We start from the raw sequence: 55,410 nt of genomic DNA on the forward strand, positions 1-55,410 counted from the left end.
GACTATTATAGCTCCTAAGAACTAGACGCGTACCCTTCCTAACATTCGACCAACAGAGGTTCCGCACTTCGCGGACCGGGGTCGAATGGTCCGGGGAGGGAACGCTTTGCGAGAAAGGACAAAGGGGTCCCATGGATAAGGTGCCGATGCTGGCCGAGGGCTATGAGAAGCTGACCGCAGACCTGAAGGTCTTGCGCGCCGAGCGCCCGCGAATTGTCGATGCAATCGAGGAAGCGCGCGCGCATGGCGACCTCTCCGAGAACGCGGAATACCACGCGGCGAAGGAGCGCCAGGGCCAGGTCGAAGCCATGATCGGCGACCTGGAAGACAAGATCAGCCGCGCGCAGATCATCGACCCGACCACGCTTTCGGGCGACAAGGTGATCTTCGGCGCGACCGTGACCCTGCTCGACGAGGACGACAAGCCGGTGAAATACCAGATCGTCGGCCAGACCGAAGCCGATGCGAGCAAGGGCCGCATCAGCTACACCTCGCCCATCGCGCGCGCCCTGATCGGCAAGCAGGTGGAAGAAGAGGTCGAGGTCACCGTGCCGAGCGGCGACAAGTTCTACCTCATCGACAAGATCGAATTCATCTGAACATGCGGGCGGGCGCTGCGTGCGCCGCCTGTGACGGCCAGCCTTCGCTGATCAGGTGTTGGAAAGCCGGCCCGTCTTTTTCGGGGCGGGTTTCGCCTGTTCGATTTCGCGCACCATCGCCCAGTTGGTGATCTCGACACCGTCGATTTCGAAGGTGCGCTTCTTCATCGCCGTATAGCCTGCGCTTTCGAAGGCGGGCTTGGCGATCTCGCTCGCCTCGGTGAAGAGGTGGGTGATCCCGTGATACTTGGCGTATAGCGCCGCCGTCGCCAGCAGGCTGGACGCAATGCCTTCGTCGGTATGGTCGGGGTGGCAGTAGAGGTGGTCGAGATGGCCGGTCAGCTCCAGCATCGCATAGGCGACGGGCGTATCGTCCTCGTCGGTGGCGATGAAGATCTGGGTGCCGGCGTCGGCCTGTGCCTGATAGACTTCGGGACCGGCGAAATTGGCCAGCCAGGCCTCCACCTGTTCCTCGGTATAGGCTTCCGGTCCGATGGCCCCGATGGCCGCGCGGCCGAGCTCGGCGAGCGCTTCGGCATCGCCTTCCTCGAAAGAGCGGATCGAATAGGCCATCGGTCCTCGGGTCCCTATGCGTCCGGATCGAGCAGCTTGTGCAGGTGGACGATGACGTATTTCATTTCCGCATCGTCGACCGTGCGCTGAGCGTTGCCGCGCCATGCGCTTTCGGCGTCGTCATAGCTGGAGTAAACGCCAGCGACGTGGATGCTCTCGGGATCCGAAAAGGTGACGCTGCGCGGGTCGGTCACGCGGCCGCCCATCACCAGGTAGAGCGTCTGCTTGCTCTCTTTTTCTTCCATTGGTCCGTTCTTCCGTTTGGGGAGGGAGATAACGGCCACGCCCCATAGCGGAAGCGGCGCGACAGGCAACCCTGTCACGCCGCTACGGCAATCTGGTTTAGGAAGAGTTTAGTTCGCCAGGCGCGCGCGAAGATCGCGATAGGCGCGCGACGATTTGCGGTTTGCGCGGCGGCCGCTCGAGCGCAGGCTGTCGCCCATTGAATCGAGGCGGTAACCGGCGTCGCGCTTGAGGCGACGGCCCTGCGTTCCCGCCGCGTCTGTCATGTCTTCGAACTTGTCGCCAGCGCCTTCGATTAACGAGAGACCATAGGCGAGCGCTGTGTCTGCGGCGTAGGACGCCCACGAGCCACCACGGCGGCCCAGTTCGCGGCCACGGCGCGTCATCGCGCCAATGGCAAGACCAACGGCAACGGCACCGGCGACAGTGGCGACCGGGTGCTTCTTGGCGAATTCGACGGCGCTGTCGGCGACATCCTTGGCCTGGTCCATCAGCGAGCGTTCTTCGTTGCGGCGTTCACCCGCTTCGATCCTGGCGCGCAACTGGTCGCGCTTTTCCTGGTCGGTCAGCTGGCTGTCGGCGCTGATCGGGGTGACGTTGTTTTCGGTGGTTTCGGCGGTGTCGGCCATGGGGTATATCCTTGAATTTGTGTTCGTTAGACCAACGGGATTAGCGCCCTAAACGTTCCGCCAATTCGTCGCGAAGGTCCCACCCGTCGTCGTCTTCCTCGTCCTCACCTTCCGGCGCGAGGCCGAAGGCGGCAAGGATCGGGTTGCGGGCGAACCACACGACGACTGCGGCAATGAGCGCAGCAAGCGCGCCCTTGTTATCCTCGGCCACTTCGATGGCTTCCTCGTAGAGGTCCATCGCGCCGTCTGTCACGCGGTCCATGGCTCGCTCGCCAAGGCCCTTGTGCGCGAAATCGGCCTTGATGTGCTCGATATCGGCGTCGACGAGCGCCCGCGCGGAATCGCGCAAGTACCGGTCGGCAAGCATCTGCGCCTTGCGGTCACTCATCGCCCTTCTCCTTTTCCGCAAAGGCATCGCGAATATCGTCGATCCGACCCTTCAGCATTTTCAGGAGGACTACGCCGATGACAAGCAACGCGATGGTGACGATGGCCGTCGCGATCCACGGACCCACCAGCGGGACGAGAGCAATGACAAGCCCCACCGTAAAGGCGATCAGGGCGAGGTGGAAAACGCCAAAGGCGCCAAGCCCGATGGCAATGGCGCCCTTGAGTCGGTTGGCTGTAAAGCTCGCGCGGCTCTTCTGATAGGCGATCTCCGCCTCGGCATAGGTCTTGCCGTCTTCGAACAGCGCGAGGACATCTTCGGCAAGAGAAGGGCGATGGGCGCCCTCATCCTCCTCGATGCCCTCGAAATCGTCGGGCAGGTCGAGCGGACCTTCGTGTTCCGCCCGTTCCCTGGTTTCTTCGTCCCGCATCATTTCCCGTGTTGTCGCTAAATCTTAGCGACGGAAAAGGCGCGAAAGCATGAAGCCAGCAACAGCCGCGATGCCGATGGCCGTGCCCGGGCTCTTGCGGACGAATTCGCGGCCGTCTTCAACGAGGTCGTCGACGCTCTTTTCATCGAGCTTGGCGGCGTAATCGTTGAGCGCACCCGAGGCGCTGCGGGCATAATCGCCATATTTGGCGCCGAGCTTTTCATCGACCTGATGCGCGTTTTCGCTGATCGAAAGGCTGAGCGAACGCAGGCCTTCGCTGGTCTTTACCTTGCCTTCGGTGGCAAGTTCCTTGCCCTTGACCTTGGCGTCGGTGCCGTAGGTCTTGGCTTCGCTGACCCAATCCTCGCTCTTGCCCTTGGCTTGACCACGATAGGCGGCAGCGCGTTCCTTACCTTCGGCCTTGAGCGCAGCGGCGCCGGCCTTGGCTTCGTCCAGAGCGGCGTTGAAACGGCTCTTGGCTTCGGCGCGGTGCGGATTGGTTGCGGTGGTTTCGGTTGCGGTAGCGGTGTTGGTCACGGGGACTGTCTCCTTGGCTGCACCCTTCTTCGCCACGGTCTTGCGCGGCTTCTTCGCGGTGCTGGTTTTTGTCTTGGCGGTGATCTTGGGCTTTTTCGGCGCGCCCGACGCGGTGTTTTCTGCCATTGCTCTCGTCCTTGCCCTCAATTTGTATTCAATTCCTAGCGGTTGGCTCGAACCGGGTGTTCTATGGTGCAACGCAACTTGCGCCGTGATGTTCCGGCGCATAGAGCGCTTTTCGAACCCTCGATCTGGGGGTGTTTTACTGAATTACAACACCTGTCACCGGAGTCCATCAATCACATGACCGCGATCATCGACATCCACGCCCGCGAAATCCTCGATAGCCGTGGCAATCCCACGGTGGAGGTCGATGTGTTGCTTGAGGATGGGAGCTTCGGCCGCGCCGCCGTGCCCTCGGGCGCGTCGACCGGCGCGCATGAGGCGGTGGAACTGCGCGATGGCGACAAGGGTCGCTATCTGGGCAAGAGCGTGACCAAGGCGGTGGAAGCCGTAAACACTGAAATTCGCGACCTGCTGGTCGGCAATTTCGACGCCGAGGACCAGCGCGACGTCGACCTTTCGATGATCGCTCTCGACGATACGCCCAACAAGGGCCGCCTCGGCGCGAACGGCATCCTGGGCGTCAGCATGGCGACGGCAAAGGCCGCTGCCAACGCCCGCGGTCTGCCACTCTACAGCTATATCGGCGGCGTTTCCGCCCATGTTCTTCCCGTTCCGATGATGAACATCATCAACGGCGGCGAGCACGCCGACAATCCCATCGACATCCAAGAATTCATGGTAATGCCAGTCGGCGCAGACAGCCTCGCCGAAGCCGTGCGCTGGGGCGCTGAGATCTTCCACACGCTCAAGAAGAAGCTGAGCGAGAAGGGCCTCGCCACCGCCGTTGGCGACGAAGGCGGTTTTGCGCCGAACCTTGCCAGCACGCGCGATGCGCTCGATTTTATCATGGCCTCGGTCGAACAGGCCGGGTTCAAACCGGGCGACGACGTCATGCTCGCGCTCGACTGCGCTTCGACGGAATTCTTCAAGGACGGCAAATACCAAATCTCGGGCGAGAACCTGTCGCTCGACGGCCACCAGATGGCCGAATATCTCGACAAGCTGTGCCGCGATTATCCGATCCGCTCGATCGAGGACGGCATGGCCGAAGACGATTTCGAAGGGTGGAAGGCGCTGACCGACCGTATCGGCAAATCGATCCAGCTGGTGGGGGACGACCTGTTCGTCACCAATCCGCAGCGCTTGCGCGAGGGCATCGACCAGGGCCTCGCCAACTCGCTACTGGTGAAGGTCAACCAGATCGGCACGCTGACCGAGACGCTGGACGCCGTCGCCATCGCAAACCGCGCGAGCTACACCGCCGTCATGTCGCACCGTTCGGGCGAGACCGAGGACGCGACCATCGCGGACCTCGCCGTGGCGACCAACTGCGGACAGATCAAGACCGGCAGCCTTGCGCGCAGCGATCGGCTCGCCAAGTACAACCAGCTCATCCGCATTGAGGAAGAGCTGGGCGACAGCGCATTTTACGCAGGCCGTGACTGCTTCGGGAAGATAGTGTGCTGATCTTCGGGAAGATAGTGTGCTGATCGGTTAATCCTCTGCCCGGTTTTTCGGGTGGAACCAGTATTGCCACACGCCCCAGCCGTTGATGAGCAGCAGTATGGCGTTCATCGCGGCCAGCGGCATCGCGTCCTCAGTCAACCCGATGTAGATCCAAAGCGCGGAGACAACGCAGAACAGGATGAAGCCCCACGCTGTGGCGCGGCGGCCCATGTCGAAGGCAATCATCGATGCGGCCATGACCGTGCCGATGGATGCGATCCATTCGAGCGGGCCGTTCATGCTTTCCAGTTTCCCATGTTTGCCACGACGAACGCGACAGGTTAGCGTTCCAATATTGCTTTTTGTCGGAGAGGGGCCTTGAGCGGATTTCCGGTCCATCCTGACGAAGTCACGCCTGCGTGGCTGTCCGATACTTTTGGCGCGCACGTTCGATCGGTGTCGTGGGAGCCGATCGGCACGGGGCAAGTCGGCGACAGTGTACGCTTTCATATACAAGGTGAGGGCGTTCCGGCCACGCTGGCGGGCAAGTTTCCTGCGGCCGACGTGACAAGCCGCGGGACGGCGGCGATGTTCGGACTCTATCGCAAGGAGGTCGAATTCTACCGACAGGTGGCCCCGCTGCTCGACGTACGCGTGCCACAGACCTTCGCCGCCGAAGCGAGCGAAGACGGGGCCTGCTTCGTCCTGCTGTTCGAAGACCTCGGCCCGGCTCGGCAGGGGGACCAGGTCGCTGGATGCACCTTGGATGAAGCGAAAGCCGCTATCGCGCAGGCCGCGGCGATCCATGCGCCAAGCTGGGGCAGGAAGGACATTCTGGAAGCGGGCTGGATCCAGCCGACGGAAGACTGGGGCGCGAAGGTCGGGGCCATGTACCCCCAAGCACAAGCGCTTTTCGCCGAGCGCTATGCAGACACCCTCGAGCCGGAATACATGGCGGTCTGCACAGAATTGGCGGAGCAGGCCGCGGCCTATTTTCGGCGCGATCCCGATCACCAGTGTCTCGTCCATGGGGATTTCCGGCTCGACAACATGCTGTTCGATATCCGAGGCGATTCCGAGCCCATCGCCATCCTCGACTGGCAGACGGTGACAATCGGCAAGGCGATGACCGATATCGGCTATTTCCTCGGCTGCGGGATCGGGCAACTCGGCCTCGATCACGAGGAGGAACTGCTCGACCTCTATCTCGCCGAGATGGCGGCAAGGGGTGTGCGCCTGACCCGGGCGGATATTGCCGAGGACTACCGCCTCGGCATCCTGCACGGCGTTTCGACCGCCGTGTTCAGCGCTGCCTTTGTCGAGCGCACCGAGCGCGGCGATGCCAACTTTTTGTCCATGGCGCGCGGGGCCTGTGCGCTGGCGCTGAAACATGACAGTATCGGCGCGTTGAAGGAGAAGGGCTGATGGCGCTTTCCAAGGGGGACGAGTATCCCATCCACCAGACGGCCGAACCGGTGGCCTATGCGGGCACCGACCGCAATTTCTATGACCGCTATTTCTTCAACGGCTGCGCGCCCGACGGAAGCGGGTTCTTCGCGCTGGCGCTGGGCGTTTACCCCCATCTCGATATAACGGATGCGCATTTCAGCTTCATCCGGGGTGGCACGCAATATTGCCTGCACGCGAGTTCGGAAATGGGGATGGAGCGGATGGCCATGCGGGTGGGCCCGATCTCCATAGAAGTGATCGAGCCGCTCCACGCGCTCAAACTCACCATCGAAGAGACCGACGGCATCGCGGGCGAATTCACCTTCACCGGACGCGCCTTCCCCATCGAGGAGCCTCGCTTCACTCACCGCATCGGTCCGCGCGCCTTCATGGATTACACGCGAATGACGCAGAACGGCCATTACGAGGGCTGGATCGCGCTTGATGGCGAGCGGCACGAGATGGTCGACGGCACCGCCGGCACGCGCGATCGCAGCTGGGGCGTGCGGCCCATTGGCGCGCGCGATCCGCAGCCCATGCCGGGCGCGCCGCTGCCAAGCTTTTTCTGGCAATGGACGCCGATCAGCTTTCCTAGCGGAAGCCTGTTCTTCCACGTCAACAACGACACCCATGGCCGCGACTGGAACACGCGCGCCGCCTGGGCGCCCGACGGGGCCGATGCTTCGGATATCGCGGAGGGCCACGGCAGCATGCGCACCCGCCTGCTGCCCGACACCCGCTGGCCGTCGGGCGGCACTTTGTCGCTGGCGGTCATGGGCGCGCCCGAGCAGGTTACATTCGAACCTCTGGGACGCTTCCAGATGCGCGGCCTAGGCTACACGCATCCCGAATGGGGCCACGGCATGCATCACGGGTCCTTGCGCGTAGAACGCGAGGACATCGACCTCGCGGCCCTTAATCCGCTGGCACCGGAGAACCTGCACGTACAGACGCTGGTGCGCGCCACCGGCAATGACGGCAGCGACGGAATCGGTGTGTTCGAACAACTCATCCTCGGCCCCTTCGCCCCGCTGGGGCTGACCGGGATGGTGGACGGCGCAGCCTAGGCCGCGAACCGCCCCTGCAGGTCGAGCAGGGCGAGAGCTGCCTTGGCTGCCTCGCCTCCCTTGTCCTTCTTCGACGGGTCGGCGCGGACCAGCGCCTGCTCCTCGTTCTCGACCGTGATGATGCCGTTACCGATGGCAATGCCGTCCATGGTCAGCGCCATGATGCCGCGCGCACTTTCGCCGGCGACGATCTCGAAGTGATATGTCTCGCCGCGGATCACCACGCCGATGGCAACGAATCCGTCATAACGCCCCGTTTCGGCAACCAGGGCGATAGCGCCCGGAATTTCGAGCGCACCGGGAACGGTCAGCACTTCGACGCTGTGGCCCGCTTCTTCCAGAGCGGCCTTGGCGCCTGCCACCAGCATGTCGTTCAGATGATCGTAGAAACGCGCTTCGACGATAAGGAAATTGGCCATGGGGGTCACTCCGGAATGGGCATGTGGTCGACGATGTTGAGGCCATAGCCTTCGATCGCGACGACGGTGGGTTGCGAATTGCTGAGCAGGATCATGTCCTCCACGCCCAGGTCGGCAAGGATCTGCGAACCGATGCCGACATTGCGCTCGGCCTCGCTCTGGCCATAGCCGCTGGCCGGGCGGCCGGTGATGATGACGATTACGCCCGAACCATGCTCGCCCATGACCTGCATCGCGCGCTGGAGCGTGCGCTTGCGGGGGCCGGGCTTGCCGAGCACATCATCGAAGATCGAGATCGGATGGACACGGGTGAGAGTGGGCTGGCCTTGGCTCACCTCGCCCTTCTGCAGAACGTAGCTCTCGCTGCCGTCGACGGTGTTGCGATAGGTCAGCATGCGCCAGGCACCGCCGTAATCGGAATCGAAGGTGTCCTCCGCCGTGCGCTCGACGAGGTGGTCGTGGCGCATGCGGTATTCAATGAGGTCGCGGATCGTGCCGATCTTCATGTCGTGCTTGCGCGCGAAGCTGACCAGATCGTCGAGCCGGGCCATGGTCCCGTCGTCCTTCATGATCTCGCAGATCACGCCGGAGGGGTTGAGACCGGCAAGGCGCGAGATGTCCACCGCGGCCTCGGTGTGACCGGCGCGTACCAGCACGCCGCCGTCGCGAGCGGTCAGCGGAAAGACGTGGCCGGGCGTGACGATATCGTCCGGGCCTTTGGTCGGATCGATGGCGACCGAGACGGTGCGCGAACGGTCGGCCGCGCTGATGCCGGTGGTCACACCCGTCTTCGCCTCGATCGAGGTGGTAAAGGCCGTCTGCATGCTCTCGCGATTGTCGCGGCTCATCGGTTCGAGGCCGAGCGCCTTCACGCGCTTGCTGTCCAGCGAGAGGCAGATGAGACCGCGACCATGCGTGGCCATGAAATTGATCGCGTTGGGCGTGGCCATTTGTGCCGGGATGACGAGATCGCCCTCGTTCTCGCGGTCTTCGTCGTCGACGAGAATGAACATGCGACCATTGCGCGCTTCGTCGATAATTTCCTCGGCGCCGACGATGACCGGGGTCTCGTCATTTGCTTCGAGGAAAGATTCGAGCTTGCCGAGCGTCTCTGCGGTCGGGTTCCAGCTGTCATCGGTGCAATCGCGAAGGGTGTTGGCATGGAGGCCAGCGGCGCGGGCAAGGCCGGCGCGGGTCATCAGACCAGTGCCGACAATAGTTCGAACTTTTTCAATCGTATCCATGGTCGCACCCGCTAGCACATCATAATGTGATAAGCAATCAAGCGTCACATTGGATGTGAACTGGGCGCGTCTTTGTTTAGCCGTGGTTCCTCCGGGAAGTCACCAGACCTCTCGCGATCACCTGCGCCTGGATCTCGCCCGCTCCTTCGAAGATGTTGAGAATTCGGGCGTCGCACAACACACGGCTTATCGGATATTCTAGCGCATATCCGTTTCCACCATGGATTTGGAGAGCGTTGTCAGCATTGGCCCACGCGACACGCGCAGCAAGCAGTTTCGCCATGCCCGCTTCAATATCGCAGCGCACCCCCCGATCTTTGCGCCGCGCCGCAGCGTAGGTCAGTTCACGCGCCATGACGAGTTCGCAAACCATCATTGCCAGTTTGTCAGAAACACGTGGGAAGGAGAGCAAGGTCTTGCCGAACTGCTTGCGTTCCAATGCGTAGGCAAGGCCCAGGTCGAAAGCATTCCAGCCCACGCCGATCGCACGTGCTGCGGTCTGAATGCGCGCACCTTCAAAGGTCCGCATCAATTGCTTGAAGCCCTTGCCCTCTTCTCCTCCGAGCAGGCCATCGGCCGCAACTGCAAAATCCTCGAATCCCAGCGTGTATTCCTTCATCCCGCGATAACCGAGCACCTCGATTTCGTCGCCGGCAATTCCTGCATCGGGGAAGGGGTTCTCATCGTTTCCACGAGTCTTCTCGGCAAGGAGCATCGAGAGGCTACCGTAGCCCGCTTTGTCCGGATTGGTGCGGCACAATACCGTCATCAGGTCGGCCCGCGCAGCATGCGTGATCCACGTCTTTGCCCCTTTCAGGCGCCAGGTGCCATCCTCGGCTATCGTGGCGCGCGTTCGAACAGAAGCGAGGTCCGATCCCGTATCGGGCTCGGTGAACACGGCGGTAGGCAACATCGACCCATTGGCGAGTTTGGGCAGGAACTTCGCCTTCTGCTCTTCCGTACCGTTCTCGCCAATCAATTCCCCGGCGATTTCCGAACGTGTCCCTAGTGAACCGGCGCAAATCCAGCCGCGGGAAAGCTCTTCCGACACGAGGCACATTGCGGACTTGCCGAGCCCGAGTCCACCGTACTCCTCCGTGATGCAGACACCGAACACCCCGAGTTCTGCCATTTCCTCAACTACCTTGATCGGGATCAGCTGGTCGGCGAGGTGCCACTGGTGCGCATTTGGTGTAATCCTGTTGCGTGTGAACGAACGAAACTGGTCACGGATCATGTCCAGCGTTTCGTCCCCGAAAGCCTCGAACGGTCGCCCCCCATCCGCGAGCATTGCGGCGAGTGCGGCGCGATTGTCAGCGGTGTTGCCCTTGATGATAAACGATCTTGCGGCATCAGAAGCCGCAAACTCTTCGGCCCTTTCTACGAGACCGAAATCGCTTGGCCGGACGAACTCGTTCTGGCTCATCGGGAGCCCGCCGGCAATTTGTGCACAATATTCGCCGAAGGCTATCTTGAGCACCAGTTCCTCGATCCGACCGAAACGTCCACGATCGCGGGCGCGCTCGGCCCATCCGGTCACAGCGGTCATCGCCTCTGCTGCGGTCGCGATCCATGCGAAACCATGGACGATGTGCTGTTCGCGTTCGGCAAGGTCGGCTTCGATCGAGCCGCCAGGAGCGATCCTTTGGGCCACCCTGTCGTGAACAGCATCGGCATAGGCGCGCGCACTGGAGGTAGCGTCTGCTGCGAGAGTGACCCAATCCACTGTTTGGTCGTCCTTCATCGATACTTGAACTCTGCCGTCATTGCCGTGACGCCGTCGGCCCTGACGGCTTCACATGCGGTATCCGAAGTCTGACGCAGGTATATTGGCTGGCCAAGAAAAAGCGGGGCGAGCGCTCGAAAGGAGAACGCTGAAAGGGTTCCACCGCGCATCGCTAGTCCGGCAAGACGTGCGGCCGTGAAAGGGCCATGAACGATTAGGGCAGGGTAACCCTCGACGCCGGTCGTGTAGGGCAGGTCGTAGTGGATGCGATGTCCGTTGAACGTCGCGGCCGAGAACCGAAAGAGATTAACCTCGTCCGGCTCCCACTTCTCGCCCTGCGGCTCGCTTGGCGCTGAATGGGGCATGGGCACCGGATCACCCCAATCGCGATATACGTAAGTCTGGCGTTCGCGCACGCGCACCGAACCGCTCTGTTGGAGTGTCCGATCGACGTCGACGAAAATCAGGTCGCCCGAGCGGCCGGACTTGTGGGTTACCTCTGCAACCTGGCTCGTCAATTTACCAGGTACACCGAGCTTAACAGGACCACCGAAATCCATCGAAGCCGTGGCAAACATGCGTCTGGGGAGGGTGATCGCCGGGAGAAAATTGCCGCGTTTCGGGTGTCCATCAGGGCCAATCTTGTCATCGGTCGGGCAGGGTAGGAAAAAAGCCCAGTGCGCCAGTGGCACGTCCGCGTCCGCGCGAGCCAAACCTATGGCGCGTGCATAGCGGAGGAGGGAAAGGGGGTCGATGATTTGTTCTTCGACCATTTCCCTGCCTACGGCTTTCTGCCACTCGTCAAGCTGCGCGCCGGTAATTTCGGACAAAGTTCACTCTCCCCTATACTGCGCCTTCCGTTTCTGGAGGAACGCCATCGCGCCTTCGGTGGCATCGGCCGTGTTACCCGCAATACGCTGAGCGCGCGCTTCTGCTGCGAGTGTCGAGGTGAAATCCTGTGATAGGCCTTGACGAAGCGTCTGCTTCATTTGTCCAAGCGCGACAGTCGGGCCAGCGGCAAGCCGTTTTACGAGGGCGGTCGCCTCATCTTCCAATTCATCGTCCTCGACGCATTTGTAGATAAGCCCGATACGCTCTGCTTCCTCGGCGAAGATCTTCTCGCCGAGCATCATCATTCTGGTGGCCCGCGCCGTGCCGATGAGGCGAGGCAACATCCAACTCGAACCACCGTCGGGAACGAGACCAATATTGGCGAAGGCCTGCAGGAAGTATCCGCTCTTGCCGGCGATCACGAAATCGGCTGCCAAGGCAATCGAACAGCCGACACCAGCAGCCGGACCCTGCACAAGCGAAACAACGGGCACGGGAAGCGCCGCGAGAGCCTCGACCATGGGATTGTAATGCTGGGTGAGGGAAGCAAAAGCGCGGTCGCCGCCTGAGATCGACATTTCGGCATTGGCTGCGAGGTCTGCACCAGAGCAGAAGGCGCGCCCGGCACCGCGGATCATGACAGCACGGGCATCGCCTAGATCGCGGATGGCGGTGAAGATTTCGTCGGCCATCTGTGGAGGACACGCGTTTAGGCGTTCGGGCCGGTTCAGCGTGATTGTCAGGACCGCATTGCTGCGCTCGACCAGAATTGTACTGAATTCGCTCACAACGCTCTCCCGAAAATTCATGTTTCGGGACTTTCTTGAGCGGATAGGTCCGAGAATGCAACCGTTCTCGGCGCGATCAACAGCGAGCCGGCGGCATGACACTGCCTACAGAATTTCGCTCGCGACGAGTAGGAAATGGTGGACGCACTAGGGCTCGAACCTAGGACCCGCTGATTAAGAGTCAGCTGCTCTACCAACTGAGCTATGCGTCCACACTCACGGTCAGAATTCCGTGTCCCGCCCGGTGTTGCGGGCGTTCCCCGACTCGGGGGAGGCGCTCATATAGCGGCTGTTTCGAGGAAAAAAAGCGCTAATCGAAAATTTATGCGACGTTGCGATTGCGGAGCAGAGTGATCCCGCCTTCGCGCAGCCGGATCGTCGCGCCGAACGGGTCGCTCGGATTGTCGAGGATGTCGACGATCTTGCCGTATTCGAGAGTGCGCAGGGCCGCAAAGGCTTCGTGCAAGGGGAGGCCGGTCAGGCGATGGATATCCCACACCGTCGTTTCTTCGGCGTTCTGCTCTCGGCGGCAAAGTGCAAGCAGCACTTCGCGGCAGGCGCCATCGCCTGCGAATTGAGCCAACGTCTCGCAATCGAGATCATCGGACGCGTGTTTTGAAGCGCCTGCGGAGAGGCGTGTCGGTTCGACCACTGTGCAACCCTTTTGTCGGTGCCGAACGCCTCTTCCTCCGCTCGCACCATCTTGTGACTCTTCCTTAGCGGGTAATTTAGCGTAAGGTAGTCACACGGTCAGGGGACAACCTCAGGTGGCCATGAAAATGCAGGATTTTTCGGCACATATCGAGCGGATGGAGGATTGCGAGGCAATTCTTGAATACGTATTCGCTCAGCTGCAGGAATTTGGCGCGACCTGGGTCGGGTATCATTTCAAGCCGGTCTTCGCGTCGCATACGTCTCGCCGGACCGTCATCTGGGTGCAGGGCCTCACACTTGAAGAGCAGCGGCTCTAGGTCAAAACCCTTCGTGAGAACGATCCCGTACCGGGGCTGACCTTCGCCCATGGCCCCATCTTGTGTTGGCGGAAAGCGGAAGAAATTACACCGATGGAGGAGGATGTGAAGGCGCACCTCGACAAGCTGCGTGCGCTGGGTGTCAGGAATTGGGTCGGTTTCGCGCTCTACGGCCCCCGCAATCGGGACGCCTTCGGATCAGCCGGATTTTCGAGCGAACCTTCCGAGCTGGCAGAAGGCGTGCTCACCGCGACGCACAGCATCCTGTCGTCGGCGCACCTACAAATTTGTCGCATCATGGACAGGGCAAATCCCGAGATATCCCTGTCCCAGCGGGAAAGGCAGGTGCTGGAACTCATGGGAAGCGGCAAGACTTCAGTCGAGATCGGAACGATCCTCGCCATATCTCCCGAAACGGTGAAGACCTATACCAAGCGGCTCTACGAAAAGCTGGAAGCGAACGACCGCGTTACGGCAACTGTGCGAGCGCTAAAGCTGGGGCTCGTCGAACTCTAGGACCCGTCAGCTGCCGATAAGGCCGGTGCGCGGCGCCTTGCGGTTCCAGCGATGCACCATCATCAGAATCCCGATACAGATCATGTTCGTCATCATCGAGCTTCCGCCATGGCTGATGAAGGGCAGCGGAATGCCGACCACGGGCGCAAAGCCCATCACCATCAGCAGGTTGATCGCGATGTAGAAGAAGATCGTCGCCGTCATGCCCGCGGCGAGCAGCTTGGAAAAACGGTCGTTGGCGCGCCTCGCCACCCTGATGCCCCACCACAGGATCGTACCGAAGCAGAAGAGAATGAACATCCCGCCGACGAAGCCCCATTCCTCGGCCATCGTGGCGAAAACGAAATCGGTGTGCGGTTCGGGAAGATAATTGAGGTGGCTTTGCGACCCTTCGTTGAAGCCCTTGCCGAACATCCCCCCCGAGCCGATGGCGATCTTGGACTGAGTGATCTGGTAGCCGTCGCCCAGCGGATCGTTCTCCGGGTCGAGGAAGGTAAGCACTCGCTTCTGCTGGTAGGGCTGGAGCCCGATGAAGAAGGCGACCGGGGCCAGCGCAATCCCCGCGACACCGGCCATGATGAACCACCGCAGGGGCAGGCCGGCAAGAAACAGCACCACGAAGCCGCCGAAGGCGATGGCGAGCGATGTGCCGAGATCCGGCTGCAGGAGAACGAAGGCGATCGGGGCGAGAATGATGGCCCCGGCCGGCACCAGCGCGCGCCAGGTGGGCACCATTCCGACGGGAAGCCCGCCGTAATAATTGGCCAGCGCGATCACCGCGGCCGGCTTCATCAGTTCGGAAGGCTGGATACGAATCGGCCCCACTTCGAGCCAGCGCTGGCTACCGCCGCCGACCTGGCCGACGATCTCCACCGCCATCAAAAGCAGCAGGATCACGAGATAGCCGGGGTATGTCAGCATCTGGACCGTCGGCTTGTTGAAGCGCGAGATGACGATCGCCATTGCGAAGAAGATGGCAAAGCGGACGAGGTGCGACTTGGCATAGGCGTCGAAATTGCCTGCCGCGGCCGAAGTCAGGACCAGCGCTCCGAAAGCGATTAGGCCGAACAGCGGGAACAGCATCATCCAGGGCTGGCGCGCAACGGGAGCCGGGACGATGCCGTTCATTCGGAGGTTCCACCTTGCGTTGCGGCGGGAGCCCGGGCTGAAGGGGGCGAAGTGGGTGCTGATGTCGATGCCGAACTGCTCGGCGGGCGCGAGCCCTCGTTGCGCGACGAGACGGCCTCGGCGGCCATTGCCTCGGACTGGCGCTGCGCCAGCCGGGCCTCGGCTTCGACCTGGTCGAAAATCTGCTCGGTGCGCTGCGGCACGGGCTGGACGACCTCGCCCGCCGCCGCGGCATAGGCGCGGTATTTCGCGTCCAGACGCTGCTGGGCGTTGCCGCCCCATTGCTCCTCGAGCGGGCGCAGGGCTTCCATGCCCTTCACGGGATCGAGCAGGAAGGTCATCACGTCGCGTGCGATCGGATAGGCCGAGCCTGAGCCCCCGCCATGTTCGATCACCACCGCGCCGGCGTATTTCGGTTTGTCGAACGGGGCAAAGAACACGAACAGGCCGTGGTCGCGGTATTTCCACGGGCCGGTCTTGCCGTTCGAGATGCTGAGCGAGACGACCTGTGCGGTACCCGTCTTGCCGGCCATTTGGACGCCTTCGATAGGCAGGCGCGCACGGCCGGCGGTTCCGGGGCCGTTGACGACGTCGCTCATGGCCTTGCGGACGTAGTCGATCTCGTCGGCGCTGAAGTCGAAATGTTCGAACTCAGTTCGCGGATCGTCCATCCGCAGGTGCGGGACGACCTTGTATCCGGTTGCCAGGCGCGAGGTCATCACTGCCAGCTGGAGCGGGTTCACCAGATAATAGCCCTGTCCGATCGATGCGTTGACGGTGTCGTAGGGCTGCCAAGCCTGATCGTATTTACGTTGTTTCCACGAGGGTTCGGGAACAGTGCCGTAGAACTGGCTGGTGACGGGCAGGTCGAATTCCTCGCCCAGACCCATCTTGTGCGCCCATTCGGCGACTTTCTCAAAACCGATCTGCTGGGCGAAGTGGTAGAAGTAGCTGTCGCAGCTCTGGTAGATGGCCTTGGCCATGTCGACCTGGCCATGGTTGCTCCAGCAGTTGAAAAAGCGATTGCCGATCCGGCGCCCGCCGCCGCAGATGATCGTTTCCTCCGGTTTGATCCCCGCATCGAGGAAGGCCATGCAGTGCATCGGCTTGACGGTCGAACCCGGCGGGTAGAGCCCGCTCAGGACCTTATTGCGCAGCGGCACGCGCTCGTCGTCGCGCAGCATCGAATATTCGACGCGCCCGATGCCGGCCGAAAAGCTGTTGGGATCGAAGCTGGGCATGGAGGACATGCACAGGATGTCGCCGCTTTCGCAATCCATGACGACACAGGACCCGCTCTCGAGCCCGATGCGGCGCGCAGCGTAGTCCTGGAGCGGACCGTCGATGGTCAACCGGACCGGCGCGCCCTGCTTGTCTTCGCGCGTCTCCAGGTCGCGCACGATGCGGCCCGAGGCCGTGACCTCGACGCGCCGTGCGCCGGGTTCGCCCTGCAATTCGTCCTCAAACTGAGACTCCAGCGCATCCTTGCCGATCTTGTATCCCGGCGTGATGAGGATCGGATCGGGACGCTCCTCATATTCTTCCGCCGAAGCCGGACCGACATAGCCAATCAAATGGCCGACGCTGGGCCCGGTCGGGTAGAAGCGCGAGAAGCCCCGCTGCGGAACCACGCCCGGTAAATCGGGCAGGCGAACGCTGATTGCGGCGAACTGGTCGTAATCGAGGCCGGTTGCGACCTCGATGGGCTGGAAGCCGCGCGCTTCGTCGATTCGCTTGGTTATGTCAGCAACGTTGTTCGACGAGAGATCGAGGATCTTCGCCAATTCCGTGATCGTGGCTCCCTTGTCACTTATCCGGTCGGGAATGACGTCGACACGAAAATCAGCCCGGTTCGATGCGAGGGGCGCCCCGTTCCGGTCAAGGATCCAGCCACGGCGCGGCGGGATCAACGAAAGGTTGACGCGATTGCTCTCGGATTCGAGCACCCAGCGTTCGTTCTCGGCAATGCCGATGTAGGCCATGCGTGCGGCAAGGATCGTTCCGATGCCGCCCATGCCCGCGCCGATGACGAAGGTGCGGCGATCGAAGGCGTTGTCCAGCGTGGTCTGGCTGACCAGTTCGCGCGGCTTAGCGCCTATCCGGCGGCGGCGGAACAAACCCATCAGACACGTCTCCAGCGGCGCAGGCGCAATTCGTCGAGCCGGGCGACGAAGCGGGCAATGACAGGGAACAGGAGAACAGTAAGCACGAGTTGCGGCACGATTGCGACGAGAGCTGGTAGGGTGGGGGAGGCCCCCGAAAGGAGCCACCCTGTCACCAGATACAGGGTCGAGAGTATACCAGCCGTGAACCAGTCCTGCCAGAAAGCTCGCCAGGGCCAGCGCATCTCGACTAGTTCGATCACCAGGAGCGTCACTGACCACGTCAGGATCGCAAAGCCGAAGGGCTGGCCGCTGTAGAGATCGTCGAACAGGCCGAGGGGGAAACCGGCCCAGACCGGCAGCAGGCCAGGCCTCACGAGCCTCCAACTGAGGAGCAGCAGGAAACCGAGCGGAGGCACCATGGGCAGTGCCGCCGCGATGGCCAGCATGGGCAGCAAAGATCCGAGCAGGATCGAGGCCCAAGGAATGATGTTGGCGAGCAGCGGCGAGTGGGAACGGTTTATGCGACTGCCATAGGCATCGCTGCGGGCACGCGGTTCGATACGGTCCATCAGTCGCCCAGTTCCTCTTCGACGGGCGTGCCCGCACCGATGGCGGCCTCGGGTTCGAAGATGGGTTCCACGGCGACGAAATCGGTCGCGGCCGGATCGCTGACGATGCGCGCGAGGCCGCCGTCATCCGCCAGCTCGGTCACGATGGCGACCGCGATACCCGGCGGATAATATCCGCCCGCGCCGCTGGTGACGAAGAGATCGCCGGGTTGCAGCGGATTGATGCCCAGATTGATGAGCTTGATCCGCAGGAGGCTGTCGCCGCGTCCTTCGGCAAAGGCCACGGTTTCGTCACCCGCCCGGCGCACGGGAAGGACACTCTCGCTGTCGGTGAGGAGCAGGACGCGGGAGGAGGAGTTGCCGGTTTCGAGGATACGTCCAACCACGCCGCGCGGGCTGCGTACCGGCATGCCCACAGTGACCCCGTCGTCGGACCCGGCGCCGAGATAGGCGAAGCGGCGCGTGCTCGACGCTGTGGAGCCAACGAGGCGCGCCACCGCGACCGGCGTGCGATCCTTGTCCTGCAATTCGAGCAGGCCCTTGAGACGCACGTTTTCCTGCCGTAGCGCCTCGGCCTCGGCTAGGCGAATGCGGGCAAGTTCCATTTCGCGCTTCAGTTCGGCGTTCTTCGATCCGGCGCGGTAGTAGCCGCTGATCGAATCCCACAGCGATTTGGAACCGGTCCGCGCCGCAGCCACGGTTTCGGTGGCGGGGGTTGCCGCGTCCTGCGCCGCTCCGCGCGGACCGCCGAACAGATCGGGCTGGAAGAGGGAAACGCCGAGAAGAACGGCACCGATGAGCGCACCGGCACCGGCCACGATGTAACCCGTGAACAGATTATATTGCGCCCGCTTGGAATAGCTGGAGCGCCGCTGGCCACTCGGCGCCATTGCCGTACCCCCTTATGCGGTCATCAAGACGCCGCGATAGATCGGGTCTTCCATAGCACGGCCCGTGCCCAGCGCCACACAGGACAGCGGATCTTCCGCAATCGTGACAGGCAGGCCGGTTTCCTCACGCAGGTACTCGTCGAGGCCGCCGATTAGCGCGCCGCCGCCGGTGAGCACGATGCCCTGGTCAACGATGTCTGCCGCCAGTTCCGGAGCCGTGTTCTCGAGCGCGATGCGAACGCCCTCGATGATGGCGCCGATGGGTTCCGAAAGCGCTTCGGCGATGTGCCCCTGGTTGATCGTGATTTCCTTGGGCACGCCGTTGACGAGGTCGCGGCCCTTGATCGTGATCTGCTCGCCTGTGCCGTCTTCGGGCGGTCGGGCGACGCCGTAATCCTTCTTGATCCGCTCCGCCGTGCTTTCGCCGATCAGCAGGTTGTGGTGTCGTCGGACGTAGGAGACGATGGCTTCGTCCATCTTGTCACCGCCGGTGCGCACGGAGGTGGTGTAGGCGAGGCCGCGCAGCGAGAGGACGGCGACTTCGGTCGTGCCGCCGCCGATGTCGACGACCATGGAGCCGACCGGTTCGGTCACCGGCATATCGGCGCCGATTGCGGCCGCCATGGGCTCAAGGATAAGGTAGACCTGTGAAGCGCCTGCGTTCGAAGCGGCGTCGCGAATGGCGCGGCGCTCGACCGAGGTCGAACCCGAAGGTACGCAGATGGTGATTTCGGGATAGCGCATCAGGCTCTTGCGGCCGTTCACCTTGCGGATGAAGTGCTTGATCATTTCCTCGGCCACGTCGAGATCGGCGATCACGCCGTCACGCAAGGGGCGGATGGCTTCGATGGAATCGGGCGTCTTGCCCATCATCATCTTCGCATCGTCGCCCACCGCCTTGACGCGCTTCATGCCGTTGACCGTCTCGAGCGCGACAACGCTTGGTTCGTTGAGGACGATGCCTTGGTCCTGCACGTAGACAAGCGTGTTGGCGGTGCCAAGGTCGATCGCCATGTTCTGTACGCCGAATTTGAAGATGTTGTTCCAGAGGCCCATTTTTGTGTCGTAATCCGTGTGATGCGTGGGGTCAGTCGAGGGGTGCGAGTCGCCGCTGTCGTGAACCCGGGGGGAAACGGTGGCGGTGCCTTAGCTTTATTACGCGCGGAAAGCCAAAAATTTCCTCACGGCTTGCGGGGGATAGGCTAACAAGTTGCCTCGGATTCCTCGCGCTTCGTCGCTATGCTTGCCGGTCCATGCCCGAAATACGCCGCCTCCCCGACACATTGGTCAACCGCATCGCCGCCGGCGAGGTGGTCGAACGCCCCTCTTCCGCGCTCAAGGAACTGGTCGAAAACGCCATCGACGCGGGCGCGTCGCGGATCGCGGTGAAGCTGGTCGAAGGCGGGCTGACCAGCCTCGAAGTGACCGATGACGGTTGCGGCATGAACCCTGACGAAATGGCGCTCGCGCTCGAGCGGCACGCGACGTCGAAACTGCCCGACGAGGCGATCGAACAGGTCGCAACGCTGGGCTTTCGCGGCGAAGCGCTGCCGAGCATCGCCAGCGTGGCGCGGTTCACGCTCGAGAGCCGTCCGCGGGGTGCGGAGCAGGGCTGGAAACGTGTGGTCGATCACGGCGAGCTGGTGGCCGAGGGCCCCGCTGCCCTGCCGCCGGGAACCCGGGTGCGGGTGGAGAACCTTTTCGCCAAGATTCCCGCGCGCCGCAAGTTCCTGCGCACGCCGCGCAGCGAATACGCCGCCTGTCTCGACGTGGTGAAACGCCTTGCCATGGCGCGGCCCGATGTCGCGATCACGCTGGACCATGGCGATCGCCGCATTCTTGGCCTGCAGGGCGGGGAAGGGCTGGCCAACCGTGTCGCGCAGGTCGTGGCGCGCGAGTTGAAGGAGAACGGGGTCGCAATCGATCTCGACCGCGGGACCATGCGCCTTACCGGCATTGCGGGCCTGCCGACCTACAACCGCGGGATTGCTGATCACCAGTATCTTTTCGTTAACGGCCGTCCGGTGAAGGACCGGCTGCTGACCGGCGCGGTTCGCGGTGCCTATTCCGATATGCTCGCGCGCGACCGGCACGCGGTGCTCGCCCTGTTCCTCGTCCTGCCGCCTGAAATGGTGGATGTGAACGTCCATCCGGCCAAGACCGAGGTGCGTTTCCGGGATTCCCAGGCGGTGCGCGGTTTCATCGTGTCGGGGCTCAGGAACGCTCTGGCGACCGGCGACAAGCGCAGCGCGCAAACGCCCGACGCCTCCGCGATGTCGCGCTGGCAGCAGGAGCCCGTCCGCGAGGAGCCAGCCCCGGCGCTCCGCTCGATTTTCGAGGGGCGCGACTGGTCGACACCGCAGACGCGTGTGTCCGAGGCAGGTGCGGCGTGGCGCGGCTATGAGGCCGAGGTCATGGCCGAACCGCGCGGCCGCGCCGAGGAAGCCGCCCCCGCCCCTGCGGCAGAGCAGGACTATCCGCTCGGCGTGGCGCGTGGGCAGGTGGCGAATACCTATATCGTGGCCGAGGCGAAGGACGGGTTGGTCCTCGTTGACCAGCACGCCGCGCACGAACGGCTCGTGCTCGAACGGCTGAAGGCGGCGGGCGCGGAAGAGGCGGTGGCGCGCAGCCAGGCGCTGCTGATCCCCGAAGTGGTCGAACTGGAAGAGACCAGCTGCGACCGCCTGGAAGAGGCCGCCGACACACTGGCCAAGCATGGACTGGCCATCGAACGGTTCGGCCCGTCCGCCATGCTTGTGCGAAGCCTGCCGCACGCCATCGCGCGCACCGATCCCGAAAAGCTGCTGCGCGATATCGACGACGACCTCGCCCTCAATGGCGAGGCCCTGCATCTCGGCGAGAAGCTCGACCTCGTGCTCGCCACCATGGCCTGCCACGGCTCGGTCAGGGCAGGGCGCACCTTGCGCGTCGACGAAATGAACGCGCTGCTGCGCGAAATGGAGCGCACGCCGCGCTCGGGCCAGTGCAACCACGGTCGTCCGACATGGGTTAAACTCTCGATGGAAGACGTCGAGAAACTGTTCGGGAGGCATTGATGCGTTGGTTACCAGTCCTTGCCCTTGTCGCTTTATCAGCCTGCGACAGCACTACGCCGGCCAAGGAAGAGGCTGCGCGTCAGGCCGACGTGGCAGAGGTCGAGGCCAATCAGGAGTCTCCGCCCGAGGAGCTTGTGCTCGATCCGATCCGCTATCCCGAGATCGAGAAGCACAACCTGTATGGCGCCGGGTGCAGCTTTGCGCCCGATGGCGGCGGGTTGGGCGCGGTGGCTCTGGCGATGGCGGACGAAGGCTACCTGATCCGCAACGGCGAATTGCTTACGCTGGCGGCAGACAAGGGAAGCAAGGAAATGCCCTACCTCGCGCGGCGGAAATACGATGGCCGCGAGTATTCCTTCACTCTCGATCTTGACGAGGCCGGGGGCGAGCAGAGCGGTTACGAGACCACCGACTATCGCGGCACGCTAACCGTGCGCGACGGCAACGACCGGGTGCTTTACCAGGCCGAAGGGCTCACCCAGTGCGGCGCGTGACCTAGTCCGTTCCGCCCGGTTCGCGGGTGCGGATCAGTGCGTTCGAGACCATTTCCAAAACAATCTCGTCGTTCTGGTTGAAGGTACGGATGCGGCTCTTGAAAATGCCCATCTCGGGGCGCGAGGCGCTGCGGCGTTTCTCGATGATCTTGGTCTCGCAGCGCAGCGTGTCCCCGGGATAGACCGGCTTCTTCCAGCGTAGCTGGTCGACTCCGGGCGAGCCAAGACCTGCGGATTTCTCGTTCATCATGTTTTCGACCATCATGCGCATTGTCATCGAACAGGTGTGCCAGCCGCTGGCCGAGACCTTGCCGAAATGCGTCTGCGCGGCGGCCTCGTCCGAGAGGTGGAAGGGCTGCGGGTCGTATTTAGAGGCAAACTCGATCACCTCTTCGCGCGTGACTTCATACCCGCCGAAACTGCGGGTCATGCCGATCTCGAGATCTTCGTAGAATATCATGGCCTCGTGCTTGGACTAGACCATGGGGCGGAGCAACATCCAAATCGCCATGCCGATCATGGCAAGATTCTCCGTCAGCGATACGAAGCCCAGAGGGACGTTGGCGCTTCCGCCGACGCAGGCGCACTTGATCGAACGCTTCTGGACGTAGACCGCGTAAAACACGCTCACCGCGCCCACCGTGCCGATGAAGAGTGCAATCGGGATCGATAGCCATGGTAGAATTCGTCCGGCCATGAGTACGGCAGCCGTCGCCTCCAGGAAGGGGTAGGCGTAGGCATAGGGGACCCAGCGTTTGCCCAGCAGGTCGTAGCCCACGAACATGGTCGAAAATTGCTCGACGTCCTGCAGCTTGAGCATGGCCAGCATCGCCATGGAAAGCGCCACGAACCATTCGGCAGCGCGGATGGTCAGCGGTGAGCCGTAGACGAAAATGCTGAGGGCGATGGCCAGCGCGGCACCCACCGCGAAAACGGCAAGGACCGGCGTGTAGCTCGTGTCGCTGGCCGTTTCCTTGTCGTAATCGAAATGCTTGCGCAAGTCTGTGTAGCCGCCGATCCGCTGGCCTTCGATGAAGCTTTGTGGGGTCGTCTTGACGCCGTACTTTTCCTTGAAGGCATCGGTCGCTTCGCGCGTGGTAAGCGGGTGGTCCTCGACCGTGTAGCCCTCGCGCTCGAGCAGCCATCTGGATTTGATGCCGTAGGGACAGACATGCCTGTCCATCACCATGCGGTAGAGTCTCGCAGTCTTGGGCATGGCTGTCAGCTATACCCGAGGGGGGTATTTTTCAAGTCAGGAGCGGAAGCTCGGTTTGAGGCCCTCCGGTCCGAAATCAGGAATGATACGATAGCGCGCAGTGAACAGGCTGAAGATACCAAACATGATCAGGCCGATGGCGACCACTGAGTAAATAAGGCCAGTGTCCCGCAGGGATAGGATCGCCTGTCCCAAGCCCTGGATGCGTTCTTCGCTCTCCACCCATGCGCCCTTGATCATCGACCATCCGATCAGGAGGAACACGATGGCACGGGCTGCATGGCCCGCCCGTCCGATCGGGCAGGTAATGGACGGTGCGCGGGCGCTGATGCGGTGCATGAAATGGGCGGTGAAGGCGGTCTTGGCCTGCATGAAGGCTCCGATGAGAAAGCCGAGGCCGATGGCGCCGATCACGATCCAGCCGATTTCCATCTGAAGGATCGATCCTGCCATTTCCTTCCCCCCGCTGTCCCCGTCCGAACTGCTCTTTTCGCCGGTCGCGAACTGGAAGCAGGCGTAGGCGAGGAAGAGGTGCGCGACTGCGCTAGCGCCATCGCCGATGCGCTTCAGGATGCCGGTCGAGTCGGTGCCGCGATGCTGAAGATCGCTGATCGCGCACATCAGGCGAAAAGCGACATAAGCTAGCAACCCCGCGGTCATCGTCCACAAAATCGGCGTGCCGATGGGGACTTCCTGGAGATAGTCGTAAACAGCGCTTCCGCCGCCCTCCGCATCGCCCCTCGTGCTCAGCGCGATATAGCCCAGCAGGAGGTAGGTGATACCACGGGCAGCGAAGCCGATCCGTACGAGCCAGCTGAACTTTTCGGACTTGTCCACCATGGCTGCCGGAACCTTGAGACGGCGCGTGTCAGGCGCGGAACTTGGGAACGCCGGCCTCGCTGTCGAGGTCCGGAATAATCCGGTAACGCGCGAGTACGAGGCTGAATAGGCCGAACAGCATCAGGCCGATGGCGGTCAGCGTGAAGATGAAGCCCTCACCTGCAAGGCTGGCGACGGCATCGCCCAGCGTTTTCACCTGGCTTGCACCGCTCGACATGAAGCCCGCCTTGAACAGCGACCAGCCGATGACGGTGTAGACCACACCACGTGAGATGTAGCCTGCGCCGCCCAGCCAGCGCGTGGCCGACGGGGCCTGTCCGCTGATGCGGTTCATGAATTCGCCCGTGATGCCTTTCTTCACCTGGAAGATGGCGGCGATGAAAAAGGCGAGGCCCAGAATGCCGAGGATCGTGCCGCCGAAGTCCATCGAGAGCACGCCCGAGGCCGCTTCCTGCGCGCCGCCGCCTCCGCCGCCCGAGCTGCCCTGCGCCGCTTCGCCCGTGTCGCGTCCGGCGAATTGATAGGCGGAATAGGCGAGCGCGATGTGAGCGATACCGCTACCGGCATGGCCGATGCGCTTGGCCCAGCCCTTGCCGTCGCTGCCCTGGTTCTCGATATCGAACAAGGGGGAGCAGAAGCGGAAGAGGGCGTAGGCCACGAGGCCGATCACCATGATCCAGAGGATGACATTGCCTCCGGGAAAATCATTGATCGCGCGGAAGATGCCGTTCGTGCCCTCGGCAATCTTGCTGGCGCTGGTCAGCGCCACGAGGCCGAGCACGAAATACAGGATCGCACGGCTGAAATAGCCAACGCGCACGAGCCAGCTGAACTTTTCGGATTTATCTACCACCTAGAAAACTCCCCTTGTTTTGAAAGCCTAACGGCAGGAGAGGGCGAAGCGTTCCGCTACTCGGTCAACCGCTTGTGGATAAAACGTCCAGAAGAGCGTCCGAAAGCGGGTCGCCGGCTTCGGCCTGCGGCAGGCCAACCAGCTGGCGCAGCAGCGGCGCGACCTGCGTGTTCGCAAAGTCGGTCGTCGTTGTACCGTCACGAAACGCAGGTCCGTTGGCGATGAAGATTGCCTGCATTTCCGGCGCGAAGGGGTCGTAGCCGTGGCTGCCGCCGGTCCAGGAGGACGTCGAGGCAGAGCGCGTGATCGTCCAGCCGGTCTCAGGCAGGCAGAAATAGGGCGGGATGCGGTCGTGCGTGCCGTATTGATAGCGCGCCGGAATATCCTGCTTTGCCCAGCAGGTCATGTGGTCATGTTCGGCGAGGATGGCTTCGCGAAATTCGCGTGTCTTGCCCTCAACAGGCTCGAAAGTGGCGTAGGCTCCGGATTCGACAAGGCGGTACAGCGAACTGTCGACGACGTCATCAAGAGCGATTACGCGCTCAGAACTGGTTGCCGCCATGCCATGGTCTGACACGATGACTAGGTTGGCAGGTTGCCCGAGGGTTTCCAGGCCGTCGACCAGCATGGCGATATGCGTGTCGACATCGCGCAGGGCCGCGTTCACTTCCCCGCTGTCGGGACCGCCATCATGGCCGGCGCTGTCGACCGTATCGAAATATAGCGTCAGGAACTCGGGCCGGATGTCCGCCGGGCGGCGCACCCAGTCGAGCACCGAATTGACCCGCTGCGTGTTCGACACCTGCATCGAGAAGGCCTGCCAGTCGCTCGGCAGGATACCGTCGGTGACGGGGCCGTAGCGCACGGCCGTGCCGCCCCAGGGAACCGCACTGCCCGGCCAGAACATGGCGGCGCTGCGGATACCGACTTCCTCGGCCTCGACCCAGACAGGTTTGGCCTGGTTCCACCAATAGGGATCGACCGTCGCCATGGTGAAGGGTTCTTCGGGCTTGCCTGCATCCTCCATCCGGTTGGCAGTAATGCCGTGCTGGTCAGGCACGAGGCCGGTCACCAGCGTCCAGTGGTTGGGAAAGGTCTTGGTCGGGAAGGAAGGGCGCATCGCCGCGCGCACACCGCCATCCGCAAGGCCGCTCAGCGTGGGCGTTATGCCGCGGTCAAGATAATCGGGGTGGAAGCCGTCGATGGAGACAAGGATGGTCACCGGCTCGCGCACTTCCGCTTTTACGGCCGAAACGCTTTCAACCTGCGGGGCGCAGGCGGCCAGCGTGGTCGCGGTGGCAAGAGCGAGGGCGGTGACCAGTTTCTTCATCGAGCGCGTTTCCTCAGACGTTGAACTTGAACAGCATCACGTCGCCGTCCCTGACGAGGTACTCCTTGCCTTCCTGGCGCAGCTTGCCCGCATCGCGCGCACCGCTTTCGCCGTTCAGCGCGATATAGTCCTCGTAGGCAATCGTTTCGGCGCGAATGAAACCGCGTTCGAAATCGGTGTGGATCTCGCCAGCTGCCTGCGGGGCCTTGGCACCTTCGGGGAAGGTCCATGCCCGCGATTCCTTGGGGCCGGCGGTGAAGAAGGTGTTGAGGCCAAGCAGCTTGTAGCCCGCCTTGATCACGCGGCTGAGGCCGCTTTCCTCGAGCCCAAGCTCTGCAAGATATTCGGCGCGGTCTTCGGCATCCATCGCCACCAGCTCGCTTTCGATGGCTGCCGAGACGACCACCGCCTGCGCGCCCTCAGCCTTGGCCTTTTCGAACACGAGATCGGAGAAGGCGTTGCCCTTGGCCGCGTCTTCCTCGCCCACGTTGCAGACATAGAGCACCGGCTTGGCGGTGAGCAGCTGCGCCTGCCGCAGCACGCGCGCTTCTTCTTCGTCATTCGGTTCGGTCAGGCGAGCGGGTTTGCCGTCGCGCAGCAGGGCGAGGGCCTGGCCCAGCACGCTGGCGATGATCTTGGATTCCTTGTCCCCCGCCGTGGCGCGCTTTTCGGCGGCCGGAACACGCTTTTCGAGGCTTTCGAGGTCCGACAGCATAAGCTCTGTCTCGACCACTTCGGCATCGGTGATCGGATCGACCTTGTTGGCGACGTGCTGGATGTCGTCATCCTCGAAACAGCGCAGGACGTGGACGATAGCGTCCACCTCGCGGATATTGCCGAGGAACTGGTTGCCAAGGCCTTCGCCCTGGCTCGCGCCTTTCACGAGGCCGGCAATGTCGACGAAGGCGAGCTGCGTCGGGATGATCTTGGCCGAACCGGCAATGGCGGCGATCTTGTCGAGCCGCTCGTCCGGCACGGAGACCTGGCCGACATTCGGCTCGATCGTGCAGAACGGATAGTTCGCAGCCTGCGCGGCCTGCGTTTCGGTCAATGCATTGAAAAGGGTGGACTTGCCGACGTTCGGCAGGCCGACGATCCCGCAACGGAAACCCATCGATTACTCCGGAAAAAATGTGTTGTGCGCGCCCTTAGCGCCGGTGCGCGCACAATGCCAGAGGATCAGGCGTTATGAACAGCGCGCACCAGCGGGCCGAGACGGCTTTCGCCGAGCCATTCGACCTGTGTCTTCGCGCTGACTTCGTTGATGGCGATCTGGGGCTTGCTCCCGGGATGGACGGGCACCCTGAGGGGGCGGGTGCCGCTCGGCATGGCCAGGACCCGCGCCATGGCACGCGGGACATCCATCGGGTCGGCGCTCCGCCCGGACCCGTCTTCCTCGCCCATCCGTGCGACCACCTGCGGATAGCCATCGAGATGGATGGCCTGCGCCCGGGCCTTGAGTTCGCCCGAATAGCGATTGCGGTTGACCCATACCTCGGTCGGATAGCCGCCGGGCTGGATCACGGTCACCCCGATACCGTGCGGGACCAACTCGTAAGCCAGCTGCTCTCCCATGGCCTCGACAGCAAATTTCGTCGCCGAATAATGCCCAGAGTATGGCACGATGACGCGACCGAGCTGGCTCGAGACATGGAAGATATGCCCCTGCTTCCGCGCCCGCATATTGGGCAGGACCGCACGCACGAGTCGGTGGTAGCCAAGCACATTGGTGTCGAAGGCGAGGCGGGTGGCCTCCATGTCCTGCACTTCGACCGGCCCGGTGATGCCTACGCCGGCGTTGTTGACCAGCACATCGAGACCGCGCCCGATCTCGCGCTCCGCCGCGCCAACCGCCTCCGTGACCTCATTGTCGAGCAGGACGTCGAGGCGCATCACCCGAATGTCGAGACTATCGTCGCTGGCGAGCTGCTTGAGTTCATCGGCTTCGGGACGCGGGGTGTTGCGCATGGTGGCGAAGACAGTCGCGCCGAGGCGTGCGAAATGCTCGGCCGAAAGCCTCCCGAAGCCTGAGGAACAGCCGGTGATGAGAATCGCCTTGCCCGAAAGATCGGGGGCGGGCGCCTCCACCTTGTCTCCCTGCGCAGCGCGCGCAGTGGCGGCGATGGCGCCGGTTGCAGCAACCCCTGCAAGCAAGGTGCGACGGTCGAAATTGGGCATCACTGTCTCCTCTCCTGAGGAGACGTTAGCAGATCATTCCTGCATTCGCAGCGCGATATCATTCATGAAGCGCACATCGTCGCCCGTGGCGAGCCATTCGGCTTCCGCGCCCATCGCGCCGAGCATGTCGGCAAGGGCGTCCATCTCGCTCTTGGCGTAATTGCCGAGCACATGGCCGGTCACACGGTCCTTGCTGCCCGGGTGCCCGATCCCGATCCGCACGCGACGGAAATCGGGACCGAGATGCTGGTTGATCGAGCGCAGGCCGTTGTGCCCCGCAAGCCCGCCTCCACGCCGCACTTTCACCTTGAAGGGCGCAAGGTCCAGCTCGTCATGAAAGACGGTCAGGTCCTCGATGTCGAGCTTGTAGAAGCGCATTGCCTCGCCCACCGCGCGGCCGCTTTCGTTCATATAGGTTGCGGGTTTCAGGAGGACGATCTTCTCGCCCCCGATGCGGCCTTCCTGCACCCAGCCGGAGAACTTTTTCTGCACGGGGCCGAAACCGTGGATCTCGGCTAGGGCGTCGCACACCATGAAGCCGATATTATGCCGGTGCATCGCGTATTGCGGTCCGGGATTTCCAAGGCCTGTCCAGATTTGCATGGGTGCGAGTTAGCGAATGTAGCGTGAGCGGCAAGGTCTGAGTTTTTTGTTTGCGCCCTCAAACGCCGGGCGCGACGCGTCCGCGTCGCTTGGCTTCGCCGCAGTAGCGGCGGCGCGCGGTCGCGCTTTGACTGCCGTGACGAGGAACCGGACCGGCGGAGGTCCGGCAAGCGCGACTGCGCGCCCGCAGCGGGTGCAGCTTGCTGCACATCTAGCGAGGACGAACCAGCGGAGGCGGGTTCGCAAAACAAAAAACGCCGAGCTCCACGAGGGAACCCGGCGTTCTTGGTGATAGGTGAGGCGAGAGCTTATTCGCTCTTGTCTTCCTGTTCCTGAGCGGCGTCTTCGTCTGCGCCCTGCTCGGTGGCCGGAACGTCCTGCGGATCGACGTCCTCTTCGACTTCTTCGCCTTCCGCGCCTTCGCTCTTCTTGAGCGCCGACGGAGCAACGAGGGTGGCGATGGTGAAGTCGCGGTCGGTGATCGCGCTTTCGCTGCCAGCGGGCAGCTTCACTTCGCTGATGTGGATCGAATCGCCGACTTCCTTGCCGGTGACGTCGATTTCGATCTCGCTCGGGATCTTGTCGTTTTCGCACACGAGGTCGAGTTCGTGACGGACCACGTTCAGAACGCCGCCCTTCTTGAGGCCCGGGCTGGCTTCTTCGTTCGTGAAGACGACCGGAACCTGAACTTCGATCTTGCCGCCCTTGACCATGCGGAAGAAGTCGACGTGCTCGGGGCGATCGTTGACGGGGTGAAGCGACACGTCCTTGGGAAGCGTCTTGATCTTCTTGCCACCCAGTTCGATCGTGACGATCGAGTTCATGAAGTGGCCGGTGCCGAGCTGCTTGACGAGCTCCTTGGCTTCGACGTGGATCAGTATGGGTTCTTCCTTGCCGCCATAGATCACGGCGGGGACACGGCCATCACGACGCAGTGCACGGGAGGCTCCCTTGCCAGCCCGTTCGCGCGTCTCGGCCGGAAGTGTCAGAGCATCGCTCATGTCGCTTACCTTTCGAATGCGATTGATATATTCGGTCCGCCACGCCTCCAGGGATGACCATGACGCCGAAGCGCGCGCCTATAGCGGGGCGGGGAGGAATTGCAAGGCAAAAGCCCCCCGCCTCGGGTAAGGCGGAGGGCTCGTTTGCCAAACGGCGTGTGAAGCGCCTCCTTACTGGATGCGCGTGATCGCGATGTCCCGCTCGGCCAGATAGTCCTGCACGCTCTTCTCGCCGGCGAGATGCCCGGCGCCTACGGCCATGAACACGGTGCCAGGAGTATCGAGACGCTCGTCGATCCAGCCCGCCCAATTCGCGTTACGGACGTAGAACAGGCGTTCCATCAGCAGCGGGTCGGTCTCGGCACCTTCCTGCAGCATGGCGGCAAGTTCATTGATATCGCCAACCTTCCATTCCTCGATGATGCGGCCGAGCATGGCGACGCTTTCCTCGGGGTTTTCGACCGACTGGATCAGGTACGGGACCTGCTTGTTCAGCGGCAGGGAATCGAAGATGTCGATCTGGTATTCGGCCGTTTCCAGCGCCGCGCGGCCAGTACCTTCAGGCACGGTCGCCTCGAGTACCTTTTCGACGCCGTTCTCGCCGTCAACGCCGGCCTTCTGCAAGGTGACCTGCAACACGGTGATGGCGGCGAACCAAGGCTCGAAACGATCGATTGCCTCTGCCGGAATGCCGGTCTGGGCGAGCCCGGCCTCGTATTTCGCGCGCTGCTTGTCGTTCATCAGCCCGCGCAGAGTCTGGCCTTCGGGGAGCATGGCCTTGCTCATCACCATCGGGGCGAGCGCGCTCATGCCCTCGGGCGTCATATCGACTTCGGTCACTAGCGTCTGCGAAGAGGTGATGGCATCGGCGACAAGGCCGCTGTTCCAGTCGATATCGGAGGGAAGGGCATGGACCGTCCCAAAGATGTAGATGATTGTGTCCTCGTCGGCCACTTTCCACAGTGCCGGTCCATCGCCGGTCGGCACGAAGGCAGGCTCGCTGGCCGCGACGGTTTCAGTATGGGCATAAGTGGCACAGCCCTGCAGGCCGAATGCGAGCGCAGCGGCGCAAATCGTCGTTTTCAAAAGGCGCTTTGCTTCGGTCATAGTCTCTTCTCCTGTTTGCTGTCTTCTAGGGAACAACTTCCGCACTTGGAAACAGGTAAAGAGCCCAATGGCTTGGCGGGTGGAGAAAAGCTCGGGGACTTGGCTGCCACAGGCAAACCTGTTGCACTGCGGCATTGACCCGTTTTCACCCTTGCGCCATTGCGCGCCGCATGGACCGTAATCCGCGTAAATCCTTCCAGGACATGATCCTCGCGCTCCACGATTTCTGGAGCGCCAACGGGTGCCTTATTCTGCAGCCCTACGACATGCGTATGGGCGCAGGCACCTTCCACACCGCGACCACGCTGCGCGCGCTGGGCCCTGAGCCGTGGAACGCGGCCTTCGTGCAACCCTGCCGCCGCCCGACCGACGGCCGCTATGGCGAAAACCCGAACCGCCTCCAGCACTATTTCCAGTACCAGGTGATCCTGAAGCCGAGCCCGGCGAACATCCAGGACCTCTACCTCGAAAGCCTGCGCGTGATCGGCATCGATCCGCTCAAGCACGATATCCGCTTCGTGGAAGACGACTGGGAAAGCCCGACGCTGGGCGCTTGGGGCCTCGGCTGGGAAGTCTGGTGCGACGGGATGGAAGTCACCCAGTTCACCTATTTCCAGCAGATGGGCGGCTTCGACTGCAAGCCGGTCGCGGGCGAGCTGACCTACGGTCTCGAACGCCTCGCCATGTACATCCAGGGCGTGGACAACGTCTACGATCTGGATTTCAACGGTCAGGGCGTCACCTATGGCGATGTCTTCCTCGAGAACGAGAAGCAGATGTCGAAGTGGAACTTCGAAGTCGCCGAGACGGGTGCCCTGTTCGACCTGTTCAACAAGGCCGAGGCCGAGTGCAAGAACGCGCTCGCACACAACGTCCCTATAGCGGCGTACGAGCAGGCGGTGGAAGCCAGCCACATCTTCAACCTGCTGCAGGCCCGCGGCGTGATCAGCGTGCAGGAACGCGCCAGCTACATGGGCCGGGTGCGCGACCTCGCGCGTGGCAGCTGTGAAGCGCATATGGAAAAGGAAGCGCCCGTGTGGGCCGAGAAATATCCGGAGTGGTCGAAATGAGCCCCATCGCACCACCCCCGTTCGGCCTAAGCCTGTCGAAGGCCAGCCGCAACGTTTCGCCTGCGCTTCGACAGGCTCAGCGCGAACGGGTGTTGGCATCGGAGGACGGCAATGTCTGATTTCCTCCTCGAATTGCGCAGCGAAGATATCCCCGCTCGCATGCAGACAGGGGCCCGCGGCGAATTGGAAAAACTGTTCCGCCGCGAGATGGAAGCTGCCGGTGTTACGACGGGCGAGATCACCGTATGGTCGACCCCGCGCCGCCTTGCGCTGATCGCTCGCGACCTACCCGAAGCAACCGAAGCGGTCAGTGAAGAACTGAAAGGACCTCCGGTCGGAGCGCCGGATCAGGCGCTCGACGGGTTCTGCCGCAAGGCCGGGGTCGACAAAGGCTCTCTCGAAACACGCGAAGTTAAGGGCAGGGCGACCTACTTCGCCGTCAAGAACATTCCCGGCCGCGCGACGAAGGACCTGCTCGCCAAGGCGATCCCTGCAATCATCCGTGACTTCAGCTGGCCCAAGTCGATGCGATGGGGCGCAGCCTCGATCAGCACCGAGAGCTTGCGCTGGGTGCGCCCGCTGTCGGGCATCGTCGCGCTGCTGGGTGATGACGTGGTCGAATGCGAGGTGCATGGCGTTACCTCGGGTGCGGTTACGCTCGGCCACCGCTTCCACCATTCGGGCGACATCACCATCGGCAACGCCGACGACTATGCGATGAAGCTGCGCGCCGGTCACGTCATCGTTGACCATGAAGAGCGTCAGGACCTGATCCGCTCGGGCGCGGCCAAGGTTGCCACTGAAGTCGGTCTCAAGCTGGTCGAGGACGAAGGGCTGGTGATCGAGAATGCGGGCCTCACCGAATGGCCCGTACCGCTGCTCGGCCGCTTCGAAGAGGATTTCCTCGAGGTTCCGCCCGAGACGATCCAGCTTACCGCACGTGTGAACCAGAAGTATTTCGTCTGTGAGAACGAGGCGGGCGAACTCGCCAACGCCTTCATCTGCACCGCCAATATCGAGGCGGAAGACGGTGGCGCCCGAGTGGTAGACGGCAACCGCAAGGTCCTTGCCGCCCGCCTGTCCGACGCGCGCTTCTTCTGGAATGTCGACCGCAAGAAGACGCTGGCCGTGCATGCCAAGGGGCTGGAGCGCATCACCTTCCACGAGAAGCTGGGCACCGTCGCCGACAAGGTGGACCGCGTGGCCAAGCTGGCTCGCTGGCTGGTCGAGGAAGGCATCGTCAAGGATGCCGACCCAGACATGGCCGAACAGGCCGCGCGCCTCGCCAAGGCCGACCTCGTCACCGAAATGGTCGGCGAGTTTCCCGAATTGCAGGGCCTGATGGGCGGCTACTACGCCCGCGCCGAAGGACTGCCCGATGCGGTGGCCGACGCAATCCGCGATCACTACAAGCCGGTCGGGCAGGACGACGAGGTGCCGACTGCTCCGGTGACTGTGGCAGTGAGCTTGGCTGACAAGCTGGATACGCTGGTCTCGTTCTTTGTCATCAAAGAGCGACCGACAGGATCGAAAGATCCGTTTGCACTCCGTCGCGCAGCGTTGGGTGCTATCGAACTCATCCTCCAGAATAAGCTGCGGATCGAGATCGACTACGCGACTGCGAAAGCGGCAAATCGGGTCTTCAGGCAGCATGAAAATCGCGAAGATCACGACGCTTGGTTCACCGAACAAAATAACGCTGAGCTATATCGCGCAGTACCCGATTTCTTTGTTGACCGCCTGAAGGTTCAGCAGCGCGACGCGGGAGTTCGGCATGACCTGATCGATGCGGTTTTCGGACTCGCTGAGCGCAAGGACGAAATTGTAGGAAACCTCGCCCGCGTCCACGCACTCCAGTCTTTCATGGACACCGAAGACGGCGCCAACCTGCTCGCGGGCTACAAACGTGCCGCCAACATCCTCAAGAAGGAGGACTGGCACGGCATCGAGGGCGAAATCGCTCGCACCGGCGAGGAAGACCCGCTCGCGCTGGTCGACGATCCCGACATGCGCGCCGTGGTCGAAGCCAAGATGGCCGAACGCCATGCGAAAGAGCTTTCCTACGCGCCCGAACCTGCCGAACAGGCACTGATGGATGCTCTTGCGACTTCGGAACCGGCGGCGGCCAAGGCCATTGAGGCGGAAGACTTCTCTGCCGCGATGGCTGCTCTGGCAGCGCTTCGCGCACCGATCGACCGCTTCTTCGATGAAGTGACGGTAAATGCAGAGGAAGAAAACAAGCGGGCACATCGTCTCGACCTGCTTGCGCGCTTCCGTGCTGCAGTGCACAAAGTCGCCGACTTCAGCCGGATCGAAGGCTGATTTTTTCCGGCGAAGTGTCAACTTCGCCTTTTGGCCAAAGGTCGCGGAATTCCGGGGCTGGAACACGTAAAACCGGGGTGACAGCCTGTCACCTTTGTCAAGTTTGAAGGATTTCTTGTGACGGAAACGGTCTTCACCTTCGGCGGAAACGCTCCGCATACGAATGCCCGGCAGAAGGACAAGACCGTCACCGGCGGCAAGGGCGCGAACCTTGCTGAAATGGCCAGCATCGGCCTGCCCGTTCCTCCCGGCTTCACCATCGCGACCGAAGAGTGCCTGAAGTATCTCGCCGGGGGTTCGGATTTCTCCGAAAAACTGCGCAGCGACGTGATGGCCGCGCTGGCCCATGTCGAGAAGACCGTGGGCAAGGGCTTCGGCGATGCGGCAGACCCGCTGCTCGTCTCGGTCCGTTCGGGCGCGGCGGTATCGATGCCGGGCATGATGGACACGGTCCTCAATCTCGGCCTCAACGACGAGACCGTGCAGGGCCTCGCGAACACCAGCGGAGACGAACGCTTCGCCTGGGACAGCTATCGCCGCTTCATCCAGATGTATGGCGATGTGGTGCTCGGCGTCGATCACGGCCTGTTCGAGGAAGCGCTCGAAATTACCAAGGAAGACAACGGCTATTACGCCGACACCGAGCTGAGCGCCGAGGAATGGAAAACGCTCGTCGCCGAGTACAAGTCTATCGTCGAGCAGGAACTGGGTAAGCCCTTCCCGCAGGACCCGGTCGAACAATTGTGGGGCGCGATCAGCGCGGTCTTCGACAGCTGGGACACCGAGCGAGCCAAGATTTACCGCCGCCTCAACGACATTCCGCACGACATGGGCACGGCGGTGAACGTGCAGGCGATGGTCTTCGGTAATATGGGCGACACCAGCGCCACGGGCGTGGCCTTCACCCGCGACCCTTCGACTGGTGAGAAGGCTTATTACGGCGAATGGCTGGTCAACGCGCAGGGCGAGGACGTGGTCGCCGGTATCCGCACCCCCCAATACCTCACCAAGGCGCGCCGCGAGGGTGCCGGTGCCGACAAGCCGAGCATGGAAGAAGCCATGCCCGATGCTTTTGCCGAACTGGCACATGTCTTCGAATTGCTCGAAAAGCACTACACGGACATGCAGGACATCGAGTTCACGGTGCAGGAAGGCAAGCTCTGGCTCCTCCAGACCCGGACCGGCAAACGTACGGCAAAAGCTGCGCTCAAGATGGCGGTCGACATGGTGGGTGAGGGGCTGATCGACGAGAAGGCCGCAATCTTGCGCATCGATCCGATGGCGCTGGACCAGCTGCTGCACCCAACGCTCGACCCCGATGCGCCGCGCGATGTACTGACAACGGGCCTGCCGGCCTCGCCGGGCGCGGCAAGCGGCAAGATCGTGCTCGATGCGGACACGGCCGAACTGTGGACCGGCCGGGGCGAGAAGGTCATCCTCGTCCGCGTCGAGACCTCGCCCGAGGACATCCACGGCATGCACGCCGCCACCGGCATCCTCACCGCGCGTGGCGGAATGACCAGCCACGCCGCCGTGGTGGCGCGCGGCATGGGACGTCCTTGTGTTTCGGGCGCGTCGCAGGTCTCGATCGCGCGCGAAGGACGCACTCTCACCATCGGCAATCGCGAGCTGAAGGAAGGCGACACCATTACGCTGGATGGCGGCAACGGTCAGGTCATGGCGGGCGAGGTCGCAACCATCGAGCCGGAACTGGCCGGCGATTTCGGCACGCTGATGGACTGGGCCGACAAGCACCGCCGCATGCGCGTTCGCACCAATGCCGAGACAGAGGAGGACTGCCGCATGGCACGCCAGTTCGGAGCCGAGGGCATCGGACTTTGCCGCACTGAACACATGTTCTTCGACGCGGGTCGTATCAGCGCGGTACGCCAGATGATCCTCGCCGACGACGAAGCGGGCCGCCGTAAGGCGCTGGCCAAGCTGCTGCCCGAACAGCGCAGCGATTTCGGCAAGATCTTCGAGGTGATGACGGGCTTGCCGTGCACCATTCGACTGCTCGATCCGCCGCTCCACGAGTTCCTGCCGCATGGCGATGCCGAGTTCGAGGAACTGGCTTCGGCAACGGGCAAGAGCGTCGACCAGCTCAAACGCCGCGCGGGTGAACTGCACGAATTCAACCCCATGCTCGGCCACCGCGGTTGCCGTCTCGGCATCACCTATCCCGAGATTTACGAAATGCAGGCACGCGCCATCTTCGAGGCTGCTTGCGAAGTGGCCAAGGCGAGCGGTGAGGCGCCGATTCCCGAAGTGATGATCCCGCTGGTCGCGACGCGCAAGGAGCTCGAATTGCTCAAGGCCGTGGTGGACCGCGTGGCGGGCGAGGTGTTCGAAGCCTCGGGCTGTAAGGTCGACTATCTCGTCGGCACCATGATTGAGCTGCCACGCGCCGCCCTAATGGCGGGTGAAATCGCGGAAGTCGGCGAATTCTTCAGCTTCGGGACCAACGACCTCACGCAGACCACGCTGGGGGTCAGCCGCGACGATGCGGGGCGTTTCCTGACCGAATATGTCGACAAGGGCATTTTCGCTCGTGATCCCTTCGTCAGCCTGGACATCGACGGTGTGGGCCAGTTGGTCGAACTGGCCGCCGAACGTGGCCGAAAGACACGCGGCGACATCAAGCTCGGAATCTGCGGCGAACATGGGGGCGATCCGGCCAGCATCGCCTTCTGCGAGAAGACCGGTCTCGACTACGTCAGCGCCTCGCCCTACCGCGTTCCGATCGCACGGCTCGCGGCAGCGCAAGCAAGTCTTTACTAGTCTTTCCAGCCGGTTAGTGTCAGTATCTCGAAAGTTTCGAGTACGCGATCCTGGTCGTTCTTCGTGGTCAGGAACGCTGCGCGCGCGTTCTTCAGCGCTGCCTTGCCCAGCGGCGGAGCGGCGTTTGTAAGGCTCGACGTTAGTCCCTGATCGCGCAGGTCGGACACCAGCCGGTCGAGCGAACGGAAGGCCACTTCAAGGCTGCGGCTATCAACCACCTGACGCTTGAACAATGCGCGCTGCATCAGCGCTGATGCCGCCGCGTTGTCGACCAGCGGATGCATCCGCGCCGCCGGCCGGTCGGGCTCCGCCGCGACCATAGCGCGGCGAAGATTGGCGAGGCTGCCCGCACCGATCAGCGAAGCGATCAGCATTCCACCCTCGGCCAAGGCGCTGCGCAAATGGAGCAGGGCGCCGGGGAGATCGTTCACCCGGCCGAGCGAGGCGAGGCTGACGATCAGGTCGTAAGGACCGCCTTCCAGCGGCTGCTCTTCGTCCAGCGTGCGGACATTGGCCTCCTCCACCTGCGATCCGCGACCGCGAAGAGAAAGCGCGAGCGTTCCTGTCCAGTCGCCGATCACCAGCACGCGGGCCGGTTCGAACCGCATGAACTCCAGCCGGTCGAGCACATCCTCGACCATGTCGTCGAGAACATAGCGCGCCGCATCGCGCTGCGACTGGCGCACCAGCGCGCGACGGTAGCCTGCCTTGCGGCGCTGGCGGCTGAAGATGCGGGGAGGGGCCCTGTTATCCATTGCGCGTATCCATCGCGCGCTCCCCTGCCGCGCTTGCCAAATCCATGCAAGCCATGCAGCAGGTTCCTATGGGGAGAGTAACCACGATAGGTCGGGCCGTTCGCGAGGGAATCGCGCCCTTCGTGGACCTCGTGTACCCACCTCGGTGTCCCGCATGCGGAGAAGCCATCGGCGAGCAGGGCGGGCTTTGCGCCGAGTGCTGGTCGGGCCTTGCGATCCCCGGCGACCCGAGCTGCGCTGCGTGCCAGCGTCCGTTTGGCGAGGTCGGGCCAAAGGAAGGATCATTCTGCGCACCGTGCCTCGAGAATGCTCCGATTCATGACGGGATCGCCGCCGGTACGCTGTATACCGAGGTCTCGCGCAAGCTCGTCCTTGCGCTCAAGCATGGACGCAGGATTGCGCTCGCCAAATTGCTCGCCCGGCTGATGACAGCGCGAATCCCGCCGACCGAGGGGGAGCGCCTGATCGTGCCGGTTCCGCTTCACCGCTGGCGGCTTTGGCATCGCGGCTTCAACCAGGCGGGGTTGCTGGCACGAGAGCTCGAGAAAGCGGGGTGTGGAACCTTGCTGGTCGATGCGATGCGCCGGACAAAGCGCACGCCCAGCTTGGGAGGGATGGGTGCGAAAGCTCGGGCGCGGGCGCTGGCGGGGGCCATCGAGGTCTCACGCCCCGAGCGAATCGCGGGTCGAAATGTCTTGTTGGTCGATGATGTGCTGACCAGCGGGGCGACCAGCACGGCCTGCGTAAGAGCACTCAAGCGCGCGGGTGCGCGGACTGTGACGATTTCTTGTTTTGCGCGGGTGCTCGACGAAGCGCTTGATCATGCCCGCTAAGTGAAACGCCCAGGATCCGAAGATCCCGGGCGCCACGTGACGAAATAAACCGGACCGTTTTGGTGCAGCCCCCCAGCATGCACCAGGTCCTATCCCTCATCGTTACCGGATGCGCCGCACATAAACCCCCATGCGGCTGCGGATCCGGGACCCCCTGAACCTGGCGCTCTGCTGGCACCGTCGTTCCGGTGGGCAGGCCTCACATAACCTGCGAGTAGCTTCATCTCTCAATTTGACCGTTCATCAAACAGCGATCTGCGGCTAGTGTCGATTTTGGACACTCCTTGTGGTGATCCTGCAACAACCTGTCGTATTTATACAAAACCATGGAGCAATCGTGTCCTTCGACCCGTCCGAACGCGAAACCGGAAGCCAATTCCTGCCGAAATTCGACGAGAAGGGGCTCGTATGCGCCGTCGTTCAGGACACAGAATCGGGCACCATCCTGATGGTCGCCTTCATGGACCAAGAGGCGCTCGACGCCACTCGGGAGACGGGCATCGCGCACTTTCATTCGCGTTCGCGCGGCAAGCTCTGGAAGAAGGGTGAGACGTCCGGAAATGTTTTGCGTGTGGAGGAGATCCTTGTCGATTGCGACCAGGATGCGCTCGTTCTGAGGTGCCGGCCGGCCGGCCCGACCTGCCATACCGGCGCGGTGAGCTGTTTCTATCGCAGGCTCGAAGACGGTATTCTCCAACCCGTCAAGTCTTGACGCTTACGTAAACGTTGAGCTATTGGCATGGGCATGACCCAGCCGCTTCCGCATGCCGAAAACGATCGTCGCCACGCCGGCGCCCACCTCGAACGGCCCGACAAGCTCGAACGCGAACAATTCTCCATCTCCGATCTCACCAGCGAGTTCGGCTGCACGGCGCGTGCCTTGCGCTTTTACGAGGACGAGGGGCTCATCGCACCCTCGCGGGTGGGGCTGACGCGCATCTATTCCAAGCGTGATCGTGCGCGGCTCGCATGGATTATGCGCGCCAAAAACGTCGGCTTTTCGCTGACCGAGATCCGCGAAATGATCGACCTTTACGATCTCGACGATGGCCGCGCCGAGCAGCGCCGCGTGACGCTGGAAAAGTGCAAGAAGCACGTTTCCAAGCTGAAGGCCCAGCGCGCCGATATCGACAGCTCGATAAAGGAACTGACCGAATTCATTTCGCTTGTCGAAGAACAGCTGGACTGAAATTTTCCTCCCCCGGCGAGACGCCGACCGAACGACACTCTCTCCAAGGACTGACAATGCCCACCTACACCGCACCCACCCGCGACACGCGCTTCATCATCAACGAAGTGCTGGACCTTGCCAGCTACGGCAATCTTCCCGGCTTCGAGATGGCAACGGACGATGTGACCGATGCCGTCATCAACGAGGGCGGCAAGTTCTGCGCCGAGGTCCTCGCCCCGCTCAACCGCGTAGGCGATGAGCATGGCTGCGTGCGCAACGATGATGGATCGGTGACCACGCCTCCGGGCTTCAAGGAAGCGTTCGACCAGTTCCGCGAGGCGGGCTGGGGCACGCTGGCGCATGACGAGGAGTTCGGCGGGCAGGGCATGCCGCACGTCCTCGGCTTTGTGATGGAAGAATTCATCTCCAGCGCCAATCAGGCTTTCGGCATGTACCCAGGCCTCACCAACGGCGCGATTTCGGCGCTGCTGGCCAAGGGCTCGGACGAGCAGAAGGCGATGTACCTTCCCAAGATGGTCTCGGGCGAATGGACCGGCACCATGAACCTGACGGAACCCCATTGCGGCACCGACCTCGGCATGATCCGCACCAAGGCCGAGCCGCTCGGCGATGGCAGCTACGCGATCACCGGCACCAAGATCTTCATCTCGGCCGGCGAACACGACATGAGCGAGAACATCATTCATCTCGTCCTCGCCAAGACCCCGGGCGCGCCGGATAGCACCAAGGGCATCTCGCTCTTCGTGGTGCCGAAGTTCCTTGTAAACGAGGACGGCACTCCGGGTGAGCGCAACGGCGTGATGTGCGGCTCGATCGAAGAGAAGATGGGTATCCACGGTAATTCGACCTGCGTGCTCAACTACGACGGCGCCAAGGGCTGGATGGTCGGCGAAGAGAACAAGGGTCTCGCCGCCATGTTCATCATGATGAACGCCGCTCGCCTCGGCGTCGGCATGCAGGGCCTCAGTCAAGCGGAGGTCGCCTACCAGAACGCAGTCGCATATGCGCTCGACCGCCGTCAGGGCCGTGCCCTGACCGGCCCGGCAGAGCCCGAAGCGCAGGCCGACCCGATCTTCGTCCACCCCGACGTTCGCCGCATGCTTATGGACGCGAAGGCCTTCACCGAAGCTATGCGCGCCCTCGCACTGTGGGGCGGCCTGCTGGTCGACCTGACGCACAAGGCCCAAACCGAGGAAGAGCGCGCCGAGGCCGATCTCCTGCTCGGCCTGATGACCCCGGTCATCAAGGGCTACGGCACGGACAAGGGCTATGAAGTCGCCACAAACATGCAGCAGGTCTTCGGCGGCCACGGCTACATCGAGGAATGGGGCATGAGCCAGTTCGTCCGTGACGCGCGTATCGCCCAGATTTACGAAGGCACCAACGGCGTGCAGGCGATGGACCTTTGCGGCCGCAAGCTCGCCCAGAAGGGCGGCGCGGCAGTGCAGGCCTTCTTCAAGCATGTGGGCGATGAAATCGCCGCGGGCAAGGAAATCGACGAACTGAAGGACATGGCCGAGGCGCTGGAAAAGGCGCTGGGCCAGCAGCAGGCCGCAACCATGTGGTTCATGAACAATGCAATGCAGAACCCCAACCATCTCGGTGCGGGCGCGCATCACTACATGCACATCATGGGTATCGTGACGCTCGGCCTGATGTGGCTGAAGATGGCCAAGGTCGCCGCATCGAAGCTCGCCAATGCGGGCGACGAGAAGGCGTTCTACGAACAGAAGCTCGCCACCGCGCGCTATTACATGGACCGGTACCTGCCCGACGCCGGCGCGCTGCGCCGCAAGCTCGAGGCCGGCAGCGACAGCCTGATGGCGCTGGGCGAAGACGCCTTTCAAACGGCGGCCTGATTAAAACCACCCACACAAGAAAGGGCGCCTTCCGCGAGGAGGGCGCCCTTTTCTTTGGTTTAAGTAGGTGCGATTATTCGGTCGGCAGGAAGTCCGGCACTGACAAATACCGCTCGCCCGTGTCGTAATTGAAGCCCATCACCCGGCTCCCAGCCTCAAGCTCTGGCAGCTTCTTCGCAATCGCCGCCAGCGTCGCGCCGCTCGAAATGCCGACTAGGAGGCCTTCCTTCGCGGCGCACTGGCGTGCCCATTCCTTGGCGTCTTCCGGTTCGACCTGGATCGCGCCGTCGATAGCGTCCGTGTGGAGGTTTTCGGGCACGAAGCCTGCGCCGATGCCCTGGATCGGGTGCGGGCCGGGATCGCCGCCGCTGATGACGGGCGAGAGAGTGGGCTCGACAGCATAGGCGAGCATTTCGGGCCAGGTTTCCTTCAGCACCTCGGCGCAGCCGGTGAGGTGGCCGCCGGTGCCGACGCCGGTGATCATCACGTCGATCGGACTGTCGGAGAAATCGTCGAGGATTTCTTTTGCGGTGGTGCGCTTGTGGACTTCGAAGTTGCTCGGATTTTCGAACTGGCTCGGCATCCATGCGCCGTCGGTCTGCTCGACCAGTTCGGCCGCGCGCGAAATGGCGCCCTTCATGCCGCCCTCCTTGGGCGTGAGATCGAAGGTGGCGCCATAGGCCAGCATCAGACGGCGGCGCTCCATGCTCATGCTTTCGGGCATGACGAGCACGAGTTTGTAACCCTTGACTGCGGCCGCCATGGCGAGGCCGATGCCGGTGTTGCCGCTGGTCGGCTCGATGATCGTGCCGCCGGGCTTCAGCTTGCCGGCCTTTTCGGCATCCTCGACCATGGCGAGGCCGATGCGGTCCTTGATCGATCCGCCGGGGTTGGCGCGCTCGCTCTTTACCCAGACCTCGTGGTCGGGGAACAGGCGCGAGAGGCGGATGTGCGGCGTGCCGCCGATGGTTTCGAGGACGGACTGGGCTTTCATGGCAATTGCTCCTGGAGCTTTTCTTCCGGGGGGGATTTTCGAAGGGGTTGTTCTTGCAATTCCTCAGGCGGGTCGAAGGTCCGGGTCGTGCGAAGAACAGGAAAGATTTTCGCCCACATGGCGACTGTAACGATCGCGCCTGTGCCGCCGGTCACGACCGCTGCGACCGGGCCGATCGCGTAGGCGAGGCTGCCGGAGAAGAAGTCGCCAAATTCGTTCGAGGCGCTGATGGTCAACAGGCTGACCGATGACACGCGTCCACGCTTCTCGTCGGGTGTGTGGAGCTGGATCAGCGACTGGCGGATATAGACGCTGAACATGTCCGCTGCGCCGACGATGAACAGCATCGCGAGGCTCAATGGCATGAAGGTCGAGAAGCCGAAGACGATGGTTGCGACGCCGAAGATGGCGACGGCCCAGAGCATCTTCGGGCCGACATTTGTTTTCAACGGCCGGAACGAGAACCAGAGCGCCGTGATCGCTGCGCCGACCGCAGGGGCCATGGCAAGCTGGGCCAGGCCGGTCTCGCCGACCTCCAAAATATCGCGGGCATAGACGGGGAACAGCGCGGTCGCCCCCGCAAGGAAGACGGCGAAGAGATCAAGCGTAATCGTGCCGAGCACCATCTTGTTGCGCACGACGTAGCGCAGCCCCTCGACCATGGCGTAGATGGGGCGCTGGTTCTGCGGACGCGGGGGCTGGGGGACCTTGCCGATAAAGGACAGGGCGGTGATCGAGATGACGAAGAGCGCGGCTGCGGTGATGTAGGGCAGCGAGGGGAAGATCGCATAAGTGTAGCCGCCTACCGCTGGCCCCACGATCATGCCGACCTGCCACGAAATGCTCGACAGGGCGATCGCGTTGGGCAGGATCGTCTTCGGCACGAGGTTGGGGGCGAGGGCCGACAGCGCCGGCCCGGCAAACGCACGCGCGATGCCGAGCAGGATCGCCACTCCGAAAATCCACGGCAGGCTCACCGCGTCGGTCCAGGTGAGCCAGGCGAGCAGGCCGGCGCAGACCAGTTGCAGCAGGACCGTCAGGCGGCCCAGATTGCGTCGGTCGAAATGGTCCGCCGCCCAGCCGCTGAAAGGCGTGAGGATGAACAGCGGGACAAACTGCAGCAGGCCGATCAGTGCCAGCTGGCCCGAACTTTCGGCAACGCTCATCCCACTGTCGCGCGCGATGTTGTAGGTCTGCCAACCGATGATCAGCATCATCGCGTATTGCGCCAGCGTCATCGACAGGCGCGACAGCCAGTAGGCGCGAAAGTTGGGAATCCTGAGAGGCGAGGTCTCGGGGGAGGGCGCGGTTTCGGACGTCACGCCAAACGCATGGCAGGCGCCCCTTCGCTTGTGAAGAGACGCCTGCTTGCTCGTTTAGAAACGAATGTTGGTGCTTGCCCTCAGCGCAGCTTGCGCAGGCGCGGATTGGGCTGGAGCGTGTCGATCATGGCGAGGAAGTCATCGACGCGAATGATACGCTCGAACTGGAAGCCGGCGCGGTTGTCGCGGCACCAGATGCAATAGGCTTCGATACGGCCGATCACCGGCAGCCTCACGACCACGCGTTCGCCTCGGCCAATCCCTTCCGCATCGTCGATCATGAAGCCGTTGGCGGAAAGATTGGCGATATGCATGCGCATGTCGCCCTTGCCGTAATGTTCGGCGATGACCGGGTGGTCGACCGGGTGCCGCGCCATCCGGCGCTGGTCGGTTACGCTGAGTTGTGCTCCGGCGCTCATGCGGTGTGAACCCTTTTGATGTTCTTGTGACCCGCACCTTATTGCCCTCGAAAGGCGAATAATTGGTAAACCGGCTCGCAAGTTTTCGCGAGGGAACGCCCGCTAATTCCAGTCAACGGCAGATAATCGCGTGTTTCTTCTTGCCGAGCGAAAGCTTTGCCTGAGCGCCATCGGCCACTTCGACCAGATATCCCGGATCGGTCACCGCTTCGCCGCCGAGCTTCACGGCCCCTTCGGAAAGCTTGCGCTTGGCTTCCTTGCCCGAAGCGCAGAAGCCGAGGCCCGTCAGTACCGCGCCGATGCGCATGCCTTCCGCGCCGACGGCCAGAGTCGGCAGATCCTCGCCTGCGCCGCCGCCTGCGAAGGTTTCCGCCGCCGTGCGCGCGGCAAGATCGGCCGCTTCGGATCCGCGGACAAGCGCGGTCACTTCATTGGCAAGGATGGTCTTGGCCTGATTGACCTCCGCACCCTCGAGGCTTTCTAGGCGCGCGATTTCGTCCAGCGGCAGGTCGGTGAAGAGGCGCAGGAAACGGCCCACATCGCGATCATCGACATTGCGCCAGTACTGCCAGAAGTCATAGGCGGGCAGTTGCTCCTCGTTAAGCCACACGGCGCCGGCCGCGGTCTTGCCCATCTTGGCTCCGTCGGCAGTAGTCAGCAGCGGCGTGGTCAGGCCGAAGAGCTCGCGCCCGTCCATCCGGCGCGCCAGTTCCATGCCGTTGACGATATTGCCCCACTGGTCGCTCCCGCCCATCTGGAGGCGGCAGTCGTAACGCTGCGCCAGCTCGCGGAAATCGTACGCCTGCAGGATCATGTAATTGAATTCGAGGAAGGTCAGCGGCTGCTCGCGGTCGAGGCGCAGCTTGACAGAATCGAAGGTCAGCATGCGGTTGACCGTGAAATGCGGGCCGACATCGCGCAGCAGCTCGATATAGCCGAGCTGACTTAGCCATTCGTCGTTATTGACCATCACGGCATCGGTCGGCCCTTCGCCGAAGGTCAGCAACCGCTCGAACACCGTGCGGATCCCAGCGATATTCGCCTCGATCCCCGCATCGTTTAGCATTTTACGGCTCTCGTCTTTGCCCGACGGGTCGCCCACCTTGGTCGTGCCGCCGCCCATCACCACGATCGGCTTGTGTCCGGCCTGCTGGAGGCGGCGCAGCATCATGATCTGCACCAGGCTACCGATGTGCAACGACTGGGCAGTGGCATCGAAACCGATGTAACCGGGCACGACCTGCCGCGCGGCAAGACCGTCCAGCCCTTCCGGATCGGTAATCTGGTGGATATAGCCGCGCTCTTCGAGCAGACGCAGGAGTTCGGATTGGTAGGTGCTCATGACGGAGCGCCCGCTAGCATGGGGATTTGGCTTTGGAAACGCATGAACTGGAAGCCCACCGCGCCTATCCTCCGCTGGAGGTGACGTCTGTCGCGGCGCGGATCGTTTCGCGGGACGAGAACTGGCTGCGCCTGCGCTGGCGGATCGAGGGCACGGGCAAGCTGGTCGTCCCGGGTTTCGCGGGCAAGGGCAGGGCGGACGAGCTGTGGCGCGCGACCTGTTTCGAGCTTTTCCTCAAGCCCGACGGCGGCGAGGCCTATTGTGAGTTCAATCTCTCGCCTTCGGAACGCTGGGCCGCTTATGATTTCAGCGCTCAGCGCGACGGGATGGAGAACCGCCCCGTCCCGCGCGAGCCGGAATGTACCATGCGGCAGGGAAGCAGCTTTGCGATATTCGACGCAGCGATCCCCGCGGCGGCACTTCCGCAAGGAGACTGCGCCGCCGGTCTGACGTGCGTGCTGGAAGAAGAGGGCGGCATCAAGAGCTTCTGGGCGCTCTGCCACCCCGGCGATCAACCCGATTTCCACGATCCCGCTTGCTTCACTGCGCGGCTTGCGGCACCGACAAGCGCATGAAATTCGGCATTGATCGTCTCCTCACCGAAAGCGAACTGCGCGCGCCTCTGGAAGGCAAGCGGGTCTCGCTGATTGCACATCCGGCTTCCGTCACCGCGCAACTCGAGCATTCGCTCGACGCGCTGATCGAACGCGGGATCAACGTTACCTCGGCCTTCGGTCCGCAGCATGGCCTGAAGGGCGATAAGCAGGACAATATGGTCGAGACCACGGACGAGACCGACCCGCGTTACGACATCCCCGTATTCAGCCTCTATGGCGAAGTGCGCCGTCCGACGGGACAGGCCATGTCGACGGCCGATGTGTTCCTGTTCGACTTGCAGGACCTCGGCTGCCGTATTTACACCTTCGTCACAACCTTGCTTTACGTGCTGGAGGAAGCGGCGACGGCGGGAAAATCGGTCTGGGTGCTCGACAGGCCCAACCCGGCAGGCGGTCCGGTTGAGGGCACGCTGTTGCTGTCCGGACAGGAAAGCTTCGTCGGCGCCGCGCCGATGGTGATGCGGCACGGCATGACCATGGGGGAGATGGGCCACTGGTTCGTTGAGCACTTCGGGCTCGATGTCGATTACCGCGTCATACCGATGGAAGGCTGGAAGCCCGGAAAAGCGCCCGGCTACGGTTGGCCGCAGGAGCGCGTCTGGATCAATCCCAGCCCCAACGCCGCCAGCCTGAACATGGCGCGCGCCTATGCCGGCACGGTCATGCTCGAGGGCACCAATCTGAGCGAGGGCAGGGGAACGACCCGCCCGCTGGAGATCCTCTTCGGCGCGCCCGATATCGACGCGAGCGAGGTTCATGCGGAAATGAAGCGCATTGCGCCGATGTGGCTGCGCGGCTGCCGTTTGCGCGAATGCTGGTTCGAGCCGACCTTCCACAAGCATGCAGGAACGCTCTGCAACGGCTTGATGATCCACGCGGAAGGCCCATTCTACGATCACCACGAATTCAAGCCGTGGCGTTTGCAGGCGCTCGCGTTCAAGGCGATCCGCAACCTCTATACCGATTACGAAATCTGGCGCGATTTTCCCTATGAGTACGAGTTCGACCGTCTCGCCATCGACGTGATCAACGGCGGCCCCGCCTTGCGTGAATGGGTGGACGACAGCGAAGCCGAACCGGGCGACCTCGAAGCGATCGCCCATGCCGACGAGGAAAGCTGGCGCGAAACCATCGCGCCGCACCTGCTCTATGGCTGATCCTCAATTCAGCTTGCGCAGTTTTACCTCGGCCTCGACCTCGGGAAGGGGGCGGACGTCCGACGTGTCCTGCCGCATGACCATTACGGCGCACCCGTCGATGCTCTGGTCGACCGCGGCAATGAAGTAAGCGTCATCGGACGAGGCCGGGCTTTGGTCGAGCTGGGGTTGGCCGCTGGCTGCACGAACCTGCGTTATCCGCTCGTCGCAATTGCGCGCTGCCGTTTCCTCGGAGCGTTCGGCGGCTTCGGTTTCGGCTCCCGGCTCCCCCCGTTCGACGTCGGTCGACTGGGCGAGCGCTGCGCTGGCTACGAGGGAAAGGGCGCCAAGGGCTAGCAGTTTCATACTATCTCTCCTTTGCACCACTTATACAGGAATTGACGATACCTCTCAATCGGTTGGCGGTTTCACCGTCTGCACCAGGCTGACCAAAACGAAACTGATCAGCATCAGCAGGTACCAGCTGCCGAGCTTTGCCAGGCTGACCAATTCCCAGCAGTCCTCCTGCCCCGGGTAATTCCACGCGTTGGCGAAAGTGGCGATGTTCTCGGCGAACCAGATAAACAGCGCGACGAGAAGGAAGCCTAGCAGCAGCGGCATCCAGCGGTGCACGCGCCAGTTGCGGAAGTGGACCCTGGTATTGCGGAACAGCCAGAAGTGATCGCGAAGAGGAGGATGCGGATGTCCGGCAGCCAGTGGTGGGCGAAAAATTGACATAGATCGCCGCGGCCAGCGCATAAGTCGCCCAGCGGGGTGGATAGGCGGAATAGCGGAAGTCGAAGATGCGCCAGACGCGAGCGATGTAGCTGCCGACGCTGGCGTACATGAAGCCGGAGAACAGAGGGACCGCCCCGACATGCAGGAAGCTGTCCTCGGGATAGATCCACGACCCTGCGGCGGTCTTGAACAGCTCCATCACCGTGCCGACCACGTGAAAGATCAGGATGACCTTCGCCTCGTCCCACGTCTCCAGACGGAACAGCAGCATGCCGGCCTGTATTACCAGCGCCGCCAGCGTGAGGAAATCGTAGCGGTGGAGCGCAGCATTGTCGGGGTAGAAGAAGTGGGTGAGGAGCAGCAGCGCCAGCAACAGCGCGCCGAACAGGCATGCCCAGGCCTGCTTGAACCCGAAGAGCAGGAATTCGTAGAGCCCCAGCTTCCAGCCGCTGCCCGGATCGAATGTCTCGAGGCGCTGGCGGACGGCCTCGAAGCGCGTATGCCTCAACGGCTTACCCCTGCTTGCGGCTCAATTCGCGCATCGCGTCGTCCAGCCCGTCGAGCGTGAGCGGATACATCCGGTCGTTGACAAGGTGCTTCATCACCTTGGTCGATTGCGAATAGCCCCACTGTTTCTCGGGCACGGGGTTCAGCCACACGGTCGCCGGATAGGTGTTCACGACGCGCTGCATCCAGGTGGCGCCCGCTTCCTCGTTCATATGCTCGACGCTGCCGCCCGGATGGGTGATCTCGTAGGGGCTCATCGCCGCATCGCCGACAAAGATGATCTTGTAGTCGTGCCCGTATTTGTGGAGCACGTCCCAAGTCTTGGTCCGCTCCTGCCAGCGGCGGCGGTTGTCCTTCCATACGCCCTCGTAAAGGCAGTTGTGGAAGTAGAAGAATTCGAGGTTCTTGAACTCGCTGGTTGCCGCGCTGAACAGCTCTTCGGTGACCTTGATGAAAGGATCCATCGACCCGCCGACGTCGAGGAAGAGCAGCAGCTTGACCGCGTTGTGCCGCTCGGGTCGCATGCGGATATCGAGCCAGCCCTGCTTGGCCGTGCCGCGGATCGTGGCGTCGAGATCGAGCTCGTCCGCCGCGCCCTCACGCGCGAAGCGGCGCAGGCGGCGCAGTGCCATCTTGATGTTGCGCGTGCCCAGTTCCTTGGTGTTGTCGAGGTTCTTGAACTCGCGCTTGTCCCACACCTTGATCGCACGCTTGTGCCGGCTTTCCCCGCCGATCCGCACGCCTTCCGGATTGTAACCCGAATTGCCGAAGGGCGAGGTGCCGCCCGTGCCGATCCACTTGTTGCCGCCCTGGTGGCGCTTTTCCTGTTCCTCAAGCCGCTTCTTCAGCGTCTCCATGATCTCGTCCCAGTCGCCCAGGCTCTTGATCTTCTCCATCTCCTCTTCGGAGAGGAATTTTTCAGCCACCGCCTTCAGCCAGTCTTCCGGCACATCGACCGGGTTCTGGCCGTAATCGGTCATGATGCCCTTGAAGACCTTGGAGAACACCTGGTCGAACCGGTCGAGCAGGCCTTCGTCCTTCACGAAGGTGGCGCGGCTGAGGTAATAGAAGGCTTCCGGCGACTGCCCGATCACTTCTTTTTCGAGCGCTTCGAGGAGCGTGAGATGCTCCTTGAAACTGGCCTGGATCCCTGCGGCACGGAGCTCGTCGACGAAATTGAAAAACATGCCGATTCCCTATCGCGGCAGGGGCGGGCGCGCCACCCCTTATCAAACCATGTAAAATTCCGACAAACTTAACCGACCGCTAACCATTGTCCCCTAGGAGGCAGGGTGAACGAGACCAATAAGGGGGTCGGCAGTAATGGAAGCCAGTGCAATCGATGCGAAGGGCGCATCGGCGCTCGATCGTATTCCCGAGGCTTGCGGCAAGGTCACCGTAGGGTGTTCCGATGTCGCCGGCATCGTCCAGGCGGTGCTCGACAGCTCGGGCGTTTTGCGTGCCGAACATGTCGAACTTCAAGGCACCGTCAAGGAACTCGAAGCCGACCAGCGCAAGGTTGCCGAGGCCAGCGACGAGGCGCGCATACTCTCGGCTCGTGCGATCGAACGCCTCAACATGGGGACGAGCCAGATCCAGTCCTCGCTTTCGCAGATCACCAACCTTCTCGACCTCGTCGAAACGCTGGCGACGCACGTCACCGGTTTCGCCGCTGCGATGGACCAGGTTAAGCGCTGCTCACAGGACATCGAGCAGATTGCCGAGACCACGAACATCCTCGCTCTCAACGCTACCATCGAGGCGATGCGTGCGGGCGACGCCGGTCGGACCTTTGCGGTTGTCGCGAACGAGGTGAAGACCCTCGCCGGGGAAACCCGCAAGGCGACCGACGAGATCAGCGACGTGATCGAAACGCTGGGCAGCGAAGCCGCCACCGTGATCGAACGGATCGAAGCAGGCGCCAAGGCATCGAACGAGGCCAAGACCTCGGTCGCCAGCATCGATGCGACCATCGCCGGCGTCAGCCAACTGGTGGAAGAAGTCGATCAACAGAACGACCAGATCACCCGCGCCACCGGCATGATGACCGAGCACGTCGACCGCGTCTCGGCGGTGATCGACAGCTTCGACCGCGCCGCCAACGAGAACGAGCAGCGCCTCGAAACCGCGCATGAGCGGATCGAGGAACTCGAGCTTACCGCCAGCGAGATGTTCGACCGTATAGTGCAGGCCGGCCTCTCGCCGCAGGACAGCGCCATGGTGGAAGCCGCTCAGAAGCGCGCCCGCGAAGTCGAACAGCTTGCCGAAAAGGCAATCGCCGAAGGCAAGCTCTCGCTCGACCAGTTGTTCGACCAGAACTACGTCCAGATCGAGGGCAGCAATCCGATCCGCTATCGCACCGGCCTGATGGACTGGGCGCATGACCATTGGCGCCACGTCCTCGACGATGCCGCCGAAGGCGACGGTCACGTGATGGCCGCTGCCTGCACCGATATGGCGGGCTATCTTCCGACGCACCTGACGCGCCATTCGCAGGCCCCGACCGGAAATTATGAGGTCGACGTGCGGAATTGCCGCAACGGTCGCAAGATCCTCGACCCGATCGACCAGCGCGCCAAGAAGAGCAGCGCGCCCTATATGATGGCGGTCTATCGCCAGGAAAACGACGGCAAGAGCTACCGCGTGGTCCGCAATGTCTATGTGCCGGTCATCATCAACGGACGCCGCTGGGGCGATTTCGAACTCGCCTACAGCTTCTGCTGACGCCCGAGAGTTGCTCAGGAAAAAGGGGCCGGGAAGCGCAGCGCTTTCCGGCCCCTTTTTGCGTGTAGTGAACTGATCAGGTCTGGCGGCGTGCCATGAAGGCTAGGCGCTCGAACATCATCACGTCCTGCTCGTTCTTGAGCAGCGCACCATGGAGTGGCGGAATGGCCGAGTTCGGGTTGCTGTCCTGCAGCACGTCGAGTGGCATGTCTTCGTTAAGCAACAGCTTCAGCCAATCGAGCAGTTCGCTGGTGCTGGGCTTCTTCTTCAGGCCCGGCACTTCGCGCAGCTCGTAGAAGATTTCCATCGCCTTGCTGACGAGGTTCTTCTGGATGTCGGGGAAGTGGACCTCGATGATCTCGCGCATCGTGTCACGGTCGGGAAACTTGATGTAGTGGAAGAAGCAGCGGCGCAGGAAGGCGTCGGGCAATTCCTTCTCGTTGTTCGAGGTGATCACCACGATCGGGCGTTCCTTCGCCTCGATCCGCTCATGCGTTTCGTAGACGTCGAAGCTCATGCGATCGAGTTCCTGCAAGAGGTCGTTCGGAAACTCGATATCGGCCTTGTCGATCTCGTCGATCAGCAGCACGGGCAGCTCCGGCGAGGTGAAGGCCTCCCACAGCTTGCCCTTCTTGATGTAGTTCGAGATGTCGTGAACGCGCTCGTCGCCCAGCTGGCCGTCGCGAAGGCGGGCTACCGCGTCGTATTCGTAAAGGCCCTGCTGGGCCTTGGTGGTCGATTTGACGTTCCACTCGATCAGCGGGGCGTCCAGCGCCTTGGAAATTTCATGCGCCAGCACCGTCTTGCCCGTGCCCGGCTCGCCCTTGACCAGCAGCGGACGGCGCAGCGTGACCGCAGCGTTCACCGCCACCTTCAGGTCTTCGGTGGCGATATAGGATTGGGTGCCTTCGAAACTGGTCGGCTCTGACATCGGTTTTCCCTTGCAACTTTCCGAGCAGCGTTAGGGGCTTGTCGGGGACCACGCAAGGGTGCTCCCCCGGTCGAGTTCTAGGCGCGGTCGAGAGCACCGATTTCCGCATCGATCTTGCGGGCAACATGGAGATTTAACCAGGCAACGAACGCGAAGAACGCGGCGGTTGCTACAAACGGAAACCATACGCCTTCCAAGCCGCTCGCAAAACCGACTTCGCGCGACACACGCAGGAATGTCGCTCCGTAGATCATCAGGATTCCTGGCACCAAGGGCGCGAGATACCACGCCGGAACGCCGCGGAGCAGATCACGCTGCCGCACGAGTTGAGCGCGATAGTGTGCGCGGCAGGAGTCTTCCGGACGGCGCTGCAGGTTCGATCCGGCACGGGCCAGCTTCCAGATAACGAACAGTACTCCGACTATGACGGTAATCCCACCCGCGGCATAGTCCCACAGGCCTACGCTTCCTGCCGCAGCAGTTGCCGGTCCGAAAAGGGCCACCACAAGCCCGGCTGCGATGTATTCGATCACATTACGACGTCGAATGGTCTTTTCGAACGCAGTTGTGCGGGTGTCACAGGCTCCGGGCTCACTGAAATCAGCGGAGTGGTTACGGTCGGTCCAGAATTTGAAGTCGAAATCCTTCATGTTTCGGTGTCCTCGTTGAATTGGTTGGCAAGAAGGGTCTTGAGCCGATGGATACGGGTTGCGACATTGGCGGGTCCGAGACCGGTCACATCGGAGATTTCCTTGCCGGTTTCCCCTTCCAGCCACAGCATCATCACTTGGGCATCGAGCGTGGGAAGGCGGCGGATCATCGCATGTGCACGGGCGACGGCGAGGCTTTCGCCGGCCTCGAGTTCGGCATCGCCTGGCTCTGGGAGATCGTGGATTTCTTCAAGTGGAACCGGTTTCGCTCGGCGGCTTTCGCGCAAGCGGTGCTCTGCCGCGACATTGTGTGACACGCGGTAAACCCAGGTCTTCAAGCTGCATCGTCCGTCGAAGCGAGCAAAGCTACGAAACAGCTCGCAATGGATGTCTTGTTCGAGGTCGCGCGCCTTGTCCGCATCGAACTCGACTGCGCGAGCCAGACGGGCGATGGCGGGAGCGAAATTCTCTCCTGCCTCGCGGTACAGATCGTGTTGTTTCGCTCCGTTCATGTATCCTTAGTCCGTGCTCATGCGTATTTCTTACACCAAGCCGCGAAAAAACTTGTCCGTGAATGGGAAAACTGCATGCCGACCGAGAACATCACCATTCCCACCGACGCGGGGCACGAGCTTACCGGCTCGCTGGAGCTTCCCACCGGCCTCATGCGCGGCGCGGCGCTGTTTGCGCATTGTTTCACCTGCACGAAGAACAGCAAGGCGGCGGTGGCCATATCCCGTGCCCTGGCGGGCGAAGGCATCGCCACGCTGCGCTTCGATTTTACAGGGCTGGGCGGCAGCGGCGGGGATTTCGGGCGCGCAGGGTTTGCCGTCGATGTGTCGGATCTCGTTGCTGCAGCGGCGGATTTGCTCGACCGCTTCGCCCAGCCCATCCTCCTCATCGGGCACAGCCTTGGCGGCGCGGCCGTACTGGCAGCAGCGGACGATATCGGCTTCGACAAGATCGCCGCCATCGCCACCATCGGCGCGCCTTCGGACATTCCCCATGTCCTCGCCAATATCGAGGGCGACCTCGAAGCCATCCGCGAGACGGGGCAGGGCGAGGTTCGGATCGGTGGGCGCGAGTTCACGCTGGGCCGCGAATTCGTCGAAAAGGTCGAGAACACCGACCTCCTTGCCGAAGTCGCACGGCTGCGCAAACCGCTCATGTTCCTCCATTCGCCCATCGACGATGTGGTCGGCATCGAGCACGCCAGCGCGCTGTTCCAGGGAGCCAAGCACCCTAAGAGCTTCGTCAGCCTGGAAGGCGCAGACCACCTGCTGCTGCGGGAGGAGGACGCGCAATTCGTCGCCAGCGTCATCGCTGGCTGGGCGCACCGCTATCTTCCCATGCGCGAAGACTGGCCGATGCCGGACAAGGGCGTGGTCACCTGCATGGGCCATGGCAAGTTCGGAACGGAGATTCACACGACTTCGCATCGCTTCATTGCCGACGAGCCCAAGTCGTATGGTGGAGACGATACCGGACCCACGCCCTACGACCTGTTGCTGGGCGCGCTTGGGGCCTGCACTTCCATGACGATGAAGATGTACGCCGACCGCAAGCAGTGGCCGCTCGAAGGTGTCCAGATCCACCTCACCCACTCGCGCGATCATGCGAAGGATTGCAAGGATTGCTTGGCGGAAGAGGACGGTATGCCTCACCAGCTGCTGACGCGGGTAATCGCGATTACCGGTTCAAAGCTTGATGAAGACCAGCGAAAGCGCCTGCTGGAAATCGCGGACAAATGCCCTGTTCACAAGACGCTGGAAGGCCGCATCTCGGTCGAGACGCGGCTTGCGGATTAGGACGGGTCGGTCCTGACCACGAAGCGGTGGCTGGTCCCGGTCTCGCACTCAAGCTGCT

At 62.5% G+C, this 55,410-nt stretch carries 59 protein-coding genes, 1 tRNA gene and 1 pseudogene (2 of these 61 only partly in view); 20 read left to right on the top strand and 41 right to left on the bottom strand.

Features of this window, described 5'->3' with window-relative positions; all coding sequences use genetic code 11:
* Both carB and greA read left to right on the top strand, forming a co-directional pair.
* Positions 1–18, top strand: partial view of a carbamoyl-phosphate synthase large subunit gene (gene carB, locus ED21_RS01385; RefSeq protein ID WP_006832018.1) — the 3' portion only. 3,309 nt of this gene lie to the left of the window's left edge; only the last 18 of its 3,327 coding nucleotides appear in the window; the start codon falls outside the window, past its left edge; its stop codon occupies positions 16–18.
* Positions 19–131: 113 nt separating this feature from the next.
* Positions 132–599 (top strand): transcription elongation factor GreA, encoded by a 468-nt coding sequence (gene greA, locus ED21_RS01390; RefSeq protein WP_006832019.1) that lies wholly within the window; start codon positions 132–134, stop codon positions 597–599.
* 51 nt (positions 600–650) lie between these two features.
* Here greA and ED21_RS01395 read toward each other — a convergent pair whose 3' ends face one another.
* The 6 genes from ED21_RS01395 to ED21_RS01420 all read right to left on the bottom strand — a co-directional run bounded on the left by ED21_RS01395 (position 651) and on the right by ED21_RS01420 (position 3,525).
* On the bottom strand, positions 651–1,172 hold the full coding sequence (locus ED21_RS01395; RefSeq protein ID WP_006832020.1) for a GNAT family N-acetyltransferase: 522 nt from the start codon (positions 1,170–1,172) through the stop codon (positions 651–653).
* Positions 1,173–1,186: 14 nt separating this feature from the next.
* A complete protein-coding gene (locus ED21_RS01400; protein ID WP_006832021.1) occupies positions 1,187–1,417 on the bottom strand; it encodes a DUF4170 domain-containing protein in 231 nt (76 codons plus the stop codon).
* Positions 1,418–1,525: 108 nt separating this feature from the next.
* Positions 1,526–2,044, bottom strand: a complete 519-nt coding sequence (locus tag ED21_RS01405; RefSeq protein ID WP_006832022.1) for a hypothetical protein — start codon at positions 2,042–2,044, stop codon at positions 1,526–1,528.
* Positions 2,045–2,084: 40 nt separating this feature from the next.
* Positions 2,085–2,432, bottom strand: coding sequence for a hypothetical protein (locus ED21_RS01410; RefSeq protein WP_006832023.1), 348 nt, complete (start codon positions 2,430–2,432; stop codon positions 2,085–2,087).
* Entirely contained in the window at positions 2,425–2,865 is a 441-nt protein-coding gene (locus tag ED21_RS01415; protein WP_006832024.1) for a phage holin family protein, read from the bottom strand. Before ED21_RS01415 ends, ED21_RS01410 begins: the two co-directional genes overlap by 8 nt.
* 21 nt (positions 2,866–2,886) lie before the next feature.
* Entirely contained in the window at positions 2,887–3,525 is a 639-nt protein-coding gene (locus tag ED21_RS01420) for a hypothetical protein (protein WP_006832025.1), read from the bottom strand.
* Between the two features lie 177 nt (positions 3,526–3,702).
* On the opposite strand from ED21_RS01420, the gene eno reads away from it, so the two are divergent.
* Positions 3,703–4,992 carry a phosphopyruvate hydratase gene (gene eno / locus ED21_RS01425; protein ID WP_006832026.1) on the top strand — a complete coding sequence of 430 codons (1,290 nt, stop codon included), beginning with the start codon at positions 3,703–3,705 and terminating at the stop codon, positions 4,990–4,992.
* A gap of 27 nt (positions 4,993–5,019) precedes the next feature.
* Here the strand turns inward: eno and ED21_RS01430 are convergent, their stop codons facing one another.
* Entirely contained in the window at positions 5,020–5,271 is a 252-nt protein-coding gene (locus ED21_RS01430; protein ID WP_006832027.1) for a hypothetical protein, read from the bottom strand.
* Between the two features lie 78 nt (positions 5,272–5,349).
* Between ED21_RS01430 and ED21_RS01435 the strand changes: the two genes are divergently transcribed.
* On the top strand, positions 5,350–6,396 hold the full coding sequence (locus ED21_RS01435; protein WP_156787214.1) for an aminoglycoside phosphotransferase family protein: 1,047 nt from the start codon (positions 5,350–5,352) through the stop codon (positions 6,394–6,396).
* On the top strand, positions 6,396–7,487 hold the full coding sequence (locus ED21_RS01440; RefSeq protein ID WP_006832029.1) for a hypothetical protein: 1,092 nt from the start codon (positions 6,396–6,398) through the stop codon (positions 7,485–7,487). Before ED21_RS01435 ends, ED21_RS01440 begins: the two co-directional genes overlap by 1 nt.
* On the opposite strand, the gene ribH is transcribed toward ED21_RS01440, so the two are convergent.
* The 7 genes from ribH to ED21_RS01475 form a co-directional block, all read right to left on the bottom strand.
* Positions 7,484–7,906, bottom strand: coding sequence for a 6,7-dimethyl-8-ribityllumazine synthase (ribH, locus tag ED21_RS01445; RefSeq protein WP_006832030.1), 423 nt, complete (start codon positions 7,904–7,906; stop codon positions 7,484–7,486). The genes ED21_RS01440 and ribH overlap by 4 nt on opposite strands.
* Positions 7,907–7,911: 5 nt before the next feature.
* A complete protein-coding gene (gene ribB, locus ED21_RS01450; protein WP_034920938.1) occupies positions 7,912–9,150 on the bottom strand; it encodes a 3,4-dihydroxy-2-butanone-4-phosphate synthase in 1,239 nt (412 codons plus the stop codon).
* A 76-nt stretch (positions 9,151–9,226) separates the two neighbouring features.
* Entirely contained in the window at positions 9,227–10,894 is a 1,668-nt protein-coding gene (locus tag ED21_RS01455) for an acyl-CoA dehydrogenase family protein (RefSeq protein ID WP_006832032.1), read from the bottom strand.
* A complete protein-coding gene (locus ED21_RS01460) occupies positions 10,891–11,706 on the bottom strand; it encodes a hypothetical protein (protein WP_006832033.1) in 816 nt (271 codons plus the stop codon). Before ED21_RS01460 ends, ED21_RS01455 begins: the two co-directional genes overlap by 4 nt.
* 3 nt (positions 11,707–11,709) lie before the next feature.
* Entirely contained in the window at positions 11,710–12,516 is an 807-nt protein-coding gene (locus ED21_RS01465; protein ID WP_006832034.1) for an enoyl-CoA hydratase-related protein, read from the bottom strand.
* 115 nt (positions 12,517–12,631) lie between these two features.
* Positions 12,632–12,707 (bottom strand) — tRNA-Lys (locus ED21_RS01470).
* 110 nt (positions 12,708–12,817) lie between these two features.
* Positions 12,818–13,147, bottom strand: a complete 330-nt coding sequence (locus tag ED21_RS01475) for a hypothetical protein (protein ID WP_156787216.1) — start codon at positions 13,145–13,147, stop codon at positions 12,818–12,820.
* A 115-nt stretch (positions 13,148–13,262) separates the two neighbouring features.
* On the opposite strand from ED21_RS01475, the gene ED21_RS01480 reads away from it, so the two are divergent.
* Entirely contained in the window at positions 13,263–13,466 is a 204-nt protein-coding gene (locus tag ED21_RS01480; RefSeq protein WP_034920941.1) for a hypothetical protein, read from the top strand.
* A 93-nt stretch (positions 13,467–13,559) separates the two neighbouring features.
* Positions 13,560–13,982, top strand: a complete 423-nt coding sequence (locus ED21_RS01485) for a response regulator transcription factor (RefSeq protein ID WP_006832037.1) — start codon at positions 13,560–13,562, stop codon at positions 13,980–13,982.
* Between the two features lie 6 nt (positions 13,983–13,988).
* Here the strand turns inward: ED21_RS01485 and rodA are convergent, their stop codons facing one another.
* From rodA to ED21_RS01510, 5 genes are read right to left on the bottom strand one after another with little or no spacing between them, the layout of a single operon-like run.
* Positions 13,989–15,110 (bottom strand): rod shape-determining protein RodA, encoded by a 1,122-nt coding sequence (gene rodA / locus ED21_RS01490; RefSeq protein ID WP_006832038.1) that lies wholly within the window; start codon positions 15,108–15,110, stop codon positions 13,989–13,991.
* Positions 15,107–17,233, bottom strand: a complete 2,127-nt coding sequence (mrdA, locus tag ED21_RS01495; RefSeq protein WP_006832039.1) for a penicillin-binding protein 2 — start codon at positions 17,231–17,233, stop codon at positions 15,107–15,109. The genes rodA and mrdA overlap by 4 nt, the downstream gene beginning before the upstream one ends.
* Positions 17,233–17,784 carry a hypothetical protein gene (locus ED21_RS01500; protein WP_006832040.1) on the bottom strand — a complete coding sequence of 184 codons (552 nt, stop codon included), beginning with the start codon at positions 17,782–17,784 and terminating at the stop codon, positions 17,233–17,235. Before ED21_RS01500 ends, mrdA begins: the two co-directional genes overlap by 1 nt.
* Positions 17,784–18,674 (bottom strand): rod shape-determining protein MreC, encoded by an 891-nt coding sequence (gene mreC / locus ED21_RS01505; RefSeq protein ID WP_006832041.1) that lies wholly within the window; start codon positions 18,672–18,674, stop codon positions 17,784–17,786. Before mreC ends, ED21_RS01500 begins: the two co-directional genes overlap by 1 nt.
* A gap of 12 nt (positions 18,675–18,686) precedes the next feature.
* Positions 18,687–19,730, bottom strand: coding sequence for a rod shape-determining protein (locus ED21_RS01510; protein WP_006832042.1), 1,044 nt, complete (start codon positions 19,728–19,730; stop codon positions 18,687–18,689).
* A 197-nt stretch (positions 19,731–19,927) separates the two neighbouring features.
* Between ED21_RS01510 and mutL the strand changes: the two genes are divergently transcribed.
* Positions 19,928–21,730 carry a DNA mismatch repair endonuclease MutL gene (gene mutL, locus ED21_RS01515; protein WP_006832043.1) on the top strand — a complete coding sequence of 601 codons (1,803 nt, stop codon included), beginning with the start codon at positions 19,928–19,930 and terminating at the stop codon, positions 21,728–21,730.
* Complete coding sequence (locus ED21_RS01520; RefSeq protein ID WP_034920944.1) at positions 21,730–22,224, top strand: hypothetical protein; 495 nt, start codon at positions 21,730–21,732, stop codon at positions 22,222–22,224. Before mutL ends, ED21_RS01520 begins: the two co-directional genes overlap by 1 nt.
* 1 nt (position 22,225) lies before the next feature.
* On the opposite strand, the gene ED21_RS01525 is transcribed toward ED21_RS01520, so the two are convergent.
* The 10 genes from ED21_RS01525 to ED21_RS01570 all read right to left on the bottom strand — a co-directional run bounded on the left by ED21_RS01525 (position 22,226) and on the right by ED21_RS01570 (position 31,352).
* Entirely contained in the window at positions 22,226–22,684 is a 459-nt protein-coding gene (locus ED21_RS01525) for a MaoC family dehydratase (RefSeq protein WP_006832045.1), read from the bottom strand.
* A gap of 15 nt (positions 22,685–22,699) precedes the next feature.
* Positions 22,700–23,440, bottom strand: coding sequence for a glutaredoxin family protein (locus ED21_RS01530; protein WP_006832046.1), 741 nt, complete (start codon positions 23,438–23,440; stop codon positions 22,700–22,702).
* A gap of 36 nt (positions 23,441–23,476) precedes the next feature.
* On the bottom strand, positions 23,477–24,280 hold the full coding sequence (locus ED21_RS01535) for a DUF1206 domain-containing protein (RefSeq protein WP_006832047.1): 804 nt from the start codon (positions 24,278–24,280) through the stop codon (positions 23,477–23,479).
* Between the two features lie 28 nt (positions 24,281–24,308).
* Positions 24,309–25,133: a DUF1206 domain-containing protein gene (locus tag ED21_RS01540; RefSeq protein ID WP_006832048.1), complete on the bottom strand. Its 825-nt coding sequence runs from the start codon at positions 25,131–25,133 to the stop codon at positions 24,309–24,311.
* 64 nt (positions 25,134–25,197) lie between these two features.
* On the bottom strand, positions 25,198–26,463 hold the full coding sequence (locus ED21_RS01545; protein ID WP_006832049.1) for an ectonucleotide pyrophosphatase/phosphodiesterase: 1,266 nt from the start codon (positions 26,461–26,463) through the stop codon (positions 25,198–25,200).
* Between the two features lie 13 nt (positions 26,464–26,476).
* Positions 26,477–27,577: a redox-regulated ATPase YchF gene (gene ychF, locus ED21_RS01550; protein ID WP_006832050.1), complete on the bottom strand. Its 1,101-nt coding sequence runs from the start codon at positions 27,575–27,577 to the stop codon at positions 26,477–26,479.
* Between the two features lie 65 nt (positions 27,578–27,642).
* On the bottom strand, positions 27,643–28,641 hold the full coding sequence (locus ED21_RS01555) for an SDR family oxidoreductase (protein ID WP_006832051.1): 999 nt from the start codon (positions 28,639–28,641) through the stop codon (positions 27,643–27,645).
* Between the two features lie 33 nt (positions 28,642–28,674).
* On the bottom strand, positions 28,675–29,244 hold the full coding sequence (pth, locus tag ED21_RS01560) for an aminoacyl-tRNA hydrolase (protein WP_006832052.1): 570 nt from the start codon (positions 29,242–29,244) through the stop codon (positions 28,675–28,677).
* A 308-nt stretch (positions 29,245–29,552) separates the two neighbouring features.
* Positions 29,553–30,245: a 50S ribosomal protein L25/general stress protein Ctc gene (locus tag ED21_RS01565; RefSeq protein ID WP_006832053.1), complete on the bottom strand. Its 693-nt coding sequence runs from the start codon at positions 30,243–30,245 to the stop codon at positions 29,553–29,555.
* A 171-nt stretch (positions 30,246–30,416) separates the two neighbouring features.
* A complete protein-coding gene (locus tag ED21_RS01570) occupies positions 30,417–31,352 on the bottom strand; it encodes a TraB/GumN family protein (protein ID WP_006832054.1) in 936 nt (311 codons plus the stop codon).
* Between the two features lie 170 nt (positions 31,353–31,522).
* Here ED21_RS01570 and ED21_RS01575 point away from each other — a divergent pair, with 170 nt between their 5' ends.
* From ED21_RS01575 to ppdK, 3 genes are all read left to right on the top strand, one after another.
* Complete coding sequence (locus ED21_RS01575; protein WP_006832057.1) at positions 31,523–32,422, top strand: glycine--tRNA ligase subunit alpha; 900 nt, start codon at positions 31,523–31,525, stop codon at positions 32,420–32,422.
* A gap of 111 nt (positions 32,423–32,533) precedes the next feature.
* Positions 32,534–34,744, top strand: coding sequence for a glycine--tRNA ligase subunit beta (gene glyS / locus ED21_RS01580; protein ID WP_006832058.1), 2,211 nt, complete (start codon positions 32,534–32,536; stop codon positions 34,742–34,744).
* Between the two features lie 117 nt (positions 34,745–34,861).
* A complete protein-coding gene (gene ppdK, locus ED21_RS01585) occupies positions 34,862–37,525 on the top strand; it encodes a pyruvate, phosphate dikinase (protein ID WP_006832060.1) in 2,664 nt (887 codons plus the stop codon).
* On the opposite strand, the gene ED21_RS01590 is transcribed toward ppdK, so the two are convergent.
* The gene (locus ED21_RS01590) at positions 37,522–38,280 is read right to left on the bottom strand and encodes a bifunctional 2-polyprenyl-6-hydroxyphenol methylase/3-demethylubiquinol 3-O-methyltransferase UbiG (RefSeq protein WP_006832061.1); all 759 of its coding nucleotides are present in this window, start codon (positions 38,278–38,280) and stop codon (positions 37,522–37,524) included. The genes ppdK and ED21_RS01590 overlap by 4 nt on opposite strands.
* A gap of 44 nt (positions 38,281–38,324) precedes the next feature.
* Here ED21_RS01590 and ED21_RS01595 point away from each other — a divergent pair, with 44 nt between their 5' ends.
* The 4 genes from ED21_RS01595 to ED21_RS01610 all read left to right on the top strand — a co-directional run bounded on the left by ED21_RS01595 (position 38,325) and on the right by ED21_RS01610 (position 42,164).
* Positions 38,325–39,113 carry a ComF family protein gene (locus ED21_RS01595; RefSeq protein ID WP_006832062.1) on the top strand — a complete coding sequence of 263 codons (789 nt, stop codon included), beginning with the start codon at positions 38,325–38,327 and terminating at the stop codon, positions 39,111–39,113.
* Between the two features lie 337 nt (positions 39,114–39,450).
* Positions 39,451–39,825, top strand: a complete 375-nt coding sequence (gene hisI, locus ED21_RS01600; RefSeq protein ID WP_006832063.1) for a phosphoribosyl-AMP cyclohydrolase — start codon at positions 39,451–39,453, stop codon at positions 39,823–39,825.
* A gap of 27 nt (positions 39,826–39,852) precedes the next feature.
* Complete coding sequence (locus ED21_RS01605) at positions 39,853–40,302, top strand: MerR family DNA-binding transcriptional regulator (RefSeq protein ID WP_006832064.1); 450 nt, start codon at positions 39,853–39,855, stop codon at positions 40,300–40,302.
* A 56-nt stretch (positions 40,303–40,358) separates the two neighbouring features.
* Entirely contained in the window at positions 40,359–42,164 is a 1,806-nt protein-coding gene (locus ED21_RS01610) for an acyl-CoA dehydrogenase C-terminal domain-containing protein (protein ID WP_006832065.1), read from the top strand.
* A 73-nt stretch (positions 42,165–42,237) separates the two neighbouring features.
* Here the strand turns inward: ED21_RS01610 and cysK are convergent, their stop codons facing one another.
* The 4 genes from cysK to tyrS all read right to left on the bottom strand — a co-directional run bounded on the left by cysK (position 42,238) and on the right by tyrS (position 46,241).
* A complete protein-coding gene (gene cysK / locus ED21_RS01615) occupies positions 42,238–43,158 on the bottom strand; it encodes a cysteine synthase A (RefSeq protein WP_006832066.1) in 921 nt (306 codons plus the stop codon).
* Positions 43,155–44,480, bottom strand: coding sequence for an MFS transporter (locus tag ED21_RS01620; RefSeq protein WP_050784693.1), 1,326 nt, complete (start codon positions 44,478–44,480; stop codon positions 43,155–43,157). The genes cysK and ED21_RS01620 overlap by 4 nt, the downstream gene beginning before the upstream one ends.
* Positions 44,481–44,560: 80 nt before the next feature.
* Positions 44,561–44,899 (bottom strand): PilZ domain-containing protein, encoded by a 339-nt coding sequence (locus ED21_RS01625; protein ID WP_006832068.1) that lies wholly within the window; start codon positions 44,897–44,899, stop codon positions 44,561–44,563.
* Positions 44,900–45,011: 112 nt separating this feature from the next.
* Positions 45,012–46,241: a tyrosine--tRNA ligase gene (gene tyrS, locus ED21_RS01630; RefSeq protein ID WP_006832069.1), complete on the bottom strand. Its 1,230-nt coding sequence runs from the start codon at positions 46,239–46,241 to the stop codon at positions 45,012–45,014.
* Positions 46,242–46,273: 32 nt separating this feature from the next.
* Between tyrS and ED21_RS01635 the strand changes: the two genes are divergently transcribed.
* Positions 46,274–46,816: a DOMON-like domain-containing protein gene (locus ED21_RS01635; RefSeq protein WP_006832070.1), complete on the top strand. Its 543-nt coding sequence runs from the start codon at positions 46,274–46,276 to the stop codon at positions 46,814–46,816.
* Positions 46,813–48,015, top strand: a complete 1,203-nt coding sequence (locus tag ED21_RS01640) for an exo-beta-N-acetylmuramidase NamZ domain-containing protein (protein WP_006832071.1) — start codon at positions 46,813–46,815, stop codon at positions 48,013–48,015. The genes ED21_RS01635 and ED21_RS01640 overlap by 4 nt, the downstream gene beginning before the upstream one ends.
* Positions 48,016–48,018: 3 nt before the next feature.
* Here the strand turns inward: ED21_RS01640 and ED21_RS14580 are convergent, their stop codons facing one another.
* The 3 genes and pseudogenes from ED21_RS14580 to ED21_RS01655 form a co-directional block, all read right to left on the bottom strand.
* A complete protein-coding gene (locus ED21_RS14580; RefSeq protein ID WP_006832072.1) occupies positions 48,019–48,360 on the bottom strand; it encodes a hypothetical protein in 342 nt (113 codons plus the stop codon).
* Between the two features lie 45 nt (positions 48,361–48,405).
* Positions 48,406–49,240: pseudogene (locus ED21_RS01650) on the bottom strand (DUF817 domain-containing protein).
* A gap of 4 nt (positions 49,241–49,244) precedes the next feature.
* On the bottom strand, positions 49,245–50,426 hold the full coding sequence (locus ED21_RS01655; protein WP_006832075.1) for a VWA domain-containing protein: 1,182 nt from the start codon (positions 50,424–50,426) through the stop codon (positions 49,245–49,247).
* Positions 50,427–50,562: 136 nt separating this feature from the next.
* Between ED21_RS01655 and ED21_RS01660 the strand changes: the two genes are divergently transcribed.
* On the top strand, positions 50,563–51,963 hold the full coding sequence (locus ED21_RS01660) for a methyl-accepting chemotaxis protein (protein ID WP_006832076.1): 1,401 nt from the start codon (positions 50,563–50,565) through the stop codon (positions 51,961–51,963).
* Positions 51,964–52,039: 76 nt separating this feature from the next.
* Here the strand turns inward: ED21_RS01660 and ED21_RS01665 are convergent, their stop codons facing one another.
* The 3 genes from ED21_RS01665 to ED21_RS01675 all read right to left on the bottom strand — a co-directional run bounded on the left by ED21_RS01665 (position 52,040) and on the right by ED21_RS01675 (position 54,056).
* Entirely contained in the window at positions 52,040–52,894 is an 855-nt protein-coding gene (locus ED21_RS01665) for a MoxR family ATPase (protein ID WP_006832077.1), read from the bottom strand.
* 77 nt (positions 52,895–52,971) lie between these two features.
* Positions 52,972–53,544, bottom strand: coding sequence for a hypothetical protein (locus ED21_RS01670; RefSeq protein ID WP_006832078.1), 573 nt, complete (start codon positions 53,542–53,544; stop codon positions 52,972–52,974).
* Positions 53,541–54,056 (bottom strand): RNA polymerase sigma factor, encoded by a 516-nt coding sequence (locus ED21_RS01675; protein WP_006832079.1) that lies wholly within the window; start codon positions 54,054–54,056, stop codon positions 53,541–53,543. The genes ED21_RS01670 and ED21_RS01675 overlap by 4 nt, the downstream gene beginning before the upstream one ends.
* Positions 54,057–54,131: 75 nt before the next feature.
* Between ED21_RS01675 and ED21_RS01680 the strand changes: the two genes are divergently transcribed.
* Positions 54,132–55,352 (top strand): bifunctional alpha/beta hydrolase/OsmC family protein, encoded by a 1,221-nt coding sequence (locus ED21_RS01680; RefSeq protein ID WP_006832080.1) that lies wholly within the window; start codon positions 54,132–54,134, stop codon positions 55,350–55,352.
* Here the strand turns inward: ED21_RS01680 and ED21_RS01685 are convergent.
* Positions 55,349–55,410 carry the 3' end of a histidine kinase dimerization/phosphoacceptor domain -containing protein gene (locus ED21_RS01685; RefSeq protein WP_006832081.1) on the bottom strand. The gene runs 952 nt beyond the window's last position, so only the last 62 of its 1,014 coding nucleotides appear in the window; the start codon falls outside the window, past its right edge; it ends in the stop codon at positions 55,349–55,351. The genes ED21_RS01680 and ED21_RS01685 overlap by 4 nt on opposite strands.

This window comes from Erythrobacter sp. SD-21, assembly GCF_000181515.1.
Lineage (GTDB): Bacteria > Pseudomonadota > Alphaproteobacteria > Sphingomonadales > Sphingomonadaceae > Qipengyuania.

Bases quoted from the DNA above. Each gene is read 5' to 3' on its own strand.
- ED21_RS01410 (WP_006832023.1), bottom strand. From the start codon at position 2,432: ATGAGTGACCGCAAGGCGCAGATGCTTGCCGACCGGTACTTGCGCGAT.
- ED21_RS01500 (WP_006832040.1), bottom strand. From the start codon at position 17,784: ATGGACCGTATCGAACCGCGTGCCCGCAGCGATGCCTATGGCAGTCGC.
- ED21_RS01395 (WP_006832020.1), bottom strand. From the start codon at position 1,172: ATGGCCTATTCGATCCGCTCTTTCGAGGAAGGCGATGCCGAAGCGCTC.
- ED21_RS14580 (WP_006832072.1), bottom strand. From the start codon at position 48,360: ATGAAACTGCTAGCCCTTGGCGCCCTTTCCCTCGTAGCCAGCGCAGCG.
- ED21_RS01525 (WP_006832045.1), bottom strand. From the start codon at position 22,684: ATGATATTCTACGAAGATCTCGAGATCGGCATGACCCGCAGTTTCGGC.
- ED21_RS01455 (WP_006832032.1), bottom strand. From the start codon at position 10,894: ATGAAGGACGACCAAACAGTGGATTGGGTCACTCTCGCAGCAGACGCT.
- rodA (WP_006832038.1), bottom strand. From the start codon at position 15,110: ATGAACGGCATCGTCCCGGCTCCCGTTGCGCGCCAGCCCTGGATGATG.
- ED21_RS01510 (WP_006832042.1), bottom strand. From the start codon at position 19,730: ATGGGCCTCTGGAACAACATCTTCAAATTCGGCGTACAGAACATGGCG.
- ED21_RS01405 (WP_006832022.1), bottom strand. From the start codon at position 2,044: ATGGCCGACACCGCCGAAACCACCGAAAACAACGTCACCCCGATCAGC.
- ED21_RS01485 (WP_006832037.1), top strand. From the start codon at position 13,560: ATGGAGGAGGATGTGAAGGCGCACCTCGACAAGCTGCGTGCGCTGGGT.
- ED21_RS01570 (WP_006832054.1), bottom strand. From the start codon at position 31,352: ATGACCGAAGCAAAGCGCCTTTTGAAAACGACGATTTGCGCCGCTGCG.
- ED21_RS01675 (WP_006832079.1), bottom strand. From the start codon at position 54,056: ATGAACGGAGCGAAACAACACGATCTGTACCGCGAGGCAGGAGAGAAT.
- mreC (WP_006832041.1), bottom strand. From the start codon at position 18,674: ATGGCGCCGAGTGGCCAGCGGCGCTCCAGCTATTCCAAGCGGGCGCAA.
- ychF (WP_006832050.1), bottom strand. From the start codon at position 27,577: ATGGGTTTCCGTTGCGGGATCGTCGGCCTGCCGAACGTCGGCAAGTCC.
- ED21_RS01465 (WP_006832034.1), bottom strand. From the start codon at position 12,516: ATGAATTTTCGGGAGAGCGTTGTGAGCGAATTCAGTACAATTCTGGTC.
- ED21_RS01595 (WP_006832062.1), top strand. From the start codon at position 38,325: ATGCAAGCCATGCAGCAGGTTCCTATGGGGAGAGTAACCACGATAGGT.
- ED21_RS01610 (WP_006832065.1), top strand. From the start codon at position 40,359: ATGCCCACCTACACCGCACCCACCCGCGACACGCGCTTCATCATCAAC.
- ED21_RS01555 (WP_006832051.1), bottom strand. From the start codon at position 28,641: ATGCCCAATTTCGACCGTCGCACCTTGCTTGCAGGGGTTGCTGCAACC.
- ribH (WP_006832030.1), bottom strand. From the start codon at position 7,906: ATGGCCAATTTCCTTATCGTCGAAGCGCGTTTCTACGATCATCTGAAC.
- glyS (WP_006832058.1), top strand. From the start codon at position 32,534: ATGTCTGATTTCCTCCTCGAATTGCGCAGCGAAGATATCCCCGCTCGC.
- ED21_RS01535 (WP_006832047.1), bottom strand. From the start codon at position 24,280: ATGGTGGACAAGTCCGAAAAGTTCAGCTGGCTCGTACGGATCGGCTTC.
- ED21_RS01640 (WP_006832071.1), top strand. From the start codon at position 46,813: ATGAAATTCGGCATTGATCGTCTCCTCACCGAAAGCGAACTGCGCGCG.
- ED21_RS01420 (WP_006832025.1), bottom strand. From the start codon at position 3,525: ATGGCAGAAAACACCGCGTCGGGCGCGCCGAAAAAGCCCAAGATCACC.
- eno (WP_006832026.1), top strand. From the start codon at position 3,703: ATGACCGCGATCATCGACATCCACGCCCGCGAAATCCTCGATAGCCGT.
- ED21_RS01625 (WP_006832068.1), bottom strand. From the start codon at position 44,899: ATGAGCGCCGGAGCACAACTCAGCGTAACCGACCAGCGCCGGATGGCG.
- cysK (WP_006832066.1), bottom strand. From the start codon at position 43,158: ATGAAAGCCCAGTCCGTCCTCGAAACCATCGGCGGCACGCCGCACATC.
- ED21_RS01400 (WP_006832021.1), bottom strand. From the start codon at position 1,417: ATGGAAGAAAAAGAGAGCAAGCAGACGCTCTACCTGGTGATGGGCGGC.
- greA (WP_006832019.1), top strand. From the start codon at position 132: ATGGATAAGGTGCCGATGCTGGCCGAGGGCTATGAGAAGCTGACCGCA.
- ED21_RS01590 (WP_006832061.1), bottom strand. From the start codon at position 38,280: ATGGATAACAGGGCCCCTCCCCGCATCTTCAGCCGCCAGCGCCGCAAG.
- tyrS (WP_006832069.1), bottom strand. From the start codon at position 46,241: ATGAGCACCTACCAATCCGAACTCCTGCGTCTGCTCGAAGAGCGCGGC.
- ribB (WP_034920938.1), bottom strand. From the start codon at position 9,150: ATGGATACGATTGAAAAAGTTCGAACTATTGTCGGCACTGGTCTGATG.
- ED21_RS01660 (WP_006832076.1), top strand. From the start codon at position 50,563: ATGGAAGCCAGTGCAATCGATGCGAAGGGCGCATCGGCGCTCGATCGT.
- mutL (WP_006832043.1), top strand. From the start codon at position 19,928: ATGCCCGAAATACGCCGCCTCCCCGACACATTGGTCAACCGCATCGCC.
- ED21_RS01655 (WP_006832075.1), bottom strand. From the start codon at position 50,426: ATGTTTTTCAATTTCGTCGACGAGCTCCGTGCCGCAGGGATCCAGGCC.
- ED21_RS01415 (WP_006832024.1), bottom strand. From the start codon at position 2,865: ATGATGCGGGACGAAGAAACCAGGGAACGGGCGGAACACGAAGGTCCG.
- ED21_RS01605 (WP_006832064.1), top strand. From the start codon at position 39,853: ATGGGCATGACCCAGCCGCTTCCGCATGCCGAAAACGATCGTCGCCAC.
- ED21_RS01665 (WP_006832077.1), bottom strand. From the start codon at position 52,894: ATGTCAGAGCCGACCAGTTTCGAAGGCACCCAATCCTATATCGCCACC.
- pth (WP_006832052.1), bottom strand. From the start codon at position 29,244: ATGCAAATCTGGACAGGCCTTGGAAATCCCGGACCGCAATACGCGATG.
- ED21_RS01670 (WP_006832078.1), bottom strand. From the start codon at position 53,544: ATGAAGGATTTCGACTTCAAATTCTGGACCGACCGTAACCACTCCGCT.
- ED21_RS01530 (WP_006832046.1), bottom strand. From the start codon at position 23,440: ATGCCCAAGACTGCGAGACTCTACCGCATGGTGATGGACAGGCATGTC.
- ED21_RS01545 (WP_006832049.1), bottom strand. From the start codon at position 26,463: ATGAAGAAACTGGTCACCGCCCTCGCTCTTGCCACCGCGACCACGCTG.
- mrdA (WP_006832039.1), bottom strand. From the start codon at position 17,233: ATGGGTTTGTTCCGCCGCCGCCGGATAGGCGCTAAGCCGCGCGAACTG.
- ED21_RS01520 (WP_034920944.1), top strand. From the start codon at position 21,730: ATGCGTTGGTTACCAGTCCTTGCCCTTGTCGCTTTATCAGCCTGCGAC.
- ED21_RS01430 (WP_006832027.1), bottom strand. From the start codon at position 5,271: ATGAACGGCCCGCTCGAATGGATCGCATCCATCGGCACGGTCATGGCC.
- ED21_RS01680 (WP_006832080.1), top strand. From the start codon at position 54,132: ATGCCGACCGAGAACATCACCATTCCCACCGACGCGGGGCACGAGCTT.
- ED21_RS01565 (WP_006832053.1), bottom strand. From the start codon at position 30,245: ATGAGCGATGCTCTGACACTTCCGGCCGAGACGCGCGAACGGGCTGGC.
- ED21_RS01575 (WP_006832057.1), top strand. From the start codon at position 31,523: ATGGACCGTAATCCGCGTAAATCCTTCCAGGACATGATCCTCGCGCTC.
- ED21_RS01440 (WP_006832029.1), top strand. From the start codon at position 6,396: ATGGCGCTTTCCAAGGGGGACGAGTATCCCATCCACCAGACGGCCGAA.